General features: G+C 71.5%; 46 protein-coding genes and 1 tRNA gene (2 of these 47 only partly in view). 15 read left to right on the top strand and 32 right to left on the bottom strand.

Annotated elements, in window-relative coordinates; all coding sequences use genetic code 11:
* From JOD95_RS13465 to JOD95_RS13435, 7 genes are all read right to left on the bottom strand, one after another.
* Positions 1 to 654, bottom strand: the 5' portion of a protein-coding gene (locus JOD95_RS13465; protein WP_209685441.1) for a hypothetical protein. 222 nt of this gene lie to the left of the window's left edge; 654 of the gene's 876 nt are visible here — the first part of the coding sequence; it begins with the start codon at positions 652 to 654; the stop codon falls past the left edge of the window.
* 271 nt (positions 655 to 925) lie between these two features.
* Positions 926 to 2,545 carry a chaperonin GroEL gene (groL, locus tag JOD95_RS13460; RefSeq protein WP_182046169.1) on the bottom strand — a complete coding sequence of 540 codons (1,620 nt, stop codon included), beginning with the start codon at positions 2,543 to 2,545 and terminating at the stop codon, positions 926 to 928.
* Between the two features lie 259 nt (positions 2,546 to 2,804).
* Positions 2,805 to 3,008 carry a cold-shock protein gene (locus JOD95_RS13455; protein WP_066656547.1) on the bottom strand — a complete coding sequence of 68 codons (204 nt, stop codon included), beginning with the start codon at positions 3,006 to 3,008 and terminating at the stop codon, positions 2,805 to 2,807.
* A gap of 159 nt (positions 3,009 to 3,167) precedes the next feature.
* Complete coding sequence (locus JOD95_RS13450) at positions 3,168 to 3,758, bottom strand: LytR C-terminal domain-containing protein (protein WP_209685439.1); 591 nt, start codon at positions 3,756 to 3,758, stop codon at positions 3,168 to 3,170.
* Positions 3,755 to 4,048, bottom strand: a complete 294-nt coding sequence (locus JOD95_RS13445; protein WP_235426381.1) for a DUF3263 domain-containing protein — start codon at positions 4,046 to 4,048, stop codon at positions 3,755 to 3,757. The genes JOD95_RS13450 and JOD95_RS13445 overlap by 4 nt, the downstream gene beginning before the upstream one ends.
* A 97-nt stretch (positions 4,049 to 4,145) precedes the next feature.
* Positions 4,146 to 5,144 (bottom strand): DUF2332 family protein, encoded by a 999-nt coding sequence (locus JOD95_RS13440; RefSeq protein WP_209685438.1) that lies wholly within the window; start codon positions 5,142 to 5,144, stop codon positions 4,146 to 4,148.
* The gene (locus JOD95_RS13435; protein WP_209685436.1) at positions 5,141 to 5,608 is read right to left on the bottom strand and encodes a GNAT family N-acetyltransferase; all 468 of its coding nucleotides are present in this window, start codon (positions 5,606 to 5,608) and stop codon (positions 5,141 to 5,143) included. The genes JOD95_RS13440 and JOD95_RS13435 overlap by 4 nt, the downstream gene beginning before the upstream one ends.
* Before the next feature lie 65 nt (positions 5,609 to 5,673).
* Here JOD95_RS13435 and msrB point away from each other — a divergent pair, with 65 nt between their 5' ends.
* Positions 5,674 to 6,078, top strand: a complete 405-nt coding sequence (msrB, locus tag JOD95_RS13430; protein ID WP_066656573.1) for a peptide-methionine (R)-S-oxide reductase MsrB — start codon at positions 5,674 to 5,676, stop codon at positions 6,076 to 6,078.
* Positions 6,079 to 6,114: 36 nt separating this feature from the next.
* Positions 6,115 to 6,190 (top strand) — tRNA-Thr (locus tag JOD95_RS13425).
* Between the two features lie 35 nt (positions 6,191 to 6,225).
* On the opposite strand, the gene JOD95_RS13420 is transcribed toward JOD95_RS13425, so the two are convergent.
* The 3 genes from JOD95_RS13420 to JOD95_RS13410 all read right to left on the bottom strand — a co-directional run bounded on the left by JOD95_RS13420 (position 6,226) and on the right by JOD95_RS13410 (position 9,879).
* Positions 6,226 to 7,668 carry a glycosyltransferase family 39 protein gene (locus JOD95_RS13420; protein WP_209685434.1) on the bottom strand — a complete coding sequence of 481 codons (1,443 nt, stop codon included), beginning with the start codon at positions 7,666 to 7,668 and terminating at the stop codon, positions 6,226 to 6,228.
* Positions 7,669 to 7,987: 319 nt separating this feature from the next.
* The gene (locus tag JOD95_RS13415; RefSeq protein ID WP_066656578.1) at positions 7,988 to 9,019 is read right to left on the bottom strand and encodes an aldo/keto reductase; all 1,032 of its coding nucleotides are present in this window, start codon (positions 9,017 to 9,019) and stop codon (positions 7,988 to 7,990) included.
* Between the two features lie 74 nt (positions 9,020 to 9,093).
* Positions 9,094 to 9,879: an alpha/beta fold hydrolase gene (locus JOD95_RS13410; protein WP_209685433.1), complete on the bottom strand. Its 786-nt coding sequence runs from the start codon at positions 9,877 to 9,879 to the stop codon at positions 9,094 to 9,096.
* Here JOD95_RS13410 and JOD95_RS13405 point away from each other — a divergent pair.
* Positions 9,878 to 10,732, top strand: a complete 855-nt coding sequence (locus tag JOD95_RS13405) for an NAD(P)H-hydrate epimerase (protein WP_209685431.1) — start codon at positions 9,878 to 9,880, stop codon at positions 10,730 to 10,732. The two genes, JOD95_RS13410 and JOD95_RS13405, sit on opposite strands and share 2 nt — an antisense overlap.
* Before the next feature lie 45 nt (positions 10,733 to 10,777).
* Here JOD95_RS13405 and JOD95_RS13400 read toward each other — a convergent pair whose 3' ends face one another.
* Together JOD95_RS13400 and JOD95_RS13395 are read right to left on the bottom strand one after the other, a co-directional pair.
* Positions 10,778 to 11,719, bottom strand: coding sequence for a 2-deoxy-5-keto-D-gluconate 6-phosphate aldolase domain-containing protein (locus tag JOD95_RS13400; RefSeq protein WP_209685430.1), 942 nt, complete (start codon positions 11,717 to 11,719; stop codon positions 10,778 to 10,780).
* Between the two features lie 34 nt (positions 11,720 to 11,753).
* Positions 11,754 to 12,896, bottom strand: a complete 1,143-nt coding sequence (locus JOD95_RS13395) for a glycerol dehydrogenase (RefSeq protein WP_209685428.1) — start codon at positions 12,894 to 12,896, stop codon at positions 11,754 to 11,756.
* Positions 12,897 to 12,998: 102 nt separating this feature from the next.
* Here JOD95_RS13395 and JOD95_RS13390 point away from each other — a divergent pair, with 102 nt between their 5' ends.
* Entirely contained in the window at positions 12,999 to 13,892 is an 894-nt protein-coding gene (locus tag JOD95_RS13390; RefSeq protein ID WP_209685426.1) for a neutral zinc metallopeptidase, read from the top strand.
* Between the two features lie 114 nt (positions 13,893 to 14,006).
* On the opposite strand, the gene JOD95_RS13385 is transcribed toward JOD95_RS13390, so the two are convergent.
* Positions 14,007 to 14,924 (bottom strand): thioredoxin domain-containing protein, encoded by a 918-nt coding sequence (locus tag JOD95_RS13385; RefSeq protein WP_066656620.1) that lies wholly within the window; start codon positions 14,922 to 14,924, stop codon positions 14,007 to 14,009.
* 254 nt (positions 14,925 to 15,178) lie between these two features.
* Here JOD95_RS13385 and JOD95_RS13380 point away from each other — a divergent pair, with 254 nt between their 5' ends.
* Entirely contained in the window at positions 15,179 to 16,279 is a 1,101-nt protein-coding gene (locus JOD95_RS13380; RefSeq protein WP_066656626.1) for an ABC transporter ATP-binding protein, read from the top strand.
* A gap of 140 nt (positions 16,280 to 16,419) precedes the next feature.
* The gene (locus JOD95_RS13375) at positions 16,420 to 17,724 is read left to right on the top strand and encodes a DUF4032 domain-containing protein (protein WP_209685424.1); all 1,305 of its coding nucleotides are present in this window, start codon (positions 16,420 to 16,422) and stop codon (positions 17,722 to 17,724) included.
* A 96-nt stretch (positions 17,725 to 17,820) separates the two neighbouring features.
* On the opposite strand, the gene rlmB is transcribed toward JOD95_RS13375, so the two are convergent.
* From rlmB to JOD95_RS13355, 4 genes are read right to left on the bottom strand one after another with little or no spacing between them, the layout of a single operon-like run.
* Positions 17,821 to 18,831 carry a 23S rRNA (guanosine(2251)-2'-O)-methyltransferase RlmB gene (gene rlmB / locus JOD95_RS13370; protein WP_066656632.1) on the bottom strand — a complete coding sequence of 337 codons (1,011 nt, stop codon included), beginning with the start codon at positions 18,829 to 18,831 and terminating at the stop codon, positions 17,821 to 17,823.
* Positions 18,832 to 18,859: 28 nt separating this feature from the next.
* Positions 18,860 to 20,269 (bottom strand): cysteine--tRNA ligase, encoded by a 1,410-nt coding sequence (cysS, locus tag JOD95_RS13365; protein WP_209685422.1) that lies wholly within the window; start codon positions 20,267 to 20,269, stop codon positions 18,860 to 18,862.
* A 53-nt stretch (positions 20,270 to 20,322) separates the two neighbouring features.
* The gene (ispD, locus tag JOD95_RS13360) at positions 20,323 to 21,492 is read right to left on the bottom strand and encodes a 2-C-methyl-D-erythritol 4-phosphate cytidylyltransferase (protein WP_209685420.1); all 1,170 of its coding nucleotides are present in this window, start codon (positions 21,490 to 21,492) and stop codon (positions 20,323 to 20,325) included.
* 51 nt (positions 21,493 to 21,543) lie between these two features.
* Complete coding sequence (locus JOD95_RS13355) at positions 21,544 to 22,026, bottom strand: CarD family transcriptional regulator (RefSeq protein WP_017888066.1); 483 nt, start codon at positions 22,024 to 22,026, stop codon at positions 21,544 to 21,546.
* 91 nt (positions 22,027 to 22,117) lie between these two features.
* Here JOD95_RS13355 and JOD95_RS13350 point away from each other — a divergent pair, with 91 nt between their 5' ends.
* On the top strand, positions 22,118 to 22,834 hold the full coding sequence (locus tag JOD95_RS13350; protein WP_209685419.1) for a hypothetical protein: 717 nt from the start codon (positions 22,118 to 22,120) through the stop codon (positions 22,832 to 22,834).
* A 97-nt stretch (positions 22,835 to 22,931) separates the two neighbouring features.
* Here JOD95_RS13350 and JOD95_RS13345 read toward each other — a convergent pair whose 3' ends face one another.
* Positions 22,932 to 23,612: a response regulator transcription factor gene (locus tag JOD95_RS13345; RefSeq protein ID WP_066656662.1), complete on the bottom strand. Its 681-nt coding sequence runs from the start codon at positions 23,610 to 23,612 to the stop codon at positions 22,932 to 22,934.
* Positions 23,609 to 24,775 carry a cell wall metabolism sensor histidine kinase WalK gene (locus tag JOD95_RS13340; protein WP_066656668.1) on the bottom strand — a complete coding sequence of 389 codons (1,167 nt, stop codon included), beginning with the start codon at positions 24,773 to 24,775 and terminating at the stop codon, positions 23,609 to 23,611. The genes JOD95_RS13345 and JOD95_RS13340 overlap by 4 nt, the downstream gene beginning before the upstream one ends.
* A gap of 158 nt (positions 24,776 to 24,933) precedes the next feature.
* On the opposite strand from JOD95_RS13340, the gene phoU reads away from it, so the two are divergent.
* Both phoU and JOD95_RS13330 read left to right on the top strand, forming a co-directional pair.
* On the top strand, positions 24,934 to 25,605 hold the full coding sequence (phoU, locus tag JOD95_RS13335) for a phosphate signaling complex protein PhoU (protein ID WP_066656682.1): 672 nt from the start codon (positions 24,934 to 24,936) through the stop codon (positions 25,603 to 25,605).
* A gap of 117 nt (positions 25,606 to 25,722) precedes the next feature.
* A complete protein-coding gene (locus tag JOD95_RS13330) occupies positions 25,723 to 26,271 on the top strand; it encodes an AAA family ATPase (protein WP_209685417.1) in 549 nt (182 codons plus the stop codon).
* A 61-nt stretch (positions 26,272 to 26,332) separates the two neighbouring features.
* Here JOD95_RS13330 and JOD95_RS13325 read toward each other — a convergent pair whose 3' ends face one another.
* Entirely contained in the window at positions 26,333 to 27,079 is a 747-nt protein-coding gene (locus tag JOD95_RS13325) for a phosphoglyceromutase (RefSeq protein ID WP_066656688.1), read from the bottom strand.
* Between the two features lie 45 nt (positions 27,080 to 27,124).
* Here JOD95_RS13325 and JOD95_RS13320 point away from each other — a divergent pair, with 45 nt between their 5' ends.
* The gene (locus tag JOD95_RS13320; protein WP_209685415.1) at positions 27,125 to 27,898 is read left to right on the top strand and encodes a class I SAM-dependent methyltransferase; all 774 of its coding nucleotides are present in this window, start codon (positions 27,125 to 27,127) and stop codon (positions 27,896 to 27,898) included.
* A gap of 104 nt (positions 27,899 to 28,002) precedes the next feature.
* On the opposite strand, the gene JOD95_RS13315 is transcribed toward JOD95_RS13320, so the two are convergent.
* The 3 genes from JOD95_RS13315 to JOD95_RS13305 all read right to left on the bottom strand — a co-directional run bounded on the left by JOD95_RS13315 (position 28,003) and on the right by JOD95_RS13305 (position 30,134).
* Positions 28,003 to 29,070: a folate-binding protein YgfZ gene (locus tag JOD95_RS13315; RefSeq protein ID WP_209685414.1), complete on the bottom strand. Its 1,068-nt coding sequence runs from the start codon at positions 29,068 to 29,070 to the stop codon at positions 28,003 to 28,005.
* Positions 29,070 to 29,672 carry an FABP family protein gene (locus tag JOD95_RS13310; RefSeq protein WP_066656691.1) on the bottom strand — a complete coding sequence of 201 codons (603 nt, stop codon included), beginning with the start codon at positions 29,670 to 29,672 and terminating at the stop codon, positions 29,070 to 29,072. The genes JOD95_RS13315 and JOD95_RS13310 overlap by 1 nt, the downstream gene beginning before the upstream one ends.
* 180 nt (positions 29,673 to 29,852) lie before the next feature.
* Positions 29,853 to 30,134 (bottom strand): hypothetical protein, encoded by a 282-nt coding sequence (locus JOD95_RS13305; RefSeq protein WP_209685412.1) that lies wholly within the window; start codon positions 30,132 to 30,134, stop codon positions 29,853 to 29,855.
* Positions 30,135 to 30,252: 118 nt separating this feature from the next.
* Here JOD95_RS13305 and JOD95_RS13300 point away from each other — a divergent pair, with 118 nt between their 5' ends.
* From JOD95_RS13300 to JOD95_RS13290, 3 genes are read left to right on the top strand one after another with little or no spacing between them, the layout of a single operon-like run.
* Complete coding sequence (locus tag JOD95_RS13300) at positions 30,253 to 30,936, top strand: response regulator transcription factor (protein WP_066656694.1); 684 nt, start codon at positions 30,253 to 30,255, stop codon at positions 30,934 to 30,936.
* Entirely contained in the window at positions 30,936 to 31,778 is an 843-nt protein-coding gene (mshD, locus tag JOD95_RS13295) for a mycothiol synthase (protein WP_307810452.1), read from the top strand. The genes JOD95_RS13300 and mshD overlap by 1 nt, the downstream gene beginning before the upstream one ends.
* A 48-nt stretch (positions 31,779 to 31,826) precedes the next feature.
* Complete coding sequence (locus JOD95_RS13290; protein WP_209685410.1) at positions 31,827 to 33,863, top strand: serine/threonine-protein kinase; 2,037 nt, start codon at positions 31,827 to 31,829, stop codon at positions 33,861 to 33,863.
* A gap of 200 nt (positions 33,864 to 34,063) precedes the next feature.
* On the opposite strand, the gene JOD95_RS13285 is transcribed toward JOD95_RS13290, so the two are convergent.
* The 3 genes from JOD95_RS13285 to JOD95_RS13275 are packed head-to-tail and all read right to left on the bottom strand — an operon-like array spanning position 34,064 to position 42,679.
* Positions 34,064 to 38,401: an FtsK/SpoIIIE domain-containing protein gene (locus JOD95_RS13285; RefSeq protein ID WP_209685408.1), complete on the bottom strand. Its 4,338-nt coding sequence runs from the start codon at positions 38,399 to 38,401 to the stop codon at positions 34,064 to 34,066.
* A 55-nt stretch (positions 38,402 to 38,456) separates the two neighbouring features.
* Positions 38,457 to 39,899, bottom strand: coding sequence for a hypothetical protein (locus JOD95_RS13280; RefSeq protein WP_209685407.1), 1,443 nt, complete (start codon positions 39,897 to 39,899; stop codon positions 38,457 to 38,459).
* On the bottom strand, positions 39,896 to 42,679 hold the full coding sequence (locus JOD95_RS13275; protein WP_209685405.1) for a hypothetical protein: 2,784 nt from the start codon (positions 42,677 to 42,679) through the stop codon (positions 39,896 to 39,898). Before JOD95_RS13275 ends, JOD95_RS13280 begins: the two co-directional genes overlap by 4 nt.
* A gap of 276 nt (positions 42,680 to 42,955) precedes the next feature.
* On the opposite strand from JOD95_RS13275, the gene JOD95_RS13270 reads away from it, so the two are divergent.
* Positions 42,956 to 43,921 carry a hypothetical protein gene (locus JOD95_RS13270; RefSeq protein WP_209685403.1) on the top strand — a complete coding sequence of 322 codons (966 nt, stop codon included), beginning with the start codon at positions 42,956 to 42,958 and terminating at the stop codon, positions 43,919 to 43,921.
* A gap of 135 nt (positions 43,922 to 44,056) precedes the next feature.
* Here the strand turns inward: JOD95_RS13270 and JOD95_RS16985 are convergent, their stop codons facing one another.
* The 6 genes from JOD95_RS16985 to JOD95_RS13240 form a co-directional block, all read right to left on the bottom strand.
* Positions 44,057 to 45,085 (bottom strand): DUF3592 domain-containing protein, encoded by a 1,029-nt coding sequence (locus JOD95_RS16985; protein ID WP_209685401.1) that lies wholly within the window; start codon positions 45,083 to 45,085, stop codon positions 44,057 to 44,059.
* Positions 45,086 to 45,111: 26 nt separating this feature from the next.
* Complete coding sequence (locus tag JOD95_RS13260) at positions 45,112 to 45,786, bottom strand: hypothetical protein (protein WP_066656727.1); 675 nt, start codon at positions 45,784 to 45,786, stop codon at positions 45,112 to 45,114.
* Between the two features lie 2,029 nt (positions 45,787 to 47,815).
* The gene (locus JOD95_RS13255) at positions 47,816 to 48,277 is read right to left on the bottom strand and encodes a hypothetical protein (RefSeq protein WP_209685399.1); all 462 of its coding nucleotides are present in this window, start codon (positions 48,275 to 48,277) and stop codon (positions 47,816 to 47,818) included.
* A 904-nt stretch (positions 48,278 to 49,181) separates the two neighbouring features.
* A complete protein-coding gene (locus JOD95_RS13250; protein ID WP_209685398.1) occupies positions 49,182 to 49,616 on the bottom strand; it encodes a hypothetical protein in 435 nt (144 codons plus the stop codon).
* A gap of 23 nt (positions 49,617 to 49,639) precedes the next feature.
* A complete protein-coding gene (locus tag JOD95_RS13245) occupies positions 49,640 to 54,943 on the bottom strand; it encodes a DUF6531 domain-containing protein (protein ID WP_209685396.1) in 5,304 nt (1,767 codons plus the stop codon).
* A gap of 114 nt (positions 54,944 to 55,057) precedes the next feature.
* Positions 55,058 to 55,339 (bottom strand): hypothetical protein, encoded by a 282-nt coding sequence (locus JOD95_RS13240; protein WP_058740961.1) that lies wholly within the window; start codon positions 55,337 to 55,339, stop codon positions 55,058 to 55,060.
* Between the two features lie 252 nt (positions 55,340 to 55,591).
* Between JOD95_RS13240 and JOD95_RS13235 the strand changes: the two genes are divergently transcribed.
* On the top strand, positions 55,592 to 57,671 hold the 5' portion of the coding sequence (locus tag JOD95_RS13235; protein ID WP_066656733.1) for an RNA degradosome polyphosphate kinase. The gene runs 86 nt beyond the window's last position; 2,080 of the gene's 2,166 nt are visible here — the first part of the coding sequence; its start codon is at positions 55,592 to 55,594; the stop codon falls past the right edge of the window.

Raw genomic sequence — 57,671 nt, 5'->3', positions numbered from 1 at the left:
ACCGCGCTCATCGAACACCTCGTGGTTGAGCTCGGGCTCCGGGAAGCCTGCATCAACGACGTCGAGGCGGATCAGCGTCTCCATGGGTGACTCGCTCCCCGGACGCACGGCCTCGAGTGCAGCCCGCGCGAGAACGACCCCGTGCCCGCGGGGACGGAGCGCACGCGCGAGATCCTCGATCGTGGCGAGTCTCGCCCGTCCGACGAGGTGGTCGCCGAGGACGACGAGCGCTCGGAAGTCGAAGAGGGTCGCGCACTCGGCCCAGGCGCGGGCCGGCGTGCTGACCGGGAGGCCGTCCTGCTCGACGGTGTCGTCGTCGGCCACACGATGGGCCGTGACACCCGGACGCCGCATGAGGCTCCCTCCGCCGATGGTCGCCACGTGTACCCGCGACCCTTCGCGGTGTTCCCTCGGCACCGGCGCTCCCCACACCCTGACTGCGGTCGTGTGGCTGAACCGCTGGTCGGGGCGGAGCACCAGGGCGATGCAGTCGACCAGGCTCGCGTCGCGGTCACGAGGCACGCGGACGCCGTGGACGGGACGCCGGAGATCAGCGCGGCGCATGCGGCTCGTACCCTCGCCGTACCGACGAGCTCGTGCGACGGTGAAGGCCCGTTCCGCGAGGCCGTTGGGCAGTGCGCGCGGAGTGGTCATGCTCGTAGCCTGGAGGCGCACGGCACCACCCGAGCCAGAGGCGGGCGCACCTGTGGAGAACGACCGCAGCCGAGCCTCCCGTGCGGGAGAAGCACCTGCGTCCTGGTAGCACGGCATGCCGCGCGCGGTCGTTGCGGGCGCACGACCTGCCGTCGAAGTCGAACCTGAGCGGCAAGTCTTGCGACCGAAACCGAGCCAGGGCCGCCCGCCGGCGCCCGCACGCGGAAGGGCCCCGCACGCAGCGCGTGCGGGGCCCTTCCGGCTACCGGGACTAGAAGTCCATGCCACCCGTGGGGTCGCCGGCCGGCATGGCCGGGTTCTTCTCCGGCTTGTCGGCGACGACGGCCTCGGTCGTGAGGAACAGACCGGCGATCGACGCGGCGTTCTGCAGCGCCGAGCGCGTGACCTTGGCCGGGTCGATGATGCCCGCGGCGACGAGGTCGACGTACTCGCCGGTCGCGGCGTTGAGGCCGTGACCCGACTCGAGCTCGCGGACCTTGGCGGCGACGACACCCGGCTCGAGACCGGCGTTCAGCGCGATCTGCTTGAGCGGCGCGTCGATGGCGACGCGGACGATGTTCGCACCGGTCGCCTCGTCACCCTGCAGGTCGAGCGAGTCGAGCGCGACGGACGCCTGGATGAGCGCGACGCCACCACCGGCGACGATGCCCTCCTCGACGGCGGCCTTCGCGTTGCGGACGGCGTCCTCGATGCGGTGCTTGCGCTCCTTGAGCTCGACCTCGGTCGCGGCACCCGCCTTGATGACGGCCACGCCACCGGCGAGCTTCGCGAGGCGCTCCTGGAGCTTCTCGCGGTCGTAGTCGGAGTCGGTCGCCTCGATCTCGGAGCGGATCTGACGGACGCGGCCCGCGATCTGCTCGTCGTCGCCGGCACCCTCGATGATCGTGGTCTCGTCCTTGGTGATGATCACCTTGCGGGCCTTGCCCAGCAGGTCGAGGGTCGCGTTCTCGAGCTTGAGGCCGACCTCTTCCGAGATGACCTGGCCACCGGTCAGGATCGCGATGTCCTGCAGCATGGCCTTGCGACGGTCGCCGAAGCCCGGGGCCTTGACGGCGACGGACTTGAAGATGCCACGGATCTTGTTCACGACGAGGGTCGCGAGGGCTTCGCCGTCGACGTCCTCGGCGATGATGAGGAGCTGCTTGCCCGCCTGGATCACCTTGTCGACGACCGGGAGCAGGTCCTTGATGTTGGAGATCTTCGAGTTGACGATGAGGATGTACGGGTCCTCGAAGACGGCCTCCTGGCGCTCCGGGTCCGTGACGAAGTACTGCGACAGGTAGCCCTTGTCGAAGCGCATGCCCTCGGTCAGCTCGAGCTCGGTGCCGAAGGTGTTCGACTCCTCGACGGTGACGACGCCCTCCTTGCCGACCTTGTCGATCGCCTCGGCGATGAGCTCGCCGATGGTGGGGTCGGCGGCCGAGATCGACGCGGTCGCGGCGATCTGGTCCTTGGTCTCGATGTCCTTCGCGTTGGCGAGGAGCTGGTCGGAGACGGCGGCGACGGCCTTCTCGATGCCGCGCTTGAGCGACACGGGGTCGGCACCGGCGGCGACGTTGCGGAGGCCCTCGCGGACGAGCGCCTGGGCGAGCACGGTCGCGGTGGTCGTACCGTCACCGGCGACGTCGTCGGTCTTCTTGGCGACCTCCTTGACGAGCTCCGCGCCGATCTTCTCGTACGGGTCGTCGAGCTCGATCTCCTTGGCGATGGAGACACCGTCGTTCGTGATCGTGGGGGCGCCCCACTTCTTCTCGAGGACGACGTTGCGGCCGCGCGGGCCGAGCGTCACCTTCACGGCGTCGGCCAGGGTGTTCAGGCCGCGCTCGAGGCCACGACGGGCCTCCTCGTCGAAAGCAATGATCTTAGCCATGTGAGTTTCTCGTCCCTCCCGGACGTCGTGCGTGGGGGTCGTGCTGGCACTCAGCGCAAGCGAGTGCCAACGCCGATTCTGGCACTCGCCGGGTGTGAGTGCAACACAGTCGGGAGGCGCGGCTCGACTTCCCAGGACACGTTGCGGCCGGGACCCGGCACGCTCAGGCCCGGGTGGTGGCTGCTCGGCGGGCGGAGCGCCGTGCACGACGAACGCGCCGCCCCCGAGGGGACGGCGCGTTCGTCGAGTGGTCCTGGGCTCAGGCGGGACGGACCGCCTCTGCCTGTGGGCCCTTCGACCCGGTGCCGACGTCGAACGTCACCGCCTGGCCCTCCTCGAGGACCTTGTACCCCGACATGTCGATCGCCGAGTAGTGCACGAACACGTCCTGGCCCCCTCCATCCACGGTGATGAAGCCGAAGCCCTTCTCGGCGTTGAACCACTTCACGGTTCCGTTGGCCATGATCTCTTGCTCCCTGGTGCTGCAGTTGCGGACGACGCCATCGCCGTCTGGCGATGACTCTCGTGCAACAACGGCGGCAAGGCAAGAGGTGTGACGTTCTTGCACGCCGATCGCGTCAGAAATCAACGTGCCCGAAACACCTCCGTCACACAGCGCGCGTCAGCCGCCGTAGTCGGCGCCGAGCACGACGCTGACGTCGGCGTTCGGGAACGCCGCCGACTGCTCCACCGTCGCGATGCCGAGCGCCTTCGCCACACCCTGTGCCACGGCCTGCTGCTCGGGCTGCTGGTAGTACACGACCGAGGTCGTCGTCCCCGTCGTCCCGGCGTCACCCGTCGAGGCGACCTGCCAGCCCGCTGTGGTCAGTGCGCTGCTGGCGCGGGCGGCCAGACCGGTCGTCGTCGTGCCGTTCAGCACGACGACGCTCGTCGAGCCCTGCGCCGAGGGCTCCGCAGCGCTCGGCTCCTCGGACGCGGGCGCCGACGGCGACTCCGAGGGCGTCTCCGACGGCGCGGCCGACGCCGAGGAGCTCGACGAGGGGCGCGGCGACGAGGTCGACCCCGGGAACGAGTAGCTACCGTTCAGCAGCGCGAGCACGAGGACACCGACGAGCACGAGCACACCGGTCGCGAGGGCGCCCCAGGCGAACGCGATCCACCCGCGTCCACGACGACGGGCACCGCGGTGCGCTCCGACCCGGGGGCCGTCGGTAACGTCGTCGAACCGGTCTCGCGGGAATCTCTCGGTCATCGTTCCTCTTCACGGGGATCGGGCGCGGGGGCGACGAACGCGCGCGCCGCTCGTGCTCGGGTGCGTGCGTGCCGGAGCCGCTGCAGCCGACCGACCAGCTGGGGGTCGAGCGCGAGCGCGGCGGGCAGGTCGATCACGCGGTTGAGCACCTGGTAGTAGCGCGCCGGCGACATGTCGAACTCGACCCGGATCTCCGCCTCCTTCGTGCGGTCGTGCCGCGCCCGGTCGTGCTCGAACGCGAGCACGCGCTGGTCGAGCTCGCTGAGCTCGTCGGTGGGGAGGGCGGTCACGGCACTTCCGGTCACGGTTCGGTCACGGGTCTCGCACATCGTAGGGGTGCCCGGCGGTCCGACCCTGGCACGCGGCTGGACTGTCGCGAAGCCCGGTTCAGGCTGCGGGCCGCCGGAACCACCGCACCCGGACGCCGAACGGGTCGCAGACCGCCGTCGCCACACCGTCGAGCGACACCGTGGCGAAGGCGTCCGGGTCCGCCGGGTCGACGTCGTCGGGCAGCGTCGCGGCCACCCCGCGCAGGATGCCCGTCCGTTCGACCGCGACCCAGTGCACGCCACGCTCCGCCAGCCGGTCGACCACGCGCTGGCGGTCGGCGCCCGGCACGTAGACGAGGGTCCCGGTGGTGAGCACCACGGGACGGACGCCGTCCGGCAACGCGTCCAGTGCACGGTCGAGGTCGCCGGGCAGCGTGCCACGGATCCGGACGGGAGGCACGGCGAGCGTCGCGCGCGCCGCCTCGCGCATCAGGGCGGTGCGGTCCGTCGCCTCGGGCGGGACGGCCTCGACCAGCCGGTCGAACGCACCGGGCTCGGCGAGGTCGATCGGGTTCGGGTCGAGGGCGACCCGCGCGCCGATCCGGATCGGGGTGCCGGCCGGCTCGGGGACCGCGCCGCTGGCGTCGACCGTCAGGTGCACCGACGGCTCGGCGACGGCGGTGTGCACCCGGACCGTGCCGTCCCCGGTCCGGTGGTCGAGCGTCACCCGGTCCGGGATCGAGCAGAGCCCGGCTGCGGCCCCGGCGTCGACGAGGCCGAGCGGCCGCGGGTCCGCCGCGGCGAGCGCCGCGAACAGCGGGACGACGGGACCGAGCCGCCGCGGGTCGTTGGCCTGCACCGTGGCGGCGGCGAGCGCCGTGACGAACGCGGCACGGGCCTCCCGGCCGAGCGCACGGAGCGCTCCGGGGTCCGACGGGTCGGCACCCAGCCGACGTGCGACGGCGAAGACCAGCTCCGGTTGCCGCTGCTGCTCGGGGACCGCGTCGAGGAGCGCGACCAGGTCGTCGTCGACCGAGCGTGCCCAGGCCGCGTACGACGGCGAGGCCGGAGCGATGCGCGCCGCGTAGGTGGCGTACCGCTCGCGCGTGCCGGTCACGGGCGGTGCATGCCGACGTGACGGATGCCGGCCTCGTCGTAGGGCGCACCGAACCGGACGAAGCCGTGCCGCTCGTAGAGGCTCGCGACGTACTCCTGGGCGTGCAGGACGAACGGCTCGTGACCGTGCGCCTCGAGCACCCCCGCGACCAGCCGTCCGGCGATCCCCTGCCCCCGGTGGTCGGGGTGGGTGGCGACCCGGCCGATCACCCAGGCCGGCGGCTCGCTGGCAGCGGGGTGGTCCTCGTCCGGGGCGGGCCGGACGAGGCGGAGGTACCCGACCGGATCGTCGTCGGCTCCGAACCACCAGTGCTCGGTGTCGGGCTCGCGGTCACGGCCGTCGAAGTCGTCGGCGGTGACCCGCTGCTCGAGGGCGAAGACGCGGTTCCGCAGCCGCACGATGCCGTACAGTTCGTCCGTCGTCAGGCGGGTCCAGCGGGCGTGGCGGACGGAATGCTCGGACATCGTCGCGAGTTTACTGAAGGGGTCGGGCATCACCATCGAGCCCCGACCGGAAGCAGGAGGAAGCAATGGCGTACAACGTCGACAAGTCGGACGCCCAGTGGCGCGAGGAGCTCTCCCCGGACCAGTACGCCGTGCTCCGGCAGGCCGGGACCGAGCGCCCGTGGACGGGTGAGCTGCTCGACGAGGAGCGCGCCGGCACGTACACCTGTGCGGCGTGCGGCGCGGAGCTGTTCCAGAGCGGCACGAAGTTCGACTCCGGTTGCGGCTGGCCGTCGTTCTACGAGTCGGTCCGCCCCGAGGCGGTCCAGCTCATCGAGGACAAGTCCCTCGGCATGGTCCGCACCGAGGTCCGCTGCGCGAACTGCGGCTCGCACCTCGGGCACGTGTTCCCCGACGGCTTCGGCACCCCGACGGGTGACCGCTACTGCATGAACTCGCTGTCGCTGAACTTCTCCGAGCAGGGCGAATGAGACCCCGACGCGTCCGCCGGTAGGATGGGCGCGTCAGCCGGCATGGCGCAATTGGTAGCGCACCGTACTTGTAATACGGGGGTTGCGGGTTCGAGTCCCGCTGCCGGCCCCAGATCACGGCTCCTCGTGCGGCCCGAGGCGGAGCCGTCACCGCACGTCGAGCTCGCCGTCCGCGTCCCGTTCGATCTCGCCGTCCGGGATCCAGACGACGATGCGGTCCAGGCGCACCCGCTCGAACGACGACCGCTCGTCGCGCAGCAGGTCCGTGACCTCCTGCGGCAGCGGGAAGCGCTGGTCGCGGCCCACCACGATCGCCTCGAACGGTGCATCGTCGACGTCGCGCACGCCGCGCGCACCGACGTACTGGTCGTAGTCGCTGGGGGTGATCGCGCCGAAGAAGATGCGGCCGTCCCGGATGCCCTCGCTCCGCAGCAGCGGCAGGAGGCGCGCGACCCCCTCGGGGCGTGTCTGCCAGACCGCCCGCGCGGTCGGGATGCTGCCGACGAGTGCGACGACGACGAGGAGTGCGGCGAGCGCGCCGGTCAGCGGCCGGGGGCGGAGCACCGCGAGCCGACCGAGTCCGACCGCGGCGAGCAGGACGATCCAGGGCGTCCACGCGCTGTAGTAGGTCGGCAGCGCGATCTTCGCCGCCACCGTGTAGAACGCGACGAGCAGCAGGAGCGGTGCGGCGAGGAACACCACCAGCCGGTCCGGACGGACGACGACCGCGAGCAGCACCCCGGCGGCCAGGACGACGAGCACCGGCAGGCCGACGCCCTGCGCCAGGAACCACCAGTTCCCCCACCACGGTGCGAACTGGTGGGTCTGCCCGGCGATCACGGCGAGGTGGCCGTTCTCGTTCTGCCCCTCCTGGAAGGCCAGCATGTAGAGCACCGCCGACCGTATGCCCATCGGGGCGTACAGCGCGACGACCGTCACCGTGAAGACCACGGCCCAGACGACGCCGCCGACGACGAGCCGACGCCACTGCCGGAACAGCAGCGGGGCGAGCAGGAACACGGGCACCAGCACGAGCGTCGACGCCTTCGACGTCACCGAGGCGGCCATGAGCACCGCGGACAGCGGGAGCCACCACCACCGGCCGGTCCGTGTCCAGGTCCACACGGCGAAGAGCGCGGCCAGGGCGAAGAACACCATCACCGGGTCGAGGAGCGCGACACGGTCGAGCCGCGCACCGGATCCACCCCGGGGCGTCAGCGTCCAGAGCGCCGCGGCGGTCCACCCCGCCCAGAAGCCGACCTCGGCGCGGAGCCACACGAACATGACGGCGGCGCCGAGGACGACGAGGGCACTCACGAGGACCCGGGGCGCGGTGGCCCCTTCGCCCCCGACGAGCTGCGCGAGCCCGAACAGGTACTTCGCCGTCGGCGGGTGCTCGCGGTTCTGGTCGAACGCGCCGTGCACGTACGCGAAGCCGGCGCGGACGTAGGTGGACTCGTCGCCGCCGATGTTTTCGTCCGCGATCCGCCAGAAGCACTGGTAGGCGGCCGCCAGTGCGAGCAGGACGAGGGCGACGATCCGTACCGCTCGGCGGTCCTGGAGCACGAGGGCGTGGCGTCGACTGGGCACCGGACGATCCTACGGCGGGAGCCGCCGCCCTCCGGCGGGAGCACGGAGGGCCCGGACGATGGACGTCCCGGGCCCTCCGGCGCGCGGAACGCGGATCAGGAGGCGTTCCGAGCGCTCGACGCGGTAACCAGCCGGTCGTCCCTCGATGGTGTCACCGCACCCGGTGACGTGTCCACGGTTGCGGTCCGATCCACGCGAACCCGCACGGATGTGCAGGAACCGGCCGGTCGGACTGCGTCCCCGCTGTGTGCGCGCCGGGCGGATGCCCGACGCGCACGGCCGTGCTCCGCGTCCGACCGCGATCAGTGTCCGACCGCGGTCAGCGTCCGCCCGTGATGCGGCGCTCGCGCTGGGCGACGCCGGCGGTGCCGTAGGGGTAGTCGTCGACCCGCGGGGCACTCGCGTCCGTCAGGGCCTGCAGCTCGTCGTCGGTGAGCACGAGGTCGGCCGCGCCGAGGTTGTCCTCGAGCTGCGAGACCGTCCGGGCGCCGAGGATGACGCTCGTCACCGCGGGCCGCGCGAGCAGCCAGGCGAGGGCGACCTGCGACTTCGAGGCACCGTGCGCGTCGGCGACCGCGGAGACCGCGTCGAGCACCTTCCACGTGCGCTCGTCGCCGTTGCGGGCCTCCCACGCCTCCATGCCGCGCTGCGGGTTCTCGCCGAGACGTGTCGAGCCCGTCGGAGCCTCGTCGCGCTGGTACTTCCCGGAGAGCCAGCCGCCGGCCAGGGGCGACCACGGGAGCAGACCGATGCCGGCGTCCAGGCACGCGGGCACGACCTCGTGCTCGATGTCCCGCACGAGCAGGTTGTACTGCGGCTGCAGCGTCACCGGCGGTGCCCAGCCGTGGGCCTTCGCCTCGTACACGGCCTTCGTCACCTGGTAGCCGAGGTAGTTCGAGAACCCGTAGGTGCCGATCTTGCCGGCGGACACGGCGTCGTCGAGGAAGCGCAGGGTCTCCTCGATCGGCGTCAGGGCGTCCCACGCGTGCATCTGGTAGAGGTCGATGTGCTCCACACCGAGCCGCTCGAGCGAGGCGTCGAGCGCGACGCGCAGGTGACGGCGGGACAGGCCGAGGTCGTTCGGGCCGTCACCCTGGGGGAACCGGCCCTTCGTCGCGAGGACGACCTGCTGCGCCTCGGTCGGGTGGGCGGCGAGCCACCGGCCGATGATGCGCTCGGACTCGTTGCCGGAGTACACGTCCGCGGTGTCGACGAGCGTGCCGCCCGCTGCGACGAACGTGTCGAGGATCTGGTGGGAGGTGGGTTCGTCGGCCTCACTGCCGAACGTCATGGTGCCGAGGGTCAGCGTCGACACCGATGTCCCGCTGTTGCCGAGGAGTCTGTAGTCCATGGCCGGGACGCTACGCCCGGTCTCCTCCGCCAGCGGGGACCTGCCAGTACCCGTCAGGGGTGCCCACCGCCCCCTCAGCGTCCCTCGGACAGGAAGGCGATCGCACGCTCACGGAAGTCGCGCGACGTGGGGGCGTTGAAGTGGTTCCGACGCGGGATCTCGAAGAACGACGCGTCCGGCGCCGCCTCGGCCAACCGCACGGCGCTGTCCCGGATCCCGTCCTCGCTGCCCGCCGCCATCAGGATCGGCTGCGCGGGGGCGTTCTCCGGCGTCGGCTCGACGCTGTTCCGCATCCCCTCGACCATCGCGACGAGCGCGCGGAGGTCGTTCCCCTCGACGTTCGCCGCCATCTGCAGGTACCCGTTCGTCACCCGGTCCTCGACCGGGGTGCCGTCGGCGATGTACGCCTTCGCCTGGTCGACCGCCACGCGGCGCATCGGGTCGGCGTCCGGGATCCCGCCGAGGACGGCCCGCGAGATCCGGTCCGGGATCTGCTCGGCGGTGTGCCAGCCGACACGGGCGCCGAGCGAGTACCCGAGGAACGCGACGTCGTCGAGCAGGTAGGTGTCGACGACCGTGGTGACGTCGGCGACGAGCAGGTCCATCGAGTACGCGGACGGGTCGTGCGGCTTCGACGAGGCACCGTGCCCGCGCTGGTCGAGCGCGACGACGCGGTACCCCGCTCGGACGAGGTCACGGGTCCACCCCGAGGCGTGCCAGTTCAGGACGGCGCCGGAGGCGAAGCCGTGCACGGCCACCACGACGGGGGCGTCCGGCTCGCCGAAGTCGTACGTCGCGAGCTTCAGGCCGTCCGGGGACATCACGGCACGGGGACGGGGCGCTTCGGGGACGAGTGACATGGCGCGACCAGGCTACCGGGGCATGGTGGTGGCCATGGACGGCTACGGCGGCGATCAGGTCCGGGCGGCGGAGCGGCCGCACCTCGAGGCGGGCGAACCCCTCATGCAGCGCGCGGCGGCGGGGCTGGCCCGCATCGTCGGCGAGCTGCTCGACGACCCGGCGGTCCGCCCGCAGGACGGCCCGGGGTCGGTCCTGCTGCTGGTGGGCAGCGGCGACAACGGCGGTGACGCCCTGTTCGCGGGCGCGCACCTGGCGTCGGACGGGAGGCACGTGACGGTGCTGCGCGTCGGCGCACGTGTCCACGAGGCGGGCCTGGCAGCGGCGCTGGACGCCGGGTCGCGCCTCGCCCCACCGGCACGGCCGGACCGCCGCTGGCGCGTCGCTCCGGAACCGGCGGCGTGGGCCCCGGACGGCCCGACGGACCCTGACGACGCCGGTGCGGCCGACGTCCTGCGGGCCGCCGCGACCCCGGACGCCGAGCGCCTGGCGGCGGTCGCCGCCGAGGCCGCCGCGGGAGCCGACCTCGTGCTCGACGGCATCCTCGGCATCGGTGCCGGCGGCGGCACCCCCTTGCGCTCCCCCGCGCGGCAGGTCGTCGACGCGATCCGCGAGCTCGCCCGCGACCAGCGCGCCCCGTTCGTCGTCGCCGTCGACGTGCCGAGCGGCATCGACGTCGACACCGGCGCGGTGGCCGACGACCACGTGCTCCACGCCGACGTCACCGTGACCTTCGGCGGGGTCAAGGCGGGCCTGCTCACCGGCCCCGGGGCGACGCTCGCCGGGCGGATCGAGCTCGTCGACGTCGGCATCGGAGCGGACCTGGCGACGATGGAGCCGCTCGTCCGCACCTGACGCCGGTCCGCGCCCGACACCGACCCGGCGTCGGCGGGAACGGGATCAGGCCGCGCCGGCGTCCACCCCGTCGACGACGTCGGGACGCGCCTCGAGCCACGTGTCGACGAAGTGCCGGTAGTTGGCGGCGATCACCTGCTCGGCCGCCTCGTGGTCGAGCCCCTGCTGCACGACGTCGTCGAGCGCGTCCTCCCAGTTGCTCCGCCCGATGGCGAAGCCGACGAAGCCGTCGACGGGCGCTGCGACGCGCAGCCACCGGTCGAGCTGGTCCTCGGGGGCGTCGCGGCCCAGCACGATGCACTGCACGTGGTCCCGACCTCCGGCGCGCACGGCGGCGACGACGCGCTCGGCGTCCTCGGTGCGGTCGAGGCCCTCGAGCTTCCACACGTCCGGCTCGACCCCGTGCTCCTGCAGGTACCCGATGGTCTCGACGACGAGTCCCGGGCGGACGTCGCGGTCGTAGTCGTCCGCCTGCGCCTGCTGGTCGTCGGTGCCCGGGACGAGGAGCTCGACCAGGAACGCGCGGTCGGCGTCGTGCAGGGCGCGGGAGACCTCGGCGAGCCGCTCGGCCTGCGCCTGCCGGTCACCGGCGTCGAACGCGGGGTTGTCGCGGACCAGGACCTTCACGAAGTCGGGGTCGAACGAGTCCACGTGCGCGAGCCAGTCGTCGCCGTACTCGAGCTCGAACCAGTCGCGGCCGGACCGCTCGATCGGCATCGCGAGCTGCAGCCCGGCCTCGCGGTCGAGCCGGGCGACGTCGTCGCCGTAGCGCTCGTCGACGAGCACGCCGGTGCGTGCACGGGAGGCCCCTGCGGCGAGCGCGGTGAGCACACCGCGGTACACGAGCTGCTTGCCGGCACGGACGCGCTGGGCGTCGGCCTCGTCCGCGGGCTCGCCGGACTCGTCGCCGTAGGTGTGCTCCAGGAGCGAGGACCGCTGGTCCATCGCGAGGAGGAAGAGGGGGTGCTGTTCATCGAGGTCGGCCATGCCGCCATGCTGCTCGCACCCCCTCCGGCCACGCTCAGTGGGCGCGGTACAGTTCCGGCTCCGGCAGTCCGTGGGCGGCACGGATGCTGCGCGAGATGCCCTCGATCGCCACGAGCGCGTCGACCACGGCCTCGGCGGTCACGGGGAACGGCATGTTGTGGATCGTCTCGCTCTCCACGGTGGCGGCCTCGGCGACGGCCCGGAGCACGTCCCGGTCGTCGACGGTCAGCCCGATCTCGGTCAGGGTGTTCGGCAGTCCGACCCTCGTCGTGAAGACGACGAAGTCCTCGATCTCGTCGGCGGGCGCCCCCTCGAGCACGAGCTGCGCGATCGTCCCGACGTTGACCTTCTGCCCGTGCGCGAGGCCGTGCGCCTGCGGGGCCGCGGTCAGGCCGTTGTGGATCGCGTGCGCCGCGGCGAGGCCACCGGACTCGAAGCCGAGCCCGGAGAGCAGGGTGTTCGCCTCGACGACCTTCTCGAGCGCGGGCGTGACGACCTTCGCCTTCACGGACTCGATCGCCTGGAGCGCGTTGTCGTGCAGGAGCTCCCACGACAGCTCCGCGAGCGCGACACCGGTCTCGGTCTGCAGCCCGCCGGCCATGGTGTCGGCGTTCGCGCGCTTCGCGGCACGGGCCTCGACCCAGGTCGCGAGGGCGTCGCCGATGCCCGCGACGAGGAACTGCACGGGGGCGTTCGCGACGAGCTTCGTGTCGATGAGCACGAGGTCCGGGTTGTGCGGGAAGAAGCGGTACTCGACGAACTCCCCCTCCTCCGAGTAGACGACCGCGAGCGCGGAGGTCGGGGCGTCGGTGCTGGCGGCGGTCGGCACGCTCGCCCAGCGGATCCCGGCGAGGTGCCCGGAGGCCTTCGCGGCGTCGATCGCGGACCCGCCGCCGAGGCCGACGACCACGTCGGAGTCCGTCTCGCGGATCTTCGCGGTGAGGTCGTCGATCGCCTGCGGGGTGGCGAAGCGTCCGAAGCCGACCCGCTCGACCGGCAGCCCGGCGGCGTCGAAGCTCGTGCGGACGGCGTCCTCGACGATGCCCCACACCACGTCGTCGGCGACGAGCAGCGGACGCTTCCCGATCGGCGCGACGAACTCCCCGACGCGGGTGATCGCGTCCTTGCCCTGCACGTAGCGGGCGGGGCTCATGACGGTGCTGATCGGAGTGGCCATGGTGCTGCTTCCTTCCGGGTGGATCGTGCTGTTGTACGACAGGTGTCGGCGGTGCCGACGCACCGGACGCTACGCGGGCCGGCTGCGGGTACGGTCGGCGGCATGACGTTCAACGAGGACTCGCAGCTCAGCGGCGGGAAGGTGAAGCGCCGCGGGCGGACGGCGGCGATCGGTGGTGGCGGCGTCGGTGTCGCGGCGATCGTGGTGTTCCTCATCGCGCAGTTCACCGGGGTCGACCTGAGCGGCATCGTCGGCGACGGTAGTGGCACCACCCAGATCCAGCAGCAGGACGAGACGGTGCAGCCCGCCGAGGAGTGCCGCACCGGCCGCGACGCGAACCAGCGGGTCGAGTGCCGCATGGAGGGCGCGGCCGAGTCGCTCGACGCCTACTGGACGAGCGAGGCCGCCGACCTCGGGATCTCGTACACGACGCCGGGCTTCGTGCTCTTCGACGGGTCGACGGACACCGGTTGCGGCCAGGCCTCGGCGGCGACCGGCCCGTTCTACTGCCCGCCGGACCGCTCGATATTCCTCGACACGGCGTTCTACGACGACCTGCAGTCCCGGTACGGCTCGTCCGGCGGTCCGCTCGCCCAGATGTACGTCGTCGCGCACGAGTGGGGCCACCACGTGCAGCAGCTCGAGGGCACCTTCGCCGACACCGACCGCTCCGGCACCGGCGCGTCCTCGGGGAGTGTCCGCGTCGAACTGCAGGCGGACTGCTACGCGGGCTCCTGGGTGGGCTCGGCCGCGACCACCCGCGACGCGAACGGCGAGACGTTCTTCGAACCCGTCACCCGGGCGCAGATCGCCGACGCGCTGTCCGCCGCGAGCGCCGTCGGCGACGACAGCATCCAGGAACGGGCCACGGGTCGCGTCGACCCCGACTCGTTCACGCACGGGTCCAGCGCCCAGCGCCAGGCGTGGTTCACGCGGGGCTACGAGCGCGGGGCCACCGCCTGCGACACGTTCAGCGTGCCGGGCTCCCAGCTCTGATCCGCGGGCCGCGGACGCACGCTCGGGTCACGAGCCGCCCCCGGACGCACGGGAGGCTCCCCACCGATCCGGTGGGGAGCCTCCCGTCCGTCGGTCTGCCGACCGGTCGCGACGTCAGCCGGCGGACGCGCTCGCGGAGGGGGTCGGGGTCGCGGTGGGCGACGGCGTCGCGTCCGACGCCCCGGCCGCCGACACCACGAAGGTGCGGAAGTCGTCGTTGGTGATCGGCGCGGTGAGCTCGTACTGCTTGCCGTTCACGAGCACCAGGGGCGGCCCGGGGAACTCGTCGAGCGACGAACCGGGGATGTCGCCGCCGGTCACGTCGGCCGTGCGCTCGTCGACCCACTTGGCGTAGGTCTGGTCCTGGATGCAGTCGCGGATCGCAGCCGCGTCCTGCACGCCGTCGACCCCGGTGACGAGCCGCTCGAGCTGCGCGTCGGTGAGGCCGGAGGTGCCCTGGTCGGGCTGCCGCGCGAAGAGCGCCTGGTTCACGGCGTAGAACTGGTCGGGCGACCGGTCCGCGACGCAGGCCGCGGCGTTCGCGGCGCGCAGCGAGTACTTCGTGCCCTGCGACCGGTTCGTCAGCACGGCGACCGGGTGGATGTCGACCGTCGCGGCGCCGGAGTCGACCAGGCTCGCGATGTACTCGCTGTTGGCGTCCTCGAACTGCGCGCAGGTGTCGCAGAGGTAGTCGACGTACATGGTGATCCGCACCGGGTCGGACGCGTCGGTCGCGTCGGGCGTCGGGGACGACGAGGACGCCCCGACCGGGCGCAGGCCCTCGCCGATGGTGATGCCGCCCTGCGACATCGTGGACGGTCCGGGGCCGGCGGGCTTCACCGAGTCGACCAGCACCAGCGTGACGACCGCCACCGCGGCGAGGAGCACGACCCCGAGCCCGATCTGCAGTCCCAGGCGTGTGCCGCGCTGCCGGCGCTTCTGCTGGGTCCGTGCTCGCTGGGCCCGCTGCCGTGCGGCCTCTCGTCGTTCGTTGCGCGCGGCGCGTGCGTCACCCTCGGGGCGGTTGGTCATGCGTCGTTGGTCCTCACGTTGCTCCTGACGTCCGCACGGCCTCGCCTTCCCCCGTACGCCGGACGGACCCGCCGATCGTAGTGGTCCTTCCTGGGACCAGCCAACCAGGTCGGACCGGACACTGGCGCTGGCGGGGGAACTCGTGTTGTATGAGCACCGATGGTCGACGACGACCATCCGGGGCCCCCACGGGCAACCGCTTCACAACGGATCGTCCGGCACGTACCTGCCGGTGAAGGAAGGATCGAACGCTCATGGCGTCCGTCACCTACGACAAGGCAACCCGTCTCTACCCCGGAGGCACCCGCCCCGCGGTCGACTCCCTCGACCTGGACGTCGCCGACGGCGAGTTCCTCGTCCTCGTCGGCCCCTCGGGCTGCGGCAAGTCCACCTCCCTGCGCATGCTCGCCGGCCTCGAAGAGGTCAACTCCGGCGCCATCCGCATCGGCGAGCGCGACGTCACCGACGTCCCGCCGAAGGACCGCGACATCGCGATGGTGTTCCAGAACTACGCGCTGTACCCGCACATGACCGTCGCCGAGAACATGGGCTTCGCGCTCAAGATCGCCGGTGTCGGGAAGGAGGAGCGCGCCACCCGCGTGCAGGAGGCCGCGAAGCTCCTCGACCTCGAGCAGTACCTCGGCCGCAAGCCGAAGGCGCTCTCGGGTGGTCAGCGTCAGCGCGTCGCGATGGGCCGCGCCATCGTCCGTCAGCCGCAGGTGTTCCTCATGGACGAGCCGCTGTCGAACCTCGACGCCAAGCTCCGCGTGCAGACCCGCACGCAGATCGCGTCGCTGCAGCGTCGCCTCGGCGTCACCACGGTCTACGTCACGCACGACCAGACCGAGGCCCTGACCATGGGTGACCGCATCGCGGTGCTCAAGGACGGCATCCTGCAGCAGGTCGGCTCCCCGCGCGACCTGTACGAGAAGCCGAACAACGTCTTCGTCGCCGGCTTCATCGGTTCGCCGGCCATGAACCTGCTGCCGGCCGACGTCATCGAGGGCGGCATCAAGTTCGGCACGCTGAACCACCCGCTCGACCGCGACACCCTGTCGAACGCGCGCTCCGGCAACATCACCGTCGGCATCCGCCCCGAGGACGTCGTCGTGTCGACCTCGGGCGAGGGCCTGCCGGTGACGGTCGACGTCGTCGAGGAGCTCGGCGCCGACGGCTACCTCTACGGCCACGCCGACGTGAACGGCCAGCGCACCGACATCGTCGCCCGTGTCGACGGGCGTTCGCACCCGTCGATCGGCGACACGATCGTCATCACGCCGAAGCAGGGCCACGTGCACGCCTTCGACACCGAGTCGGGCGAGCGCCTCGACGACAAGGCAGTCGTCAGCGCGTAGTCTGCGCAGTTCCCCCGGGAGCCCGCGCCCGCCTCACCAGGGCGGGCGCGGGCTCCCGCTGTTCCACCCACCGGACGCCGTGCGCGTGGTGCCGCCGCCACGAGCCCGACGTCCGGTGCCGCGCCCTCCAGGAGCCAACCGTGCCCGACTCCCTCGCCATCACCGCCGCCACCGTCGACCCCGGCCTGCTCGACCTGCCGTGGGACCTGCCGCTCGAGGACTGGCCCGACGACGTCATCGTCGCCCTGCCGAAGGGCATCTCGCGGCACCTCGTGCGCTTCGTGCACCTGAGCGGGTACGTCGCGGCCGTCAAGGAGACCGGGGAGGAGGTCGCGCGGGCCGAGTACGAGATGCTCCGGACCCTGCAGCGCATGGACGTGCCGTGCGTCGACCCGGTCGCGGTGATCACGAACCGGGCCGACGCCGACGGCGAGCCCCTGCACCCGGTGCTCGTGACCCGACACCTGCGCTTCTCGCTGCCGTACCGCGCGTTGTACTCGCAGACCCTGCGACCCGAGACCGCCACGCGCCTGGTCGACGCCCTCGCGCTGCTGCTCGTGCGCCTGCACGTCATCGGCTTCTACTGGGGCGACGTCTCGCTGTCGAACACCCTGTTCCGCCGCGACGCGGGTGCCTTCGCCGCGTACCTCGTGGACGCCGAGACCGGGAAGCTCTACCCGGGCGGCCTCTCCAACGGCCAGCGCGAGAACGACCTCGAGGTGGCCCGGGTCAACATCGCCGGCGAGCTCCTCGACCTCGAGGCCGGCGGGCGCCTCGACGAGAACGCCGACCCCGTGGACGTGTCGAACCGGATCGTCGCGCAGTACCGGACGCTCTGGAAGGAGCTGACCGGCACCGAGCAGTTCGACGTCAAGGAGCGCTGGCGCATCAACGACCGGGTCGAGCGTCTGAACGCCCTCGGGTTCGACATCGAGGAGCTCTCGATCCACACCACCGAGGGCGGCTCGCAGGTGCGGATCCAGCCGAAGGTCGTCGACGCCGGACACCACCAGAGGCGTCTGCTCCGGCTGACCGGGCTCGACGCCGGCGAGAACCAGGCGCGGCGGCTGCTCAACGACCTCGACGCCTACCGGGCGCGGAACGGGCGGGACCAGCTCGACGAGGAGATGGTGGCGCACGAGTGGGTGTCCCGGGTGTTCGAGCCGGTGATCCGCTCGATCCCGCGTGACCTGCGCGGACGTCTGGAGCCCGCCGAGGTCTTCCACGAGCTGCTCGAGCACCGCTGGTTCATGTCCCAGGAGGAAGAGCGTTCGGTCTCCCTGCCCGAGGCCACGACGGCGTACATCAACGACGTGCTGCGACACCGCCGCGACGAGCGGCTGCTCATCAACCCGCCGACGTCGTCCATGACGCTGCCGATCCCCGTCGTCGAGGACGACACGGCAGACGAGGACGACGTCGAGGACTGGCGCGCGACGGTGTAGCCGGACGGACTGGAGGCCCGGTGCCGGTCTCGTGGACCGGCACCGGGCCTCCAGGTGGTCGGGTGGCTGCGTGCTGCGCCACCGCGCAGCGCGCGCCTACTCGGCGCGACGGCGCCGAGCGACCTCCCACAGGGTGACGCTCGCGGCGATGCCCGCGTTGAGCGACTCGGTGGCGCTGGAGATCGGGATCGAGACGATCGCGTCGCAGGTCTCGGTGACCAGGCGGGACAGACCCTTGCCCTCGGACCCGACGACGATCACGATCGGCCGGTCGGCGAGCTCGAGAGCGTCGAGCTCCACGTCCCCGTCGCCGTCGAGACCGAGCACGAAGAGCCCCATCGACTTCAGCGACTTGAGCGTCTGCGTCAGGTTCGGCGCCATCGCGACGGGCGTGCGCGCAGCGGCACCGGCACTCGTCTTCCACGCCGACGCCGTGACGCCGACCGAGCGGCGCTGCGGCACGATGACGCCGTGGCCACCGAAGGCCGCGGTCGAGCGGATGATCGCGCCGAGGTTCCGCGGGTCGGTGATGCCGTCGAGGGCGACCATGAGCGGGACCTGGTCGCGGGAGAACGCGCGCTCGGCGAGGTCCTCGGCGACGGCGTACTCGTACGCCGGGACCTTCAGCGCGACACCCTGGTGCACGCTGTCGTGGCCCGTGATGCGGTCGAGCTCCGGCCGCATGATCTCCATGATCGGGACGCCGCGGTGGTTGGCGAGCGCCAGGATCTCCTTGACGCGGTCGTCGACCTCGATGCGGGCGGCGATGTACAGCGTCGTCGACGGGGTCTTCGTGCGCAGGGCCTCGAGCACGGAGTTGCGCCCGGTCACGAGCTCGGAGTCGTCGCTCTTGCGCTGCGGCGGCCGACCGGTGCGCTGCTGCGGCGAGCTCGACGCACCGTGACGGCCGCGGGCAGCGTCGAGCCGGTCCTTCGCCGCCTTGCGCTTGCCGGCGGGGTGGTACGGCCGGTCCTCGGCCTTCGGCGTGGGCTTGCGCCCCTCGAGCGCCTGCGCGCCCTGGCCGCCGGAGCCGACCTGCTTGTTGCCCTTGCGGCCGGAGCGGACGGCGCCGGGCCGGCCCTTCTTGCTCCCCGAGACGTTCTTCATTGCTCTCTCCTGTCCGGCACGGCCGTTGTCAGGCGATGCTCCAGCGTGTTCCTGCTGCGGTGTCCTCGATGGTGATCCCCGCGGCTGCGAGGTCGTCCCGCACCCGGTCCGCCGTGGCGAAGTCGCGTGCCGCACGGGCATCGGCGCGCTCCTGCACGAGGCGGTCGACGAGCGCGGCGAGCGGTGCGGCCGAGACGTCCTGCGCACCACCGGACCAGTGGGCCGCTCGCGGGTCGATGCCGAGGACCTCGACCATGGCGGCCACCTGATGGTACGCGACCCCGAGCGCTTCCGCATCGTCGGCGTCGAGCGCGGCGTTCCCGGCGCGGACCGTCTCGTGCAGCACGGCCAGTGCCTGCGGCACCGCGAGGTCGTCGTCCATCGCGGCCGCGAACGCGTCGGGCACGGCCGGGGCGTCGCGGAGCGGGACCCCCTCGAGCCGGGGTTCCGCGCGGGCCAGGAACCCCTCGATCCGGTCGTAGGCGGCCTCGGCCTCGGCCAGCGAGCCGTCGTGGTGGTCGATCGAGGACCGGTAGTGCGCCGCGCCGAGGAAGTACCGGACCACGACCGGACGGGCGGACGCGAGGAAGTCGGCGGCGAAGATCGAGTTCCCGAGGGACTTCGACATCTTCTGCCCCTCGACCGTCACCAGGCCGTTGTGCAGCCAGTACGACGCGAACGGGTCGCCGGCCGCGGTCGACTGCGCGAGCTCGTTCTCGTGGTGCGGGAAGCGCAGGTCGAGGCCGCCGCCGTGGATGTCGAACGCCGGGCCGAGGTAGCGCCGCGACATCGCCGAGCACTCGATGTGCCAGCCCGGGCGGCCCGGCCCCCACGGGGAGTCCCAGGTCGCCGTCGTCGGCTCGCCCGGCTTGGCACCCTTCCAGAGCGCGAAGTCCCGCGGATCGCGCTTGCCGCGGGGGTCGGCGTCGGTGGCCTCGACCATGTCCTCGCGTCGCTGGCGCGTCAGGGCGCCGTAGGACTCCCAGCTGCCGGTGTCGAAGTACACGTCGCCCGTGCCGTCGGCGGCGGCGTACGCGTACCCGCGCTCGATCAGCCGCTCGATGATCTCGTGCATCTGCGGCACGCTCGCGGTCGCCCGCGGCTCGTACGTCGGGGCGAGGATCCCGAGGGCGTCGTACGCGGCGGTGAACTCCCGCTCGACGCGGTACGCCCGGGCGAACCACTGCTCGTCGGTGCCCGCGGCCAGGTCGAGCACCTTGTCGTCGATGTCGGTGACGTTCCGCACGAGGGTCACCCGGTACCCGCGGTACGTCAGCCACCGGCGCCACACGTCGTAGACCAGTGCCGAGCGCAGGTGCCCGATGTGCGGCGACGACTGCACCGTCGGCCCGCACACGTACATGCTCACCTGTCCGTCGACCAGCGGGACGAGGTCGACGACGGCTGCGGCGCGGGAGTCGTACAGGCGAACGGTCACGCCCCAAGCCTAGGACGTCGGACGCGCCGGGTGACGGAGGGGGTCGGCAGCGGTCAGCGCGGCCGGACGACGGCGGTCGCGATCGCCGCGAGCCCCTCCCCGCGCCCGGTCAGGCCGAGGCCGTCCGTCGTCGTGCCGGAGACCGCGACGGGAGCACCGACGACCGCGGCCAGGGCGGCCTGCATCTCGTCGCGTCGGGCACCGATGCGGGGACGGTTCCCGATCACCTGGACCGTGACCGAGGTCGGCGCGAGACCGGCCGAGCGCAGGAGCTCGACGGCCCCGCGGACGAAGACGTCACCGGTGGCCCCGGCGTAGCGCGGGTCGGAGGTGCCGAAGCGCCCGCCGATGTCACCGAGGCCGCCCGCCGACAGCAGTGCGTCGCAGACCGCGTGGGCGACCGCGTCGCCGTCGCTGTGCCCGGAGAGCCCCGGTTCGCCGGGGAAGTCGAGCAGCCCGACCCGGCACGGCGACGCGGCGTCGAAGGCGTGCACGTCGACCCCGAGGCCCACGCGGACGTCGGGCGCCGCGGCTGCCGCACCGGTGCGGGAGGCCACGAGCGCCTCGGCCCGCGCGAGGTCCCACCGCGTGGTGATCTTGAACGCGTCGGCGTCTCCCGGCACCGTGCGGACCGTTCCCCCGGCCGCCCGGAACACACCCGCGTCGTCGGTCTCGGAGCGCTCGGCGCCCGCGTAGGCGGCCCGGAGTGCGGCGAGCGGGAAGACCTGCGGCGTCTGCACCCCGACGAGCGCCGACCGGTCGACGGTCTCGACCACGACGTCCGCGTCGACACGCTTGACCGTGTCCGTGACGGGCAGGGCCGGGACGACGCCGTCACCGGTCGCGCCTGCACGGTCGAACACGGCGTCGAACTGCGCCGCCGGCGTCAGGCAGCGGGCGGCGTCGTGGACACCGACCCACTCGATGCCGTGCGGCAGGGCGTCGAGGCCCGCCTGGACCGAGGCGTGGCGGTCAGCACCGCCCGCGACGACCACGGTGAGGTCGACCGCGTGTCCGGCGGTCGCCGCGACCAGGGCGCGGCACTCGTCGAGCCGGGCTGCGGGTGCCACGACCACGAGGACGGTCGGCTCGGCCAGGGTGAGCACGGTGCGCAGGGCGCGGGTGAGCATCGGCTCGCCCGCGACCGGGACGAACGCCTTCGCGTCCCCGATGCCCAACCGCGTGCCGGAACCGGCTGCGACGACGACGACCGCCCTGCTCACCCGATCGGGGAGCAGGGCGGTCGTCGTCGTGTCGTCCAGCGGCGGTCCGCGCTACGAGGCGAGGACCTCGTCGAGGACGGTCGATGCCTTGTCCTCGTCGGTCTTCTCGGCCAGGGCGAGCTCGGAGATCAGGATCTGCCGGGCCTTGGCCAGCATCCGCTTCTCACCCGCGGAGAGCCCGCGGTCCTGGTCGCGGCGCCAGAGGTCGCGCACGACCTCGGAGACCTTGATGACGTCACCGGACGCCAGCTTCTCCAGGTTCGCCTTGTACCGGCGCGACCAGTTCGTGGGCTCTTCCGTGAAGGGCGCCCGCAGGACCTCGAAGACCTTGTCGAGGCCTTCCTTGCCGATGACGTCACGGACGCCGACCAGGTCGACGTTGTCCGCCGGCACCTCGATCGTCAGGTCACCCTGCGTGACACGCAGCTTCAGGTAGACCTTTTCCTCGCCCTTGATGACGCGCGTCTTGACTTCAGAGATGGTTGCCGCCCCGTGGTGGGGGTAGACGACGGTCTCGCCGACCTCGAATTGCATGTATCAGGCTCCGTTCCCAGGACCCCCAGTTTACCACAAGCACCTTTCGGGTAAGGGGCCTGGGCGGCCCGCACCCCCGACGATCGGTAGGATGGACGCGGACCGCCTGGTCCACATCGTGATCTTCCGGAGGAATCTCTTGCGAGCTCGGGTACTCGTGTCCGTCGCCGTTGCGGCATCCATCGCGCTCGGCGCCACCGGCTGCGAGTTCATGTCGCCCGCGCACACCAAGGAGATCAAGCAGATCACCGACGGCGTGAACGTCAGCACCGGCTCGATCGACATCCGGAACGCGCTGCTCATCTCCGACGGCGGCGAGGACGCGCGCTTCGTCGGGAGCTTCATCAACACGGGGTCGAAGGACGTCACCATGAGCGTCGAGGTCGGCGGCGTGACCCAGACGGTCGAGATCCCGGCGAACTCGCACGTCGATCCCGCCGTCCCGGCCGGCCCCTCGAGCGAGGCCGAGTCCAGCGTCCAGTCCGGCGCCGAGACGCAGGGCACGCGCTCCGCCGGCCAGCCGGAGCTCGTCTTCTCGGGTGCCGACGCCGTCCCCGGCTCGCTCGTCAAGACGTACTTCTCGTACTCGGGCGCCGAGGGTGTCTCGGCCAACGTCCCGGTGCTCACCAGCGCCCTCGAGGAGTACCAGACCCTCGCCCCGACGACGTCCCCGTCGGCCACCCCGTCGAGCACGGAGACCTCGCCGTCGGAGAGCGGCTCCGAGCCCACCGGCGACGCCACGGCTCCGGGCACCCAGTCGGGCGACTCGCAGACCGACTCGTCCGAGGGCGACAGCGGCACGAACTGACCGCCGCGCGCCGGACGGGCGCGACGACCTGACGCAACGCACCGGAGGCCCGGTGCCGGTTCCGAGAACCGGCACCGGGCCTCCCGTGCGTCGCCGGTCAGCCCTCGATCCGGTACCCCAGACCGCGCACCGTCACCAGGACCTCCGGGGCGCTCGGCACACGCTCGATCTTCGACCGGATGCGCTTGATGTGCACGTCGAGCGTCTTCGTGTCCCCGAAGTAGTCCGACCCCCACACGCGGTCGATGAGCTGCCCGCGGGTGAGCACGCGTCCGGCGTTCCGGAGCAGGAGTTCGAGCAGCTCGAACTCCTTGAGGGGCATCGGCGTCTCCGCCCCGTCGACCGTCACGGTGTGCCGCTCGACGTCCATCCGGATCCCGCCGACCTGCAGGATGCCGCTGTCGCCCGGGTCGTCCTCGGTGCGCCGACGCAGCACCGCCCGGAGCCGGGCCAGGAGCTCCCGGGTCGAGTACGGCTTCGTCACGTAGTCGTCGGCGCCGAGCTCGAGCCCGACGACGATGTCCACCTCGGAGTCCTTCGCGGTGAGCATGATGATCGGCACGTTCGAGCGCGTCCGGACCTGCCGGCAGACCTCGGTGCCGCTCAGCCCGGGCAGCATGAGGTCGAGCAGGATCAGGTCGGGGTTCTCGGTGTCGAACTTCGACAGCGCGGTCACGCCGTCCGCGGCGACGGCGGTCTCGTACCCCTCGCGCTGCAGGAGGAACTCCAGGGGCTCGCTCAGGGCCGGCTCGTCGTCGACGATGAGGATCTTGGTCACGATGACTGCTCTTCCAGTTGCTCTTCGAGTGCGGTGGTGAGTTCGGGATCCGCCTCGGGCAGGCGGATCGTGAAGGTCGAGCCCTTGCCGGGCTGCGACCAGACGCGGACGTCGCCGCCGTGGTTGCCGACGACGTGCTTGACGATGGCGAGCCCGAGACCGGTGCCGCCGGTCGCCCGCGACCGTGCGGGGTCGACGCGGTAGAAGCGCTCGAACACGCGGTCGAGATCGGCCTCCGGGATGCCGACGCCCTGGTCGGTCACCGCGATCTCGACGAAGCCCTTGGTCGAGCGGACGCCGACGCCCACACGGGTGTGGTCCGGGGAGTACTTGACCGCGTTGGCGATGAGGTTCGACACCGCGACCTGCAGCAGCCCCGGGTCGCCCATGACCCGCAGCTTCGACCGCTTGGCCCGCACGATCTCGATCTCCCGGGCGCGGGCGACGACCTCGTTCGCGTCGACCGCCGCCTGCACGATCTTGTCGACCGACGTCTCCTCGCTGTTCTCGAGGGTGTCGACCGACTGCAGCCGCGACAGCTCGATGATGTCCTTCGTCAGGGCCCCGAGCCGCTCGGACTCGGTGATGAGCTGCCCGGCGAACCGCTTCACGTGGTCCGGGTCGTCGGCGGCGACGACGAGGGTCTCGGCGAGCAGGCCGATCGCCCCGATGGGGGTCTTCAGCTCGTGCGAGATGTTCGCCACGAAGTCGCGTCGGACCTCGTCGATGCGGCGGCTCTCGGTCAGGTCGTCGGCCGTGACGAGCACGTAGCGGTTGCCGAGCTGCGCCGCCCGGAAGCTCAGGTAGCCGACCAGTTCCCCGCTGCGCCCGCGGGGCAGCTCGAGGTCCTCCGACCCCATCTCCCCGCTCCTGCGCACCTGGTCCACCAGGGCGACGAGCTCGGCGTGCACGAGCTTCCGCCGCACGACGAGCCCGACGGTCAGTGCCTGCGGCGACGCGGCGACGACCGTGTTCGAGGGGTCGACGACCACGGCCGGGTTGTGCATCGTGGCGATGACCGCGGCGACGCCGTCGGGCAGCGTCCGTTCCGCGACGTCGGCTGCCCGGGCCGTGCGCTCCGCCGTGATGACCAGCACCACGACCCCTGCGCCGAAGACCCCGCCGAGGAGCATCGACAGTGGCACGAGCCACGCGTTGTCCATGCCGCCAGTGTAGGGATCGTCACGCGGGGTTCCGACGCCGTTCACCCCGCTTCCGCGCAGTCGAGGCCCCGGATCGTGAGGTGTTCAGCCGCAGGTCACCGTTCGTTCACCTGGGCTGACGACACTCGTCCGGTACGCATCAGAGAGGCACATCCCCCATGCGCGAAGTCTTCCAGCAGGAGCTCCAGGACGTCCAGGAGCGTCTGACCGAGATCGCCGGACTCGTCGAGTCCGCCATCACCCGTGCGACGCAGGCGTTCAGCGAGTCCGACGTCGCCCTCGCCGAGGAGGTGATCGCCGACGACGCCATGATCGACCACGCGGCGAACAGCCTCGACGAGATCGCGATCGACATCCTCGCGCGGCAGGCGCCGGTCGCCCGTGACCTCCGCGTCGTCGTGACCGCGCTGCGCGTCAGCTCGTCGCTCGAGCGCATGGGCGACATGGCCGAGCACATCGCGCAGCTCGCCCGCCAGCGCTTCCCCGAGAAGGTCGTGCCGAAGGGCCTGCGCGGCACCTTCAAGCAGATGGGCGCGCACGACGTGCAGATGGCCCAGAAGCTCACGCGCCTGCTCGCGACCGAGGACATCGCCCTGGCCGCGGAGATCCGCGACGAGGACGACGCCGTCGACGAGCTGCACGCGAGCGTGTTCGACTTCGTGCTCGGCGAGACCTGGAAGGGGAACCCGATCGACACGGTCGACGCGACCCTGGCCTCGCGCTACCACGAGCGCTTCGCGGACCACGCGGTGTCCATCGCCAAGAAGGTCGAGTACCTGGCGACCGGCGACTGGACCGGCGCCGCGTCGGTGACGGCCTCCCCCGCCTGACGGGTTCTCCCGTTCCGCAAGACGCAACCTCGGCGGTTGCTCGCAGTGCTGTACCGCTGCGAGCAACCGCCTTCGTTGCGTTTTGCGAAGGCGTGGCGGGGACGGGAGGATCGTGGCATGGCTCAGGTCGCGATCGTCGTCAACGGGATGCCCGGTTCGGGCAAGAGCACGGTGGGCGCCGCCCTGGCCGAGGTGCTCGGCTGTCCCTTCCTGTCGAAGGACCGCATCAAGGAACCCCTGGCCGACGTGGTCGGTCCGATGATCGGCTCGCGCGAGCTCGGCGGCATCGCGATGGACACGATGTGGTCGATGGCGCAGGCCGTCGAGAACGGGGTCGTCCTCGACGCCGTCTGGCTGCCGTCCCGTGACCGCGACCGTCTGGAGGCCGGACTCGCCTCCGCCGGCTCACCGCGCGCCGTCGAGGTGTTCTGCCAGGTCGACCGGGTCACCGCCGCGGACCGGCTGCGCGACCGGTACGAGCCCGGCACACTGCCCGGCCGGCACGAGGTGCACGGGGACCTGGCGGAGATCCTGGCCTTCTGGGACGAGCACGGCGACGCGGCCGCACCGATCGGGCTGCCGGGCGTCCCCGTCGTGCGGGTCGACACCGGTCGCCCCTACGACGTCGGGGCGCTCGTGCAGGAGATCGCCGACCACTTCGTCTGAGGTCCGCCGCGGGTGCACGAACGCCCCGCCGGTGTCCGGCGGGGCGTTCGTCGTGCTGGTGCTACTTCTTGGCGCCCTGCGCGGCGACCGCGGCGGCACCGGCAGCGGCGGCCTCCGGGTCGAGGTAGTACGAGGGCTTCGTCGGACGGAAGTCGTCGTCGAGCTCGTACACGAGGGGGATGCCCGTCGGGATGTTGAGGCCCGCGATGTCGTCGTCGGAGATGCCGTCGAGGTGCTTCACGAGGGCGCGGAGCGAGTTGCCGTGCGCGGTGACCAGGACGGTCTTCCCCTCGCCCAGGTCCTTCGTGATGTCGGACTCCCAGTACGGCAGCAGCCGGTCGATGACGAGCTTCAGCGACTCGGTGCGGGGCAGCTGGTCGCCGAGGTCGGCGTAGCGGCGGTCCCCGGCCTGCGACCACTCGGCGTCGTCCGCGATGGGGGGCGGCGGCACGTCGAACGAGCGACGCCACTCCATGAACTGCTGCTCGCCGTACTGCTCGAGCGTCTGGGCCTTGTCCTTGCCCTGCAGGTCTCCGTAGTGGCGCTCGTTGAGGCGCCAGTCGCGCTTCACCGGCAGCCAGGCCAGGTCGGCCTCGAGCAGGGCGATGTCGGCGGTCTGGATCGCGCGGGTCAGCAGCGACGTGTAGAGGACGTCGGGGACGATGCCCGACTCGGCGATGAGGGTGCCGGCACGCTTCGCCTCCTTCTCGCCGAGCTCGGAGAGCCGGACGTCGACCCAACCGGTGAACAGGTTCTTCTGGTTCCAGTCACTGTTGCCGTGACGCAGCAGGACGAGCGTGGAGGTCATGCGTCCGAGTCTACCGAGCGGGTGCGCCTCGGTACCCTGGGGTCCATGCCCATCGGGAACGTCACGCGCGGGACCACCGGGTACAACCGGCTCCGTCGTGTCGACCGCTGGATCGCCGCGCTCCCCGTCCTTCGCCGGACGGACGACCCGCTCGTGGCCGACGTCGGGTACGGCGCCCGACCGACGACGACCCTGGAGCTCCGCGACCGGCTGGCCCGGGTCCGACCCGACGTCGAGGTCACCGGCATCGAGATCGAGCCGTCGCGCGTGGCGCTGGCGAACGCGGGCACCCGTGACGGGGTGACGTTCCGGCTCGGCGGCTTCGAGACGCCGACGCCCGGTGGCCGCCGTCCCGCCGTGATCCGCGCGTTCAACGTCCTGCGGCAGTACGACGAGTCCGCCGTCGTCGACTCGTGGCGGATCATGCAGGACCGCCTGCAGCCCGGCGGGACACTCGTCGAGGGCACCTGCAACGAGGTCGGCCGCGTGGCGTCCTGGGTCACGCTCGACGAGCACGAGCCGCACACGTTCACGGTGTCCCTGCGCGTCGCCGACCTCGAGCTGCCGAGCATCGTGGCGGAGCGACTGCCGAAGGCCCTGATCCACCGCAACGTCCCCGGGGAGCGGGTGCACGCGTTCCTGCTCGACCTCGATCGTGCGTGGGCGGTCGCCGCTCCGCTCGGCACGTACGGCCCCCGCCAGCGGTGGATCGCGACGGTGCACGGCATGCGCGACCGGGGCTGGCCGGTGCTGCACGGGGTGACGCGCTGGCGTCTCGGCGAGCTCAGCGTCCCGTGGTCGGCCGTCGCTCCCGCCTGAGCGGCCGCCGCGCCACGAGACTCGCCCAGGCGGACACGTCCACGGTCGTGCGGGCGCGAACACGTCCGCGGGGCCGAGTCTCGCCGGACCGCGTCCCGCGACGACTACGAGCGGCGCACGGCTCCGAGCCGGGGCAGGCGCGGGACGTTCGCCGTCGCGCCGGCCTCCGGCGGGACGATCGTCTCCTGCGCGGCAGTGACCACGACGTCGTCGACGGTCAGGGTCAGCGTCACGGCGGGGTCGAGCGAGCGCTTCACGACCGCGAGCCCGACCGGCCCGAGCTCGTGGTGGAGCGCCGACGCGGTGAGCCGCCCGACGTCCTTGCCGTCGAGCTCGACCGCGGTGCCCGGCGCGGGCAGCACGCCGTCCGAGCCGTCCAGGTGCAGCATCACCACGCGGCGCGGCGGGTGCCCGAGGTTGTGCACCTTGGCGACGGTCTCCTGCCCGCGGTAGCAACCCTTCGACAGGTGCACGGCGGAGCGGAGCCAGTCGAGCTCGTGCGGGATCGTCCGCTCGTCGACGTCCGCGAGCGAGGGCCGCCACGCGGCGATGCGCAGGGCCTCGAACGCGAGCAGCCCCGCGACCGGCGTGTCCGACGCTGCCAGCGCAGCCACGGCGTCCGGGGTGACCACGTCGATGCGGAGGGTCCAGTCGGAGGCAGGATGGGCCTCCGGGGCGGCGTAGCCCCATCCGCCGGGCGTGACCGACGACCACGGGTCGACCCACTCGACGACCACGCCGTCGGGCGCTGCCGAACCCGCGAAGCGGCCGAGCGTGACGAGGTCGGCCGACCGGTCGGTGACCTCGACGCGGAGCATGAAGCGCATCGAGTCGAGCCAGGCCGCGAGCGGTGCGGCGTCCGCGGGCTCGGTGAGGAGCCAGGTGAGCTCGCCGTCGTCGACCACCCGTGCGGCGTGCTCGACGCGGCCGGACTGGTCGAGGACGAGCGTCTCGGTGCTGACGCCGGGCTCGAGCCCGGTGAGCAGCTGCGAGGTGATCGAGTTGAGCCAGGACAGGCGGTCCGGACCACTGACCGTGACGACCCCGAGGCCGAGCTCGACGACCGCGCGACCGGAGGCGAGCGCCCGCTGCTCACCGACGGGGCTGCCGAAGTGGGCGGCAGGACCGGCCTCGGTCGCGACGAAACCGTCGCGCCCGCTGAAGGCGGACATCAGTCGACCTTCGCGAGCTGCCCCGAGGCGTGCGAGGTGAGCTGCTGCCCGAGCGCAGCGATGTCCCACGCCCAGAAGAGCTTGCCCTCGACCAACCCGTACAGGCGGGTCGCGGCCGAGTAGTCCTTCGCGTTCGGCGAGCGCATCACGGCGTCGGTGGCCAGGTCGATCCGGCCCTTCCTGACGCGGCCGACGTAGAGCTCGTTGACCCCGGTCGGGTGGATGATCGCGGCCTCGACGTCGAAGCCGTCGGTCGTGTTCCGGAGCGCCTCGACGCTCTCCACCGTGCTGAACGGCGCGGGGCCGTCGCCCATGAGCATCGCGGGACCGCGGTCACCGGGCTCGTTCGGCCGGTCGATGCGCCAGTAACCCATCTCGGCGGCGAGCGGCGTGTGGTCGTCGTCGAGCAGCCACGTCGTCGAGGAGTAGTTGAGGTACGGCAGGCCGTCGTGGCTGAAGCTCACGCGCTGGCCGAACTCGTACTTGCGGGGCTCGTCCTCGTCGCCCACGGGGTACTCGACGACGCCCGTGCCCTCCCAGACACCGACGAGCCAGGACAGCGGGACGAGTTCGGGCGCCAGACCCTCGGGCAGTTCGATCAACGCTGACCCTTGAACAGCTTCACGACGACGACGACCGAGATGAACGCGATCGCGAGCGACGCCAGGCCGAGGAGGCCCACGTAGAACAGCTCGAGCGCAAGCAGCGAATCCATGCCGCGAGTCTACGCGGGACGCCTGACGGCGCCAGGGGGCGTGCCGCGCGGTCGCAGGTCGCGCGGCTCAGCGCGCCAGCAGCACCACGGCCGTGACGAGCACGACGACGAAGGCGCCGGAGGACGCGGTGCTGATCCGCTCGACCAGCCCGTCCTTGGTCGCGGTGATGAGCTGCAGCACGAAGCTCACGAGCACGCAGAGCACGAAGACGAGCAGGAGCCAGGCGAACGAGTCCTTCTGCGTCAGGGTCAGCACGAGCACCGCACCGACCACGGCGAGGACCCAGACCGGCAGCACGGAGGTGAGCCGCAGGCGGCGCTGGTCGAGGGGCGGGACGGGCTCGGTCACGCGTTCCATCATGACAGGGCCTCGCCGACCGGGACGCCCGACCGACCGGCCGGTCGGCGGGCCTCTTCCGACACATCACTAGGATGGTTCCACGACGTCCCCTCGTTCTGGAGGTCCTGTGGCCCAGCTCCTGGTACTCACCTCAGCCGCGCCCGGCGACGTCCTGCCGAGTCTCGGTCTGCTGAGCCACCGGATCCGCCACGTCCCGGCCGAGGCCGCCCAGCTGGTCAACGCCCCGCAGAGCGACCTGATGTTCGTGGACGCCCGCCTCGACCTCGTGAGCGCCAAGGCGCTGTGCAAGATCCTCGCGACGAGCGGCTCGACGACGCCGGTCATCCTCGTCGTGACCGAGGGCGGGCTCACCGCGGTGAACAGCGAGTGGAACGTCGACGACGTCGTGCTCGAGAGCGCCGGGCCCGCCGAGGTCGACGCGCGCATCCGCCTCACCACGGGACGCGCCGCCAAGAACCCGTCGGGCTCGAAGATCCAGGCCTCCGGGGTCGTCATCGACGAGGCGAGCTACTCGGCGAAGGTGCGGGGCCGGCCGCTCGACCTCACCTTCAAGGAGTTCGAGCTCCTGCGCTTCTTCGCGTCGCACCCATCGCGCGTCTTCACCCGCGAGCAGCTCCTCAGCGAGGTCTGGGGCTACGACTACTTCGGCGGCACCCGCACGGTCGACGTGCACGTGCGACGGCTCCGCGCCAAGCTCGGCGATCTCGAGTCGCTCATCGGCACGGTCCGCAACGTCGGCTACCGCTTCAACGTGCACGACGACGAGGCCGACCGGCTGGCGGCCCAGTAGTGCTCGCCGTCGTCGAGATGCTCGCCGCCGCCGCGACCGCCGCGGGAGAGGCCCCGCCGTTCTCCGACCAGACCCTGGTCGACGTGCGCGCCGGCCGTGCCGCGGTGGTCGGGGACGAACGTGGGGTCGCCGTGGTCCGGGACGGCGAGCTGGAACTCGTCGTCGCCCCGGAGGCCCGTGGCCAGGGCGTCGGGTCGGCACTCGTCGCGCAGGTGCTCACCCCGGGCGCCGGGGGCGCGACGGCGGCCTCGGACGTTCCGCGCCTCGCGTGGGCGCACGGGGACCACCCGGGCGCCCGCGCCCTCGCCGACCGGTACGGCTGGACTCCGGTACGGACCATGCTGCAGCTCCGGGCGACGGTGTCGGACGAACCCACCGGGGCCGATGTCCCCGACGGGTACCGGCTCGACGCCTTCCGCCCGGGCGACCCCGAGGACGAGGACGCCTGGCTGACCCTCAACGCCGCGGCCTTCGCGCACCACCCCGAGCAGGGCCGGATGACGCTCGAGGACCTGCGCGCCCGCGAGGCCGAGCCGTGGTTCTCCGGCGACGACCTGCTGCTCCTGCGCGACGACTCCGGCGCGCTCGCGGGATCGTGCTGGCTCAAGGTCGAGGACGGCGTCGGCGAGTTCTACGCGGTCGCGGTCCGGCCGGACCTGCAGGGGCGTCGGCTCGGCGGGGTCCTGATGCGCGCGGGCTCGGCCCGGCTGGCCGGTCGCGGACTGACCGCGTCTGCGCTCTACGTCGAGGGCGACAACGAGCCCGCGCTCGCGCTCTACCGCCGGTCCGGCTTCACGCAGCACGCGATCGACGTGCAGTACGCCGCAGGGTCCGGCCGGTAACATGACGCGAGGTCGACGAGGGGTCGACCGGGGGCAGTCGGGGGCAACGTGACGGAGCAGGGTCGGGCGCAGTACGGCCGCGGCGAACCGCTCGGTGCGTCGTACCGGCTGGTCGACCTGCTCGGCACCGGCGCGACCGGCGAGGTCTGGCGCACCGAGCACACCGCGACCGGGGAGCACGTCGCCGCCAAGCTGCTGCGCGCCGAGCTCGCCGCCGACCCGGCCGTGGTCGAGCGGTTCGTCCGCGAACGCACCGTGCTGCTCGGCCTGCAGCACCCGTCGATCGTCCGGGTGCGCGACCTCGTCGTCGAGGGCGACCGACTCGCGATCGTCATGGACCTGGTCGGTGGGGGCTCCGCCCGCGACCTGCTCACCGACGCCGGGACGCTGCCGCCCCGGGACGCCCTGACGATCACCGCCGAGACGCTCGACGCCCTCGCCGCCGCGCACGGGCAGGACGTCACCCATCGCGACGTCAAGCCCGACAACGTGCTGCTCGCGTCCCCGTGGGCACCCGGCGCCACGGGCGACGTCCGGGTGTCGGACTTCGGGATCGCGTCCGTCATGGCCGACCGGCAGCGCACCACGACCGGGCTGCTCGGCACGCCGCAGTACATGGCCCCCGAGTCGATCAGCCAGGGGCGCTCGGGCCCCGCGGCCGACGTGTACGGCGCCGGGGTGATGCTCTACGAACTGCTCGCCGGACGCACCCCCTTCGCCGGACCGGGCACCGACTTCGCCGTCGCCTACCGCCACGTCACCTCGGACCCGCCGCAGCTCGACGTCCCCGCGTCGCTGTGGACGGCGGTGTCGACGATGCTCGCCAAGGACCCGGCCGCACGGCCCGCGGCCGCCGACGCCGCGGCCACCCTGCGCCGCCTCGCCCGACAGCTGGCCGACGCCCCGGCGTTGGCCCCGGCTGCCGAGCCGGAGTCCTTCGCCGAGGTCGAGCGGCCCGCCACCGTGGTGCGCGGACTCCGGCCCGGCGGCGGTACCGCGCCCGACGGTCCCCCAGCCGACGGCTCCGGCCCGTCACCTGCTGCGGAGGACGCCGGACCGGTGCCCGAACTCGGGCAGGCGGGCTCGCAGACGGTCTTCCGGCCGCTCGCACGCCCTCCGGTCGCCGCCGCTCGCGAACCCGAGGCCCCGGCGCGCGGCCGGTGGCAGCGCCCGGACTGGCTCACGAACCGCATGCTCGGGCTCGGTGCCCTCGGCGTGGTGCTCGTCGCCGCACTCGTCGTCGGCGGGGTCGTCTGGCTCCCCGGCGCCCTGGGCGGCAAGGACACCCCGAGTGCGGCCCGCACGGCGCAGGCCGCGAGCGCCTACCAGCAGGACCGTCCGCTGCCCACCGGACTCTCGACGACCCGCAAGGCGACCGTCGACCCGCAGGCCGGCACGGTGGACCTGTCGATCACGTACGCCGCCCAGTCCGCGACGCTCCGCGGCCCGCTGCTCGAGGTGGTGCCCGGGGTCGGAGCGCGGTCCGAGTGTCCCGCGGTGACGTGGACCGGCGACGAGGTGAGCGGTGCCCGGAACCAACCGTCGCTGACCGGCGTCGACGTCCGCTGCGGCTGGACGCTCTCCGACGTGGTGGTCCCGGCGGGCGAGGACCTGACCGTGCAGGCGACCGTGCGGCTGTCCGACGTGCCCGACCAGGCCGGGCTCCAGGAGTGGCTCGACGCGGCGGGCAGCGCGACCACGACGGCCGTCACCGACCAGGCCGTGACCGGGACCTCGTACCCCGTGCAGCGACTGCAGGGCGTCGAGGTCCGCACGCCCGACCGCACGGTCAGCCAGACCACGCTGCCCGTGACGCTCGTACCGGTGTGGCCGAGCGGTGCCGACGAACTGAACCCCCTCTACCGCAGCCCCTCGACCGGGAAGCCGTCGGAGATGCTCACCGACGTCGCCGGCGGGGAGGCCGGGGTGCGCTTCGCCGACGGGTGCTCGGGTGCGCTGGCCGTGTCCTCGGACGGCCTCGTCGTGACCGCACTGTCCGTCGCGCCGTCCTGCACCGTCCGCGCGACGGTGGGCAACTTCACGGACCTCGAGAGCTCGCCCTTCGGCATCACCACCCGCGACTGACCGGCGTCCGCCGTCGCGGGACGTGACGTGGGTCACGCCGGGAGGCGCGCGGCGGGCGTGCACCGCGACTCCCGGTCGCGGATCCGCCGGACGGGAGGTGCGTGGCGGCGGTGTGCCGTGCCTCCCGGTCGCGGACCCGCCGGACGGGAGGCACGTGGCGGCGGTGCGGTGTGCCTCCCGTCCGGTGGTGGTCGCGCCGGTCAGGCGCCGGCGGCGGCCGTCTGGACGAGCCGGACCGCACCGCCCGATGCGGCGTAGCCGCGGCCGACGGTCAGCGCGACGGGGGCCCGTCTCGGCAGCGTGACACCGAGCAGTTCGCCGTCGTAGTCGACGTCGGGCTGCAGCAGCACGCCGCAGCGGGACTTCCGGACCGATCGCGTCCAGTGGCTGTAGAGCGATCGGAGGTCGGCGGACCGGCCGGCCGCGACCACGCACAGGCCCGGCCGTTCGGAGGACAGCAGCGAGGCGATCGACTGGTCGGCGTCGTCGAAGCGTTCGGCGTCGTCGACGAGCAGCAGGACCGGGCCCCGCTCCAGGCGGAGGCCGGCCAGCAGGGCGGGGACCTCGTCCGCACCGACCGCGAGGCGGTCGAACACACCGTCGGCGAGCGGGGACCGGCGGTCGCAGACCGCCCACACGGCGGGGCGGACGCCCTCGGCGGACCGTGCCAGGTCGGCGAGGGCGAGGAGCACCGTCGACTTGCCGGAGCGCGCCGGGCCGGCGACGAGCACGTGCTCGCCGTCGTAGACCTCGAGCGCCGCGGTGCCGAGGTCGTCCTCCGCGATGCCGACCGGCAGGCGCCACGGCTCGGTGTCGAAACGGGCCGGGGTCCGGAGGTCCTGCACCCGGACCGCATCGGGCAGACGTCCCACGGCGCTCGTCTTCGCCGCGGCGTCCGGCCACGCCGCGGCGACCTCGGCGACGGCTCCGGCGAGGGGCACCGACGGCGTCGCGACGTGGCTCTGCAGCTTCGTCGTCGAGTCGATGTACCGACCCGGCACGGGCGGCGGGACGTCCTTCGGACGGACCCCGATGGACGCGTAGTCGTACGGGTCGGCCAGGCGGAACATCCACTTCTGGGTCGTGACCTCGTCCATGGCGGACGGGACGGCCTTCGCCCGCGTCGTGGAGACGGCGAAGGAGATCCCCAGCGCCGGCCCCTCGGCGTAGACGCGGTACAGGGCGTCGAGGAGCTGCTGGCCCTCGAAGTCCTGGTACTCGTCGCGGAGTGCGGCGAGGCCATCGATGAGGACGACGGCTCGACGTCCGCCGGGGCTCGCACGACGGCGTTCGAGGTCGGCGCGCAGGTGTCGGAGGAAGCGGGCCTGCAGCTCGCCCGCCCCGGCGCCGGACCCGACGTAGGCCGTCGTGTGCGGCAGCTGCGCGAGCGGTGCCAGGTCCCCCGGTCCCATGTCCAGGACGAGGAGGTCGAGGTCGTCGGGGCTCGTCGTCCGCGCGAGACGCAGGGCCAGGGCGGACAGGGCGGTGCTCGTGCCGCTGCCCGGGATGCCCATCAGGACGAGGTTGCCCTCGTCGAGGTCCCAGCCGCCGGCGACCTGGCGCTGGTGGTCGGGGTCGTCGGCGAGCGCGACGGGCACGAAGCGGCGGGCACCGTCGGACGGTTCCGGGACGTCTGCCAGGTCGACCCGGGCTCCCAGCGCCTCGGGCCAGATGGGGCGGGGTGCCGCGTACCCGGCGGCGTCGTTCGCGGCGCGGATCGCCTCGATGAGGACGTCGAGGTCGGTGTCGTCCGACGCACTCGGCCCGGGTGCGGGCGCCGGTGCCGGGACGCCGAACACGTCGGTCGGGCGGACGGAGACCGGCTGCTCGACCCGTTCGTCGCGCGCGCGGCCGGTGACCAGGGCGGTCTGCACCGGGGTGATGTCGTCCTGCCCGAGCTTCACGTAGGCGCGGCCGGTCTGCTGGCGGCCGATGCCCGCCGCGGCGGGCACGCCGATGACGTTCGTCGAGTCCTCGCGGCTCTGCACGCGGAGCGCCACCCGGAGGTTCGTGTTCGCGAGGATGTCCTCGCTCACGACGCCGGCCGGCCGCTGGGTGGCCAGCACCATGTGCACGCCGAGCGTCCGGCCGACCGCAGCGATCGCGACGAGCGAGGTCAGGACGTCCGGGAACTCCTTCGCGAGCATGGCGAACTCGTCGACGACGAAGAGCAGGCGCGGCATCGGCTCGGTCGGCCGTGTCGCCAGGTAGGCGTCGAGGTTGTCGATGTCGGCGCCGGCCGTCGCGAAGACCCGCTGACGACGCTCGAGCTCGGCCTCGAGCGCGCGGATGGCTCGGTCTGCCAGCTGCTCGTCGAGGTTGCTGATCGTGCCGATGGTGTGCGGCAGCCGCTCGCAGGCGGCGAAGGCGGCGCCGCCCTTGAAGTCGACGAGGAGGAAGTTGAGCCGGGTGGGGTCGTTCCGGGCCGCGAGGCCGGCGACGAACGAGCGGAGGAACTCGCTCTTGCCGGAACCCGTGGTCCCACCGACCAGGCCGTGGGGGCCGTCGCGCACCAGGTCGATCTCCAGGAGACCGGACTCCGAGGAACCGACCGGGGTCGAGGTACCGGTGCTGGTCTGCCAGAGGGTCCGGATGCCCTCGGCGGTGGTCGTGTCGACGGCGGCGGCACCGTGGCCTGCGCCCGGGGCGGTGGCGCGGGCGGTGCCGCCAGGGGCCGCGGCGCGGGCGGTGCCGCCAGGGCTCGCGGCGCTCCGCGCGAGGAGTTCGGGCAGGCGGACGAGCGACGGCAGCGATGCACCGGGCACCGTGAGTTCGGGGTCGTCGAAGTGGGCGACGGCGCGGGCGGCGCGCTCCGCCGTGGCCGGGGTGAGGCCCGCGAGCACGACGTCCTCGACCCGCGTGCGGTCCTCGGGGCGGTAGACCGTCGCGGCCGCGTCCGCACCGACCGTGACGATGGACGTGCAGGCGGCGGGCAGCTGCTGCTCGTTCGTCGCGATGACGATGCCGCTCACCCGCTGGCGCCGCTCCCCCGGGCGCAGCGACACACCGGGGACCGCGCGGCCCTGGCCGAGCAGGCTGCGTGCCGGGGCGTCGCGGCCCTCGGTGAGGACGTCGGAGTCCACGACGACGAGCAGGTTCGGCGTGGGCAGCTCGTCGAGCGACTCCTGCAGCCCACGCAGGACGGCGGCGCTCTGGTCGCGCTGCGCCGACATCCACCGGGCGCCGGTGCTGCTGCCCGCGACGCGCGTGTGCGGCAGCCAGGAGGCCCAGGACCAGTCGTCCTCGCGGCCCGCGTCGCAGAACACCCCGACCGTCAGGTCCGCGGGTCCGCAGTGCACGGTCGCCTGCGCCAGCAGGCTGCGGGCCAGGGCGAGCGCACCGTCGCGGTCACCGACGATGCCGACGACGCCGGCGTCCGACAGGTCGGCGACGACCGGCGCCGCCGTGAGCCGGCTGTCCGCGATCGCGGCCTTCGCCTCGTCCTCGAGCTTCGACGACGCCGCCCGCTGGTCGACCTCGGGACGCCACGGCGCGTCACCGGTGCCGGCGTGCAGGCTGAGGAAGTCGTCGTCGTCCGACCGACGCTGCCACAGGTCGGTGGTGGGGACGAGCGCTCGACGCACGACGGTCGCCGGGTCGGGCACGAGGTCCTGCCGGCGGGCTGCCTCGACGGCCGCGGCCGCGGCGATCTCGCCGCGGAAGGTCTCGACCGCCTCGGTGAAGCGCGTCTCCTCCTCCTTCAGGTTCTTCGCCCGGCGGTGCTTCTGCTCGAACCACATGCCGATCGCGGTCACGGGGCTGAGCAGCGCGAACAGTGCGAAGCGGGCGTCCCCGAGCAGGAGCACCATCGCCCCGGCGAGCACGAGCGGAGCCGCCACCGTGATCCAGCTGAACTTCGACGCCGGGGCGACGTCCCTGCGCGTCGGCGGGGACACCGGCTCGGTGTCGGTGAGCCGTCCCGGCCGGGGCGGTCGGTTGAACGGCGCCGTGGCGGCCGGCGTGAGGTTGGGCAACGTGCCCGCTGCCGGCACGGTCGTCTCCGGCAGCTCCGGACGGAGCAGCAGGACCGCGCCGCCCACGATGACGCTCGTGGTCCCGGTCAGCAGGACGCCCTCGTCGTCGATGCGCTCCCCCGCGATGACCGTGCCGTTCGTCGACCCGGAGTCGCGCACCCGGACACCGTCGTCCTCGCGCTCCACGGTGCAGTGCTCCCAGGACGCGCTCTCGGTGGGGAGCACGACGTCCGCCTGCGGAGCGCGTCCGACGACGAGCCGACGGCTGCGCGGCACCGGGACGACGACGCCCGCCCCGAGGCCGCCCGCCAGGGTCACGCTCCACCCGTCGACGGCGCGCGGTGGCTCCTCGGTGGTGCGGGCGACCCGGGACCCTTCGAGGAGCACCAGGTCGCGCAACGGGGTGTCGGAGCTCGTCCGGTGACCGTCGACCGCCAGGGGTGTGCCGGGGTCGAGCGGGGTGCCGAGCGACGCCGCGACGAGGTCTCCCAGCGTGGAGGACTCCGCCCACCCGTCGGCCTCGATCGTCTCGCGGCGGTCGTCGAGCTCGATCAGCAGGCGCATGGGCGGTCCTCCCTGGGCGTGGTGCGGCGGTGCGGGTGGTGCAGGTGGGACGGGGTCAGTCGGTCGAGTCGGAGAACCAGACGAGCGCGGGCGTGGCCCCGTCGTCCTCGGTCGCAGCGGCGGGGCGGAGCCCGAGGTCCTGCGCGGAGGCGGCGAGCACGCCGGCGGGATCGCCGAGGGCCTGTCGCGAGCCGAAGTCGAGTGCCGGGCCTGCGAGGCCGTCTCCGGCCCCGAGGTCGAGCCGGGCCAACGCGTCCGACACCGCGGTGGCGTCCGTGCTCCGGGCCGTCCCGACGGCCGTCACGAGCGCCACGACGGCGTCGTGGCTGCGGGCGTCGGCCACGGTCGCCACCGAGGCGAACGACCGGTCGCCGGTGAGGTTCTTCGCGTCCGCGTCGTCGGCGAGGACCCGCACGCCGCCGAGGAACGCCGACATGGCGCGGCCCTCGGCGTCCGAGGACAGGGCACGGGCGTCGTCGGTCTCGACCCCGACGGTGCGGAAGGCGCCGCTGAGGCTGCCGCCCGCCTGGGCGAGCGCAGCCGCGAAGGCGGGGCTGGTGGCCTCGGGGGTCAGGACGACCGGAGCGGTGACGTTGGCCTCCTGGAGGGCGGCGACGAGCGCTCCCTGTCGTCCGGCCGGACCGCTGACGACCACGGCGTCGGAGTCGGGTGCCGCCTGCTCGTCCCCGTCCTGCTCGGCTCCGGCCTGCTCGGCTGCAGCCTGGTCGTCGGCCGTCGTGGCGTCGGTGGAGCCCGCCGCCGCGCCGGTGCGCTGCGCGACGGTGGTGGCGAGAGCGCCGAGGTCGGGTGCGCTCGTCGCGTCGACGACGTGGGCGAACCGCACTCCGGACGGCGCTCCGCCGCCCAGGTCGACGAGCAGCGGCGACGCGGCGTCGCCGAGCGCGTCCTGCAGTGCCGTCGCGACGGACTCCGTCGACGGCGCGGTCGACCAGGCGTCGTCCGCGCCGGCCGCGTACGGTGCGACGACCGGGATGCCGGCGTCGGCCGCCGCGGTGAACGCCCCACGGACGTGGTCGCCGGACGTGGCCACGACGATGCCCGAGACGCCGTCGGACGCGAGGGCCTCGACGGCCTTCCGTGCGCCGTCGGCGGACCCGCCGTCGTTCTTCGTCACGAGTTGCACGTCCGTGCCGCCGAGCTCCAGGCGACGCTGCGCCACCAGGGCACCCTGCGCGGCGTCGTCCCACTGGGCGCCCTCGCCGTCACCGAGGGTGACCACGACGCCGATCTTCGTGCCGTCGGGGACGTGGGCGACACTGATCGGCACCGGTGCCGTCGCGGAGACCGCCTCGGCCGGGGTCGAGGCCGAGACACGCACCGCGAGCAGCGCGGTGACGACGGCGGCGACCACGAGGACGGCCACCGCGACGATGATCGCGGTGCGGCGGCGCTTCCGGGTCCGGGCGGCGTCGGGCGCTGCGGTCTCCGCGGGCTCCGCTGCGGCCGCCTCGGTCGAGTGGTCCTGCACGTGGCTCATCGCTCGGCTCCGATCCGGAAGGCGTAGAGCGTCGTCGACGTCGCGCCGGACGGAACGTCGAGACGGAAGGCGGGGAGCTTCGCCGCCCGGTCGAGCGAGGCGCGGAACTGCTGCTGCTGCAGGAGGATGCCCGCGACGTCCTCGGCACGGACGTTGGCGTAGCCGGAGGCGTTCTGCGAGGCGAGGGCGAGCTGGTAGTCGGCGGAGTCGGACTTCGCCGCGCTCGTGGCCATCGCGCCGAGGATGCCGGAGCCGTTGACCTCGCGGTCGCCGAGGTCGAGCATCACGCGGTTGAGGTCGCCGGTGAGCAGCGTGCTGGCGCCCTCGACGTCGCGGACCGAGGCGCTGGTGCTCGCGTCGATGCGCTGGAGGCTCGCCGCGGTCTGCTCGTCCACGGACGAGGCGAGGCTGCTGCTCTGCTCCTGCAGCGAGCCCTTCTGCTCGTCGATGGTGCCCTTCGAGTCGCTCGTGACCTCGCCCGAGGTGGTGCGCAGGCCGGCGATCGACTTGTCGAACGCGTCGACGACGGCTTCTCGGCTCGTGCCGGCGGTGTCGCTGACCTTGCGCACCTGCTCGTCGATGAGGGCCTGCACCTGCTTGCCCGAGTCGTCCGACGCCTGCTGGAACGCCTCGCGCACGGCGTCCTGCAGCTTCGCCTGCTGGTCACGCACCTGCTGGAGCTGGTCGTTGACGACAGCGCCCGACTCGATCGCTGGGTCCAGCAGGGCTTGCAGGCCCGTGACCGACTGGTCGACCGACCCGCTGTCGTCCCGGATCGCCTCACGCAGGTCACGCACACCGGGCTCGAGCGCGTCGACAGCAGCGGCGAGGTCGCGCACGGCGGGCCCGACACCGCTGGCGGCCGAGAGATCGGTACCGGTGACGACGTCGTCCCACGCCGCCGCCTGCTCGTCGAGCCGCTCGTCCATCGGGGTCGAGAAGCCGAAGCCGGGGCGGAGCGTCGTGCCCTCGGGCTGATCCGTTCCCGGGCAGGGCTCCGCGGTGAGGTAACCCCGCAGGGTGTCGACCTGGTCCTGGTCGAGGTCCCCCGGGCTGAGGACGCCCGGTCGGGCGAGCTGGCACAGGCGATCGGCGAGCGCCCGGTTCTGCGCCTGCAGGGTCGACTTCCCGAACAGGCCGGAATCGTCGAGGTCCCCGACCTCCGCACGCGCGGCGACGGCGCGCCGGTGCACGCTGGTGACGGCCTCCTGCACCGGTCGCACCGACGCGTTGGTGGTGGTGACGAGCGCGTCGAGTGCTCGCAGCTTCTCGCCGACCGTGCCGTCCTCGTCGCTCGCGATGTCCTGCAGCGCCTCGGAGATCTGCTGCAGATCCCCGTTCAGGTCGTCCGACTGCTCGATCGCCTTCTTCGCGAGGTCCGGGTTCAGCCCGTCCGCGAGCTGCTGCCCCTTGCTGACCAGGCCGATCAGCGAGGTGTTGACGGCAGCCGACGATTCCCAGAGCGCGCAGGTCAACGAACCACGGGCCTCCTCGGCGGCGCAGGCCGTGGCATCCGGAGAGGTCGGCCCCACCGAGGTCGCGAGCTGCGCGCTCACCTGCTGCTTGCACGCCTCGCTCGCGTCGGCGTAGCCCTCGAGCTGCGCGGACACGCGCAGCAGGTTCCCGTAGACGCTCGAGCCCGCTGCACCGGTCTGCGGGACCGCGTTGCATCCCTCACCGTCGAGCACCGCCTTCGGCGCCGTCGCCGACGTGTCCCCGAGCAGCGCGTCGAGGCTGCCCGTCGTCTGCTGCAGCTGCTGCAGCACCGTCGACTGCGTCGCCTGCACGGTCGAGCCGAGGTCACCGTTCAGCGAACCGAGCTCACCCGACAGCGACTGCATCGTGCTCGCGAGCGACGCGCTGCTCTCCTGCAGCCGCTCCGCCGTCCGCACACCGAGGGTCTCGGACGTCGACTCGAGGTTCGTGCGGACCTCGGTGATGGTCCCGCCGGCACGGGCGAGGACCTCGTTGACCTGCGCGATGAGGTCGATCGTCCGACGCTGCAGGGCGAGCTCGGAGTCCGTCTCGGACCCGAACGCCCCGTTCATCACGCCGCTGGTCGACAGGTCGGTCGTCAGCCCGGGCTGCGCCGCGACGTCGATGGCGGGCGTCGAGAAGTCACGGACGTCGGCGACGAGGTGCAGCGTGCTGCTCGCTCCCGACGTCGGCGGCGCCAGCAGCCGGCCCCACTGCACGACTGCGTCACCGGAGGCGTTGGTGCTCACGACGCCGTCGGTGGACGCGCCGCCGTCGACGGACTCGGTCACGATGCGGTCCGGTGCGACCCCGTCGAGGACGGTCGACGCGGCGACGCTGAACGGTGCGCCGACCAGCGCCGGCGTGGAACGGGAGGCCCCTGCGACGTCGTACGACAGGTTCTGCGACCGGACCGTGAGGTTCTCGACGGTGACGTCGATCTCGACGCGACCCGAGTACCCGTCGAGGTCGGCGAGGTCGGTCCCGGAGCGCTTGTCGGTCGTGTACTGCGTGGTGATCCGGAGCGGCAGGTCCCCCGCCGCGTCCTGCACGTCGTGGTCGACGGTCTTCGAGGACGAGCGCTCTCCGGCGACCGAGATCGTCGTGTCCGAGATCGCGTTCACGGCGCCGTTCGTCGTGAGCGTCGTGTCCACCGTCTGCAGCACGCGTGACGGATCCGTCACCTGGTCCTGGTCGGCGGTGCACCCGGCGAGCACCAGCGCGAGTGCGCCCGTGACGGCCACCACTCCCGCGATGCGGCTCCCCTGCCGGTTCCCGGTTCCCCCGGCGCGCGTCAACATCACGATCGTCCCCCTCAAGAATCGACTGCGTGGTCGATCCTAGCCGCTGAAATACCGTGAGGTTCCGTCCTCCACAGGAGGAGACCACCCCCGTTCGAGCCACAGCACGGCGACATGCGAACTTGCGGGGCCTGCTGGAATTGATACTCTGCACAACGCACCCTGGGGGGATCACCGAACACCATCCGGTGGTCGGGGATGCATGATCGAGTGGTCGACCGTCCCGAACGTGGCGGTCGACCACTCGGTCCAGGGGCCGCAGCACGAGGGGGACGACACATGTGGATCACGATCACGTCCGTGGGGATCGCGATGGTGGCGGCGTTCGTCATCACGAGATCCGTGACGGCGGCGACCAAGCACAGCGACCGACGCCGGCGCGAGCGTGGGGAGCCGCTGCCGAACGAGGGCGGCGCGCTCGTCACCGTGCGCCTGCGGACCTTCCAGTGGGTGCTCATCCGCGTGGTCGCCATCATCTTCCTCCTGGGCGGAGCCCTGCTGGCGCTCGGCGCCGCCACGACGATCTCGACCGGTGTCGAACCCAGCCTCGTCGTCATGGCGATCGTCCTCCTGCTGGCAGGCATCGGAGGCATCGTGCTCTCCCGCTCGATGCGCCGGACTCGGGTGCTCGCGATGGAGGACCACCTGCTGGTCCGCCAGGGCCTCCACCAGGAGCGTCGCGTCGACCTGGCCGAGATTGCGGCGGTGCTACCGATCGCGAACCAGTACGGCGGCCTGCAGGCACGTGACGCGACCGGGAAGCGCCTCTTCTCCGTCATGGGCCTGGCCCGCGGCTACGCAGAGCTCGAGGCGTACCTGCAGGAGCGCGTCGTCCGTCCCCGCGCGACGGCCCAAGCAGCGCTCCGACCGAACGGCGTCCCCATCCCACCCTGGCGCGGTATCGCGTGCAGCGCCGACTGGACCACCGCCCCGCTCGGTCCCGGCGGTCGCCTGCGTCCGGTGATCCGACTGTTCGTCGGTGGCGACGTCGTCGCGCTGCACCCCGGAGAGGTCCGCGCTCTCATCGACGGCAGGACAGGGGTCGTCGAATCCGACTCGCAGCCCCTCGCGTTCCTCGCCAGCCCTGCGCTCGTCGCCCCGACGTCGCTCGGGGGTCGGCAGCTGGCCGGTCTGCCGCCGGAGAGCCTCGCGCTCCTGTACGACGCGCAGGAAGCACCGGCAGTCGTCCTGCGCGACAGCGATGCCGTCACCTTCCGCGCGTGGGTGAACGGGCTCCCGCGCTGACCGCCGGCGGCTGGTCCCACGATCCGGCCTGGAGGCGCGGTGCGGCTCCGACGGACGACCGGCTCCGACGGACGACCGGCTCCGACGGGTGATCGTCTCGCTCTGTCGCCGACTGCTCCTGTCGGGGTTGCGTGATCACTCGGCCGGCGTGCGCGGCTCCCGGGGCGACCGCGCGACGCTCGGCGGGTGAGCTCCGGCGCGGTGGGCTGCTGCGACACCGTCGGCCCGCCGTCGAGCCCGCCGCCGAGCGGCGAGCACCTGTCGTCGGGCCTTCCCCCACCGCCGGGTGCGCCTGGTCCGGATCCTCCGCGTGACGCCCTCGACCGTCTGCACCGCGAGGAGCGGCGCCCCGACGGCCAGCAGCGGCAGTGCGGTGAACGCGGAGCCGCGACCTCGATCGACCCTTCCGATAAACATCTCGCGGAGTTCAGCCGACCGGATGCCCACCTTGGTCGGGTCGTTCGGATCCACCATGACGCGCACACGCTCCCCGACGCGGTAGTAGTCCTGGTCGTTCGTCACCGTGTACTCGTCGAGCGCCGTCTCGTACTCGACACCCTCGAACGACCGCCGCGTGACCGGCGTGTACTCAGTCCGACCGCGTCCCTTGTAGCCCGTGAAGTGTGCACGCTCGACGTGGACGACCTCGCCGGTGACGACCACACCGGACCGCCGGAGTGCATCGTCGTAGCGCAGCGCTTCATCGCCCTCGCTGTGCAGGAGCGCCCCCATCGCGGCGACGCAGAACGCCCCCATGCACAGCATGATCGGGCCGAGCTCGCGCAGCCACTCCCCGCCGGCCGTGCGCAGCCCGCGGCCCGCCGTCTCCTTGCGCCGCCGAGGCCCGACGTCCGGGAACAGCACCCTGGCGAGGAACGCGCCGGCGAGCACCGCGGGCAGCCACCCGTACTGCAGCGGCCCCCAGTCCGACGCATGCTCGACGAGGACGCCGAGCACCACGAAGCTCCCGAGGAACAGCACCGTCGGCACGAGGCAGCCCGCCGCCCCGACGCGGACGAGCGCCGCGCCGTAGGCGAGCCCGAAGACGGAGACGATCGCGAACGCCCAGACCGGGACGTCGAAGTGCGCGACCTCGATCCACGCACTGCTGGTCAGGGCCACCGCCACGAGCAGCGCGTGGAAGACCCGGCGTGCTGGGGTCACCGCGCGTCAGTCCTCCCGCTCGGGTGTCAGCAGTCGGCGGTGGTGACCGCGAAGTCGATCGTGCGGTCAGTGCCCTCGAAGACGTACGAGTAGCGCATCACGATCGCCTTCGACAGCAGGTCGCGCGACTCCTTCTTCTGGCAGACGTTCGACACGACCGACGACTTGAGGTCCGCCGCGGTCAGGCTCGCCGGATCGACCGAGGAGTCGATCGTGTAGGCGTAGTCGAGCTCCGCGCCGTCCGCCGTCACGCCGTCCCACCGCGTGACCTCGTCGAGTTCGAGCGGGAACGTGTAGTTCTCGTTGACCTGCTTCGCCGCTTCGGTCGCGAGCGCCGACGGCGACGGCTCGGCGTTGGCGTTGAAGAGCGCGCGGACGCCCACGGAGGCACCGACAGCGGCGAGGACGGACACGACCGGGATGAGGATGCGGAGCGCGACGCTCTTCCCCTTCTTCTCCGGGGTCGGCGGCTGCCAAGCGGGGACACCCGCGCCGGTACCGGCGTAGGGCTGCTGCTGGTACCCGGGCGTCTGCTGGTCCGGCTGCCCGAAGCCGGGTGCCTGCTGCTGGTTCGGCTGCCAGTCGCCGGGCGCCTGCTGGTTCGGCTGCTGGCTCGGCTGCTGGAACCCGGGCGTTTGCTGGTCCGGCTGCACGTTGTTCGGCTGCCAGTCGCCGGGCTGCCCGTTGTTCGGCGTCGTCATGATGGTCCTTCGCGGTCAGCACTCGCGCGCCGGACGTCCCCGAAGTTCCGTGCTCCGGCCGCCCCGCGGCCGGTAGTACACGCCCCCTCGAGCGCCGGCGCCCCCTGTGCGCGGTACTCGATGTCAGGCGCCAGCACTACCGGCGCCTGCATCCAACGTATCAGGCTGGGGTTCCGACCCTGCCCCCGGTCCCTCACGGTCAATCGCGGCAGCGCCACCGCACCGAGTCGCATCGCCTACGCAAGCCGCCCAGGCCCATGTCAGCAGTTCCTCTGTCACGAAGGAGGCCACAACCGCGGGTAGGACCGGGGCTGCTGCCATGAAGACGACGAGTCGGCCCTCGCGATCAAAGCTCGCCGAGGTCCTTCCGAGGCCTGTCAAACCTGCTCTGCTCAACAGCGTGTCGCCGCGAGAGAATCCGGGTCGGCGGAAGCGGTACCGCAACTGCGCGTCGGTCACATTGACGAGCCACTTCCGTCAGCACGTCGTTGACCCGCCAGATGTCGACTGTGTGATCGTCGGCACCGATCCTGGATACGTACGGAGGAGGTGACGGGCGCGCCGTAGACGAATGGGTTCTCCTCGATGATCGCTCGCCGTCATCCCGTCCAGGTTCGCAACCAATCACGCCAGCGCGACTGCGTAGTCAAGCGGAACAGACGATCAAGAGCGCCCTTGTACCTGGTTGTCGCCTCGTCATCAGCCTTCCCTCCGCCATCGGTCAACACGACACCAAGTGGACCTCCAGCCCCAGCCGAGACCGACTCGTGTATTGCCCGGATCAGCGCTGCTCGTTCAGTCCCCACGTCGTTCCTGAGCGCCCGCGCCTGTTGTTCATACCAGCGAGCGGCCTCGTCATGGCGTGCTCCACGCAGGTAACCGCTGACCTCTTCGCAAAGCCGGGACACCTCCTCGTCATTCGTGCTCATAGGTCCTCCGATCACGGCACCTGCGACCAGTATCGGGTCCGAAGGGCCCTTGGAACGAGCGCTCCGCCAACCTGCGATTTGCCCAAGCGAAATCTCGCGGCAACTTCGTCACTGTTCTCACTCGTGATCCCGTCCCGAAGGACGAGGTGATCACAATTCGCGCGGTCTGAATGTCAACCTGATCGGCGAAGGACCCAATACCCGTTGCTAAGCACGTTCCGAACGCTCTTAATATCTCGCCTCGAGCGCACTATTCAGCCTCCGCGCGTCCTCAACGAGGGCAACAAAGCGCTCGGAAATTTCGATGTCTGGAGTACCGTCGTCCCACCTCCCGGTCGACCAGACTCCTTAGATGTCCAGGTTCTCGACGACCCAGGGTAGGACCTTACATCCGCTTGTACCCTCGAACCTCGGGGACCGTCCCGAGAATCGATAACAGCGGTCGCAGAATCAAAGAACCTTCGCCCAGCGTAATCCGGTACGTATTGCCCACCTGGAATTTCGCGGCAATCTCGTCACTGTTCTCACTCGTGATCCCGTCCCGGAGGACCAGGTGACCACAATTCGAGGTTTGAATTTCGACCTGATCAGTGAAGGACCCAATACCTCGACCCGAGTGCGTCGAAACTGCTGAGGCCTTCGCGCTCGAGATCCTGCAGTCGAGAGCGACAGGATGCTCTTTGTCGTAGGACGCAATCCATCCTCGTCCGAAGAAAAAGAATGCCACCACGGCCAGGATGAGCGCGATCGCTACCGCAAAGATGGTTCGGCCCCTGACGGCTGATTCCCTTCGACGCCGGCGCAGCTCCAGGCGCCAGCCTACTGTGTGTCACGGGTCCACCTCGCTACACGGACTGCGTCACCCTTGGCCGAGTCGCTCCGAACAGCAGCAATACTATGGTGATCCCCATGACCGGACGCTTCTCCCTCGCCGCGACAGGCCACCTCCCAGTCATTCGGACGCCGCTCCTCCCGCCTCCACCATATTCGAATATCAGGTCTTCACTCAATTGACTCATTGTGACGCCGAGAGTCACACGCCATCTCGGCTGAGGCGCTCGGTCCACCTTCAAAGCCTCCTCGGGCTGAGATGATGAGGATCAATCCGCCTTGCTGTAGTCCTGCACCACGGGTGCGACCTTCAAAAGACTGAGCACCGCCCGGAGCTTGAACGAACCTTCTCCGACATGGAAGCGGTACGGCGTTCCCGGGGACACGGAGGCAGCGATCGATCTCATGTTCTGACGCGTCACGCCATCCTGGTAAAGAAGGTTGCCACACCGCGTGTCGAACGAGACCTGCGCCTGCGATCCTCCTGCACCTTTCGTCGAACGAGATGACATAATCTCGCCTTTAGCAGCCGCGACATAGCAGGTAATCATGATCATATGGCGCTGGTCATATCTACTCATTATCGAAGGACCGAACACGAAGGTCACGATCGGGAGAATGATGAACACCAGCAGCATCAGTACGCCGACGACGCGGTTGCGGGCTACCTGAGCCCTCAACTTCCTTTGAGGCTCAACCAATTCTTGTTCCTTCGACCCAAGGGCGGCCATCGATCCGGCCTCATCCTACGTGCCGCCCCGTTCGCGAGTGCACGTCAGGACCCTCGGCCCCACCGATGAATTCACTGACGAACGACCGGCCGATATTGTCCCCCGAGGTGTCCCCTCCGGGCCGGATTGGCTCATTGACGATGCTGCTGAGCCCTCCAGCAACTGAGTCGAAGGCGTTCGTAGCCAAAGCATTGGCGGTTTGCGTGCCCGCGCTGAGCCCCGACGAAGCAATGTGAAGTCCCGCGTTCGAGGAGAAGTACTTCGCAAGGTCCGTTTTTTTGGATCATTGCCGAACCAAGTTTCGGCGAGAGAACGCTTGAGGTAGCACTGAACCCCGCCCCCGTTGCGGCTCCGGTCCCAGCCGCAGCAAAGTATCCCCCAGCGTCACCGCTCCAGCCAGTGTTGACTCCGTAGTCTGCGGCGTTCGATCCCGCTCCTTGGACAGCACTCGAGATTCCCGATTGACCCGCCTGCCCGAAACTCGCGAGCTGCCCGCTCGAGCGAGAATGTTGACGCTCGATCGAGCCATCGCAGGTACTGCCTTCGACAGTCCGAATGACGTGGCGCCTCCAAGAGCACCGGCTGCCCCGCCGATGAGTGTGTCAACTCCCACCGCGCCCCCAGTCGACTCTGCCGTCCTTGCCCTTGTTCGACTGGATCGACATGCCCCCGGCCAACGCGGCGCCCCCTCCAGCCGCCACGGCTATGGCCACAAGAGGCCCTATCAGCACGTACGCGAGCACCTTGGAAGCAGCCCTACCAGCAAAGAGGAGAGGGATCAGAGTGCCGACAACGACGAGCACTCCGCAAGCGATCAGCACCCCGAGGCTGCCGGACGCCGCCACCGTCACGTCTGGGTCGGCTCCGCGTGTTCGTCACGGTCCGTCAGGCGCTCCCGCGCGCATCAGCTGCCGTTGAGGACGTCGAACCTGTAGGCAGTCGGTGACACGCCAAAAAGTGCAAGTTGGGCGCGAAGTCGGTATGCCGCATCGCCGACATTGAAACGCACGAGGTCGGCATCTGACAGTTCCTTCGCGACGGCATCCGCGTTCGAGGAATTGATGCCGTCTTGGAGCAGGATCTTGCCACACTGCTCGGTCACGACAACGACCTGAGGCCCCGACGCACCGCCCCCCTTGAACGAGCCGCTCGATTCCGTTCCGGTGACGGCGCTACGGACGGTGCACGTGATCGGCATCCGATGCGAGTCGTCGTACGCCGTGATCCCGACGGGTATCACAAAGAAGAGCAGCCCTGGAACGACGAACAGCAGCAATACGATGGCGATCCCGACGACAGGACGCTTCTTCCTCGCCGCAGTAGTCGACTTCCCGGTCATGCGAACACCGTACCTTCCGGCTCTCACCATCTCCGATGGACCCCGACCGTCGGGCCGTCACCACCCTGCGCTGCGCCGGTCGTGAAGGTCTGGATGATGTTTCCGAGCGAGGGGTCGCCGCCAGGCCGGATCGCTTCGTTCACCTCGGACGACACGACGCCGACACCGCTCGAGACGGCGTTGCCTGCTATCTCCCTTCCGACCGTGGACGTGATCCCGAAACTGTTGACGAATGATCCTGAGAGACGTCCCGTAGCGATGCTGGACGCTGCTCCGGTGCCGAACCCTGTCGCGGCTGCCGTTGCGTACCCGAGCGGGTTCTTGTCCTTGATCTCGTCGTTGAAGTAGTAGTCCCCGACGTTGTTGACAGCGCCTGAGGTTCCAGACGCAATCGCGCCACGGCCTGCGGACGAGAACGCTTGAGACGCCACACCCCTGGCACCTGACCCGAGCGCGAGCGAAGCGGCCGGCGCGGCCTTCGCGAGACCTATCGCCGCGCCGCCACCGGCGGCACCGGCCGCTGCGCCGACGAGTGTGTCCTGACCGACCTTGCCCCAGTCGACGCGCCCGTCCGGTCCTCGGTTCTTCTTGATGGAGAATCCTCCGGCCAACGCTGCTCCAGATCCTGCTGCGACAGCGAGTGCAACAACGGGTCCCAGAGGGGTGAACATAGCGCCGACCGCCAGGACGACGCCGACACCGATGGCAATGTTCGAGATCAGCTCGGAGTTCTCGTCAGCCCAGTTCCGGACTGCGCCGATGACGCCCTGGTTCGCATCCCGGTACGCCGCAAGGTCCTCATCCGTCGCCGGTCGGAGCCCCAGGGGGTCGATCGCGTGCATCGGGTCGTTCCCGGCGTACGAGTACGGATTACCCGCCCACGCCGCACCGAGCACGGGCTCCAGCGGGTCCGTCGACAGGAAGCCTCGCGCCACGGGGTCGTACACGCGCGCCCCGAGCCACTCCAGCCCGGCGATCGACAGCCCTCCGGCAGCGGTGAGCGCGACACCAGTGGGCAGGGCCGGCCCCTTGACCGAAGCGAGCACCGCCCATGGGTCCGAAGCGTCCGTGGAACGAGCGCTCCGCCAGCCTGCGATCGACCAGGCATCACCCACGGCGATCGCGCCGCCCGGCAGGTCGAGCACGCTCTCCCCGCCGATCGTCACCATTGCGGGCAGCGGCGCAGCAGAGTCCCACCACACCTCGGCTCCGCCGACCTCAGCGAGCTCGCCGAGCACGTCGGTCCACATCTCGAACCGGCCGGTCTCGCCGTACGAGCGATCGCGCGACACGACGGCGGTCAGGGACCCGAGGTCGGACCAGGCGTACTCCTCAGTCGACCCGTCGGCGTTGGTGCGACGTACCCGTCGACCGAGTCCGTCGTACAGGTACTCCGTCCGCTCCCCGCTCCGGACGGACGCGACGAGCTGCCCGGCCGCGTCGTACTCGAAGGTCGTCTCGGCATCGTTGACGACCTCGCGGAGCAGCCGCCCGCCGTCGCTGTACTCCCACGCGGAGTCGCCCGCGCGGACGAGCTGCCCGGCGTCGTCGTACGCGTACTCGACACGACTGTCCGGCCCGTCGAGCGCGACGATCCGGCCATGGGCGTCGCGCTCGATGCTGGTGACGGTCGCACCCTCGGGCGTCGTCGTCGTGTGGGCGACCAGGGCGCCGCGCTCGTACGACCACGACTGGACGACGTCGCCGGTGGACGCCTGGACGATCCGCCCGGCTGCGTCGTAGGCGAAGGTCGCCGCGGCGAGCCCCTGTCGCTCGACGGCGACGGCGCGGCCCGCTGCATCACGGCGCCACTCGGTCCGTGTACCCGTGGCATCGGTTCGCGCCGTCCGGTTGCCGTCGGCGTCGTACTCCCACCGCACGGAACGCCCACCGCGGCTCCGTCGAACGAGGAGCCCGCGGCGGTCGTACTCGAGCTCGTGGTCGACCGTCCGACCCGCTCCACGGGTGTGGTCGGTGACGACGACGGTGCGGTCGACGGCGTCGCGTCGGGTCTCGCTCACCAGCTGACCGTCGACCAGGACCTTCGTCGAGCGGCCGGCAGCGTCGAAGGTCCAGCTGGTGGTGCGCCCCTCAGGGTCGGTCTGCTCCACCTGGCGACCGGCCGCGTCGTACCGCGCCGTCGTCTCACGGCCGAGCGGGTCGACGACCGCGACCACGCGGTCTGCTCCGTCGTACCGGCGCCGCGTGACACCGCCGGCGGGGTCCGTGACCTCGGTGAGCCGGCCCCGCTCGTCGTAGGCGAAGCGGGTGGCGCCCCCGAGCCCGTCGACGGCCTCGACGAGCTGCCCTGCAGCGTCGTAGCGGAACCGTCGGTGACCGAAGCGTGCGTCGTGGCTGGAGACGAGCCTCCCGGCCCGTTCGTAGCGGTACCGGCTCGTACCGGATCCCGCCGTAGTCCGCACGACCACGCGGCCGACCGCGTCGTAGGTGGTCTCCTCGACCTCGCCGGTGGGCAACGTGCGGGCGACGACGCGGGAGTCCGCGTCGTACGTGAGTGTCGTCCGCGCCCCCGTTGCGTCCGCGGCCGCGGACAGGCGCCCGCAAGCGTCGTACTCGTAGGTCGAGCGGGCGCCGGACGGACTGACGATCGCCGTCACCCGCCCGCCCAGGTCGCGCTCGATGCGCGTCAGGCCGCCTTCGCCGTCGACGAGTTCGACGGGCCGACCAGCTGCGTCGTACGTCACCAGCTCGGAACCGGTCTCGTCACTCGTCTGCTCGACGGGTCGCCCGAACTCATCGAAGCGGACAGTGGTCGCGGAGAACGCATCACGCAGGGTCGCGACGCCGGTCGCGACGTCCCGTGCGACCTCCTGCCGGACGCCGGTCGGGTCGACGGTCGCGGCGAGGCCGCCGTTGACGTCGTACTCGCGCCGCCACGTCGCGCCCGTCGGGTCGGTGACGGCCTGGAGGCGCGACAACCCGTCGTGCGCGAACGTCCAGACCGCGTCACCCGGCAGGGCGAGCGCGGCGACGTTCCCCTGGTCGTCGAACGTCCGCGTTACCCGCCGACCCAGGGGGTCGACGGTGGTCGCCAGCTCGCCGCTCGCCGCGTACTCGAAGGTGGTGCGGGCACCGAGTGGATCGGTGATCGATGCGACGCGCCCACCGGCCGTGTGCTCGTACCGCCAGACCGCTCCGTCGGCGTCGCGGCGCTCGACGAGGAGCCCCGCGGCGTCCCAGCGGTACTCGGTCCGGGCGCCGGACGGGCTGACCGCGGCGACCGGACGACCGGCCGCGTCACGCTCGATCCGGGCGGTGTCCCCGACCGCGTTCGTGGTCGCCACCAGCTCGCCGAACTCGTCGTGCGCGAGGTCGAGGACGACCCCGGTCGGGTCGACCACGTGGGTGAGGACCCCGTCCGTCCACGTGAGCTCGGTGCGGCCGCCGACCGGATCGACGATGACGGACGGGTCGCGGTCGTCGCCGCGGTACTCGTAGGACACGACCGCACCGGCCTCGGTGACGACGGTGGTCACCCGGTCCTGGTCGTCGTAGCCGTAGGTGACGTCACCGCCGGAGGGGGTCACCGTCCGGGTCTTCCGACCGCGGTCGTCGTAGGCGTGCACGGTGACGGAGCCGTCACGCTCAGTGGTCGACACCAGGTTGCCGTGTCGGTCGTAGCTCATCGACTGCCGTCGGTCGTCGGAGTCGATGACCCCGACGAGCCGACCCTTGGCGTCGGCGATGTAGGAGTTCGCGCGCGAGCCGTCGTGGTCGGACACGACCGTGACGCGACCGGGCAGGTAGGCGAAGCGCACCGCTCGGCCTTGCGGGCTGACCTGTTCGACCACGCGGCGCTGGTCGTCGTAGGTGTTGTCGACCTCGACGACCCCGGCAGCCGATGTCACGGTGACGATGAGGTCGTCGTCGTTCCATCCGTAGCGGCGGGTACCGACGGGGTCGGTCACGCTGACGAGCCGCCCGTGGTCGTCGTAGCCGTACTCGACCCGCCGGCTGTCGGACGCCCGGAGGACCGCGACGCGCCCGTCCACGTGCTCGATCTCGACCCAGCGGCCGCGTTCGTGCTCGAGGCGGACGACGAGGTCGTCGGCGTCGCGGACGACCCGGACCGCCGTTCCGATTCCGCCGCGCTGCCCGGTCCAGAGACCGGACGGGGTGAAGTCGATCCGGACCCCGGCGTTGTCGCGCACGACGAGCAGGTCGCCCTCTGCGGCGAGCCAGCGGTTCTCGCCGACCCCGCGGTCCCAGCCCTCGCCGGAACGCGGGAAGCGGATCTGACGGCCGTCGGCGCCGACGAACGTCGCACCCTCGTCGTCGAGGAGCAGGCGCGTCTCGAGGACCGAGGACCAGCCCGGGCCGAAGATCCCGACGTGCTCGTCGAGCGAGTTGTACATGCGGGTGACCTCGAGCGAGGCCGAGGCGCCGCTGAACCCGAGGTCGAGCTCCGGTTCGAGGAAGTTGCCGGTCGTGGTGTTGACCGGGTCCATGGAGAAGCCCGTCGTGGGCTGGGCGCCGTACGCCGACGGCGGCTCGAACTGCAGGTCCTGGCGGGTCTCGGAGACCCCGGCGGCTGCGAGCGCCGCGGCGAGCGCGGAGTCCGCGACCGTCGAGACGTTGCCCTCGCCGCCGGCCGCGGTGAAGGCATCCGCGACGGTGTCGGCCCAGGTGGCGTCCTGGCTGTTCGCCTGCAGCCACTTGTCGAACGCGTTCACCAGTCCGCCCGCGTCGATGTGACCCCACGAGCAACGCGCGGCGAACTCGGCGAGCTTGCCCCGCAGCTGCGCCGGCTTCCCTTCGAGCGCCTGGTCGAGAGAACGCGTGCCGGTAGCGAACGCACGGAGATCAGCCGGGCGCGCTGACGAGGTACCACCGCCGCCACCACCGCCCGAGCCGGGGGTCGGTGTGTCGCGCGCGGAGCTCGGGCCGCCTGCGGGACGGAACGTCGGAGCTGCCTCGTGGTGGACCTCCGGCGGCTGGGGTGCACCGTGCAACCTGTCGCCGAGCCACTCGATGAAGTTCCGGTCCTCGTGCTCCTCGTACCAGTCGCGGGCCTTCTTGCGGCGTGCGTTCTCGCGCTCGGCCGCCTCCTTCATCTGCTGCACCCATGTCGCGACGGTCCGCAGGTTGTCGGCGATGGTCCTGCCGTCGTTGTGCGCCTTGTCCGAGTTGCTCGCGAACAGGTCGGAGAAGTGCCCGCGGAACTCCTGCGCCGCGGTGGTCACGTAGGACGTGCGGCTCCCGCTCTGTCCGTCGATGGACTCAGCAGAACCGTTCAGCGCGTGGATCAGCGCATCAGCCGTCGCGTTGTCGAACTCGACGGGCTCGTTGCCGTGCAGGTCGGCCATGGTGCATCCCCCGGATGTGTCGCAGCTCGTTCTGGTCGTTCTCGTGGTGCGGTCGGCCCCCCGACCGCGAACGCCCGGCCCACCGAGACGGCGGACCGGGCGTGGGGTGGGTGCTTACGCGCCGCCACCCGCGGTGAAGATGTCCTGCGAGATCTTGTCGAGCTGCGTGCGGAGCTGCTCGAGCTCGGTCTTCGCCTTGTCGAGGGCAGCCTTGGTCTCGGGCCAGGTCGACCCCCGGAACGTCGAGGCGAGCGGGCCGTCCCACACGTTCGAGTCGGACAGGATGCGCCCCTGGGCGTCGAGCTGCGAGATCTGGTCCGTGAAGCCGCCGTTCACGATGGACTGGATCTGTCGGATGGCGGACTTCGCCTGCTCGGTGGAAAGGACACGCGACATGGTCAACCTCATTCTCTTCGTACCTGCACCCCCGCGCAGTGGAATCCCCCCGGAGGCCTGAACGCCGCCCACCATACCCGCGAAGCCCGGCAATGTCACCGTCCGTATATCGTGACGTTTCCTCCCCCACTTCGAGGGGTACGACCGGCGCGACAGGCAGACGCCCCTGCACAGGCGGGTCGTTCACGCTCGGTTTCCACAGCGGCCACCTGTGCTCCTCCGGGCAGCGGGGGCTGGTGGCAGGATGTCGGCATGGACACCGAACCGCAGCTCGACGGCGAATCCGTCGCTCCCGACCTCGACGACTTCGACGAGGTCGTCGAGATCGAGCACGAGTCGCTGCCCTCGGACCGCTACTTCGACCGCGAGCTGAGCTGGCTCCGCTTCAACCAGCGCGTGCTCGAGCTGGGTGAGGACCGCACGCAGCCACTCCTCGAGCGCGCCAACTTCCTGGCGATCTTCGCGTCCAACCTCGACGAGTTCTTCATGGTGCGCGTCGCGGGCCTCAAGCGTCGCATCGACACCGGGATCGCGGTCCCGACCAACGTCGGGCGAGCACCGAGCGACGTGCTGCGCGACATCGCGGCGAAGGCGCACGAGCTCCAGGACCGGCACGCCGCCGCCTTCATCGAGTCGTTGAAGCCCGACCTCGACGCCGCGGGCATCCACGTCGAGCACTGGTCCGACCTCGACGAGGCCGACCGGCTGCGCATGCGTGAGTACTTCAACGAGCGGATCTTCCCGGTGCTCATGCCGCTCGCGGTCGACCCGGCGCACCCCTTCCCCTACATCTCCGGGCTGTCGTTGAACCTCGCCGTCCGGGTCCGCAACCCCAAGTCCCAGCGGCAGGAGTTCGCGCGCCTCAAGGTGCCGCAGAACTTCTCCCGCTTCATCGCGCTGCCCGACGACGGGTCCGGGCGCATGCGCTTCATCCCGCTCGAGGACCTCATCGCGAACCACCTCGACGACCTGTTCCCGGGGATGGAGGTCCTCGAGCACCACGTCTTCCGCGTCACCCGCAACGAGGACGTCGAGATCGAGGAGGACGAGGCCGAGAACCTCATCCAGGCGCTCGAGCGCGAGCTGCTCCGTCGCCGCTTCGGCCCGCCGATCCGTCTCGAGATCACCGAGGACATGGACCCGGTGACCCTCGACCTGCTCGTGCGCGAGCTCGACATCACCGAGCAGGAGGTCTTCCGGCTGCCGTCGCCGCTCGACCTCGGTGGGCTGTTCGAGATCGCGAAGATCGCCCGCCCGGACCTCCACTACCCGCGCCACGTCCCGACGACGCCGGTGCAGTTCCAGCCGGGTGAGCCGAACACGAAGCCCGACCTGTTCCGCGCCATCGCCTCGCGCGACGTCCTCGTGCACCACCCGTACGAGTCCTTCGCGACGAGCGTGCAGGCGTTCCTCGAGCAGGCGGCCGCCGACCCGAACGTCCTGGCGATCAAGCAGACGCTCTACCGCACCTCCGGCGACAGCCCGATCGTCGAGGCCCTGATCGACGCCGCCGCCGCGGGCAAGCAGGTCCTGGCCCTGGTCGAGATCAAGGCGCGGTTCGACGAGCAGAACAACATCACCTGGGCGCGCAAGCTCGAGAAGGCCGGTGTGCACGTCGTCTACGGCCTGGTCGGACTGAAGACGCACTCGAAGCTCGTGCTCGTCATCCGGCAGGAGGGTGGCACGCTCAAGCACTACAGCCACATCGGTACCGGCAACTACAACCCGAAGACGTCCCGCATCTACGAGGACATGGGGCTGTTCACCGCGGACGACACGGTGGGCAAGGACCTCACCCGCCTGTTCAACGAGCTGTCGGGCTACGCGATCGAGAAGAAGTTCAAGCGCCTGCTCGTCGCGCCGCTGCACCTGCGCAAGGGGCTGGTGAAGCGCATCCAGACCGAAGCCGCGAACGCCCGCGCCGGCAAGCCGTCCGGCATCCGGATCAAGGTCAACTCGATGGTCGACGAGCAGATCATCGACGCCCTCTACCTGGCGAGCCAGGCCGGTGTGCCCGTCGACGTGTGGGTGCGCGGCATCTGCTCGCTGAAGCCGGGCATCGAAGGCGTCAGCGAGACGATCCGCGTCCGGAGCGTCGTCGGCCGGTACCTCGAGCACTCGCGGGCGTTCACGTTCCACAACGACGGCGACCCGCTGGTGTTCATCGGCTCGGCGGACATGATGCACCGCAACCTCGACCGTCGCGTCGAGGCCCTGGTCCGGCTCACCGACCCGGCACACGTGGCCGAGGTCGAGGAGATGTTCGACCTGGCGATGGCGGAGACGACGAGCTCGTGGCACCTCGAGTCCGACGGCGAGTGGACGCGCCGCT

Origin of the sequence: Curtobacterium sp. 1310 (assembly GCF_017834105.1) — a bacterium.
Classification (GTDB): Bacteria; Actinomycetota; Actinomycetes; order Actinomycetales; family Microbacteriaceae; genus Curtobacterium.
The sequence above is the reverse complement of the archived record's forward strand: the minus strand, read 5'-3'. Positions and strand labels throughout refer to the sequence as shown.

Bases quoted from the DNA above. Each gene is read 5' to 3' on its own strand.
- groL (WP_182046169.1), bottom strand. From the start codon at position 2,545: ATGGCTAAGATCATTGCTTTCGACGAGGAGGCCCGTCGTGGCCTCGAG.
- JOD95_RS13455 (WP_066656547.1), bottom strand. From the start codon at position 3,008: ATGGCCAACGGAACCGTGAAGTGGTTCAACGCCGAGAAGGGCTTCGGC.
- JOD95_RS13450 (WP_209685439.1), bottom strand. From the start codon at position 3,758: ATGACCGAGAGATTCCCGCGAGACCGGTTCGACGACGTTACCGACGGC.
- JOD95_RS13435 (WP_209685436.1), bottom strand. From the start codon at position 5,608: ATGTCCGAGCATTCCGTCCGCCACGCCCGCTGGACCCGCCTGACGACG.
- msrB (WP_066656573.1), top strand. From the start codon at position 5,674: ATGGCGTACAACGTCGACAAGTCGGACGCCCAGTGGCGCGAGGAGCTC.
- JOD95_RS13415 (WP_066656578.1), bottom strand. From the start codon at position 9,019: ATGGACTACAGACTCCTCGGCAACAGCGGGACATCGGTGTCGACGCTG.
- JOD95_RS13405 (WP_209685431.1), top strand. From the start codon at position 9,878: ATGGCGCGACCAGGCTACCGGGGCATGGTGGTGGCCATGGACGGCTAC.
- JOD95_RS13410 (WP_209685433.1), bottom strand. From the start codon at position 9,879: ATGTCACTCGTCCCCGAAGCGCCCCGTCCCCGTGCCGTGATGTCCCCG.
- JOD95_RS13400 (WP_209685430.1), bottom strand. From the start codon at position 11,719: ATGGCCGACCTCGATGAACAGCACCCCCTCTTCCTCCTCGCGATGGAC.
- JOD95_RS13395 (WP_209685428.1), bottom strand. From the start codon at position 12,896: ATGGCCACTCCGATCAGCACCGTCATGAGCCCCGCCCGCTACGTGCAG.
- JOD95_RS13390 (WP_209685426.1), top strand. From the start codon at position 12,999: ATGACGTTCAACGAGGACTCGCAGCTCAGCGGCGGGAAGGTGAAGCGC.
- JOD95_RS13385 (WP_066656620.1), bottom strand. From the start codon at position 14,924: ATGACCAACCGCCCCGAGGGTGACGCACGCGCCGCGCGCAACGAACGA.
- JOD95_RS13380 (WP_066656626.1), top strand. From the start codon at position 15,179: ATGGCGTCCGTCACCTACGACAAGGCAACCCGTCTCTACCCCGGAGGC.
- rlmB (WP_066656632.1), bottom strand. From the start codon at position 18,831: ATGAAGAACGTCTCGGGGAGCAAGAAGGGCCGGCCCGGCGCCGTCCGC.
- JOD95_RS13355 (WP_017888066.1), bottom strand. From the start codon at position 22,026: ATGCAATTCGAGGTCGGCGAGACCGTCGTCTACCCCCACCACGGGGCG.
- JOD95_RS13350 (WP_209685419.1), top strand. From the start codon at position 22,118: ATGGACGCGGACCGCCTGGTCCACATCGTGATCTTCCGGAGGAATCTC.
- JOD95_RS13340 (WP_066656668.1), bottom strand. From the start codon at position 24,775: ATGGACAACGCGTGGCTCGTGCCACTGTCGATGCTCCTCGGCGGGGTC.
- phoU (WP_066656682.1), top strand. From the start codon at position 24,934: ATGCGCGAAGTCTTCCAGCAGGAGCTCCAGGACGTCCAGGAGCGTCTG.
- JOD95_RS13330 (WP_209685417.1), top strand. From the start codon at position 25,723: ATGGCTCAGGTCGCGATCGTCGTCAACGGGATGCCCGGTTCGGGCAAG.
- JOD95_RS13325 (WP_066656688.1), bottom strand. From the start codon at position 27,079: ATGACCTCCACGCTCGTCCTGCTGCGTCACGGCAACAGTGACTGGAAC.
- JOD95_RS13320 (WP_209685415.1), top strand. From the start codon at position 27,125: ATGCCCATCGGGAACGTCACGCGCGGGACCACCGGGTACAACCGGCTC.
- JOD95_RS13315 (WP_209685414.1), bottom strand. From the start codon at position 29,070: ATGTCCGCCTTCAGCGGGCGCGACGGTTTCGTCGCGACCGAGGCCGGT.
- JOD95_RS13285 (WP_209685408.1), bottom strand. From the start codon at position 38,401: ATGCGCCTGCTGATCGAGCTCGACGACCGCCGCGAGACGATCGAGGCC.
- JOD95_RS13280 (WP_209685407.1), bottom strand. From the start codon at position 39,899: ATGAGCCACGTGCAGGACCACTCGACCGAGGCGGCCGCAGCGGAGCCC.
- JOD95_RS13270 (WP_209685403.1), top strand. From the start codon at position 42,956: ATGTGGATCACGATCACGTCCGTGGGGATCGCGATGGTGGCGGCGTTC.
- JOD95_RS13260 (WP_066656727.1), bottom strand. From the start codon at position 45,786: ATGACGACGCCGAACAACGGGCAGCCCGGCGACTGGCAGCCGAACAAC.
- JOD95_RS13255 (WP_209685399.1), bottom strand. From the start codon at position 48,277: ATGGCCGCCCTTGGGTCGAAGGAACAAGAATTGGTTGAGCCTCAAAGG.
- JOD95_RS13250 (WP_209685398.1), bottom strand. From the start codon at position 49,616: ATGACCGGGAAGTCGACTACTGCGGCGAGGAAGAAGCGTCCTGTCGTC.
- JOD95_RS13245 (WP_209685396.1), bottom strand. From the start codon at position 54,943: ATGGCCGACCTGCACGGCAACGAGCCCGTCGAGTTCGACAACGCGACG.
- JOD95_RS13240 (WP_058740961.1), bottom strand. From the start codon at position 55,339: ATGTCGCGTGTCCTTTCCACCGAGCAGGCGAAGTCCGCCATCCGACAG.